Source organism: Pseudomonas sp. P4_C4, assembly GCF_056402055.1.
Window position 1 is genome coordinate 1 of the sequence record NZ_JBFUID010000028.1, and the last position, 57,671, is coordinate 57,671.

The window sequence follows — 57,671 nt, forward strand, 5'->3', positions numbered from 1 at the left end:
GCCAAAGCCAAAGCACCTGATCGGCGGGCAGGCGCCGTCGGCGAATGGTGGCCTGACTGGATAGATCCAGCGCAGACGCTACCCACTCAATCGGGATGTTTTGGGTGAAGGTGCTCAGGTCGCAAAAGTTGAAAAGGTCGCCGAGGTCGAGCAGGTCCTGTTGAACAGACATAAAAAATCCGATGCCAGAGGTCTGGCATCGGATTTTCGGGGAAGCCCGGCTGGGACTCAAATACTTAAGTGAACAGCATTACGCTGAAACAGCGGGGCTTTTTTATCCCTTTTTTCGGTGCAGGTCTGGATAAATCTCGCCAAGGTCGCTATCGGGACAATGCCCGTGGTGGAAACGGGCAAGATGGACTCGACCCGTTTTCTGCCGTGCGGCAAAAAACGGTCATATTTTTGTCATGACAGTTGCGCAAGCTCGGCTCTGTCCGTCGATAACAGGTTGATAACAACAAGGACGACCACATGCCAACGCAAAACCCGCACCGCATCGTCGGTCTGTGCACCTCCAGCAAGGTCTACAACGCACTGACCGAACTCAAGCACCTTGAAGGCCATCGCAGCGCCAAGTTTCTCTCGCTGCTGACGCAAAGCCTGGTGCGCAAGGGCCTGCTCAACGAGCAGGAAGTGGTTCATATGCTCGATCAGGTGGTCAGCTGACCGACCAACGGTCGTTTGCCCCCGCTGGCATCAATGACCACTATCGAAAGCGTTGATTACCCCTCATGGCACACGGACCTTAAAGTAGCTCCACAGATTGATGGAGGTACTTGTCATGTCCAAGGTTCAGATCATGTCCGTTATCGGCAGCGCGGTTCCCCCACAGCTCAGGGAGCTGGGCATGCTCGCCTGCTGGTACCTCGTGCAGGACGGCGTGCCAATCAGCGGCCCGCTCACTTCGCTGCCCGCCGCCCAGGCATTGTCGCAACGCATCGGCACCGGCCAGTCCGGCAGGCTCAGCGCCTAAGGCAGCTGCACCCGAGGTTTGGTTTCAATGAAAATGGCCCAGCTCGACATGAACAGGGCCGTGATCAACGGGCCGATGACAAAGCCGTTCAGGCCGAAAATCGCCAGGCCGCCGAGGGTCGAAATCAGGATCATGTAGTCCGGCATCCTGGTGTCCTTGCCCACCAGAATCGGTCGAAGCACGTTATCCACCAGGCCGATCACGAAGACCCCGAACAATCCCAGCACCACGCCCTGCCAGATCGCCCCGGTGAGCAGGAAAAACACCGCCACTGGCGCCCAGACTATTCCCGCCCCCACCGCCGGCAGCAGGGACAGAAACGCCATCAACACCGCCCAGAGCAATACGCTGGGGATGTCCAGAAACCAGAAAATCAGACCGCCCAGTGCGCCTTGCGTGATAGCCACCAGCAGGTTGCCCTTCACCGTGGCCCGCACCACACGATTGAACTTGAGCTGCAAACGACGTTTCTGCTGTTCCTGCAACGGCACCGCCAGACGCACCTTGCGTGCCAGTTCTGCACCGTCGCGCAGGAAGAAAAACAGCAGGTACAGCATGATGAAAAAACTGACGACGAACTCGAAGGTACCCTGGCCAAAAATGAAGGCCTGCGCCGCCAGCTCCTGACCGCCGGTCATCGCGCTTTTGACGATTTTCTCTCGCAGCCCGTTCAACTCGCCCATGCCGAAGCGATCCAGCAGATGCTGGAAATACGGCGGCAGGCTGTGCTTGAACTGCGACACGTACCCGGCAATATCGAGTTCGCCGCTCTCGACGCTTTTGTAGAGTGCCGCGCCCTCCTGAACCAGCAAGGCGCTGATGATGATCACCGGCAGAATCGCAATCACCAGGCAAATGCTCAATGTGCACAGCGACGTGAGGTTGCGTTGCCAGCCGAACTTCTCTTGCAGCCGGCGCTGCAGTGGCGCAAAGACGATGCCGAGGATCACCGCCCAGAACACCGCGCCGTAAAACGGCAGCAAGATCCAGATGAACGCAGCGCTCACCAGCACCAGCAAAACCGTCAGTGATTTGTCTTGTAGGGGCGTTTCGTTCATGTCCGATCCGTGCCAGAGAGGACGAAAAACTTCCGCCCTGATATTTAGTCCACTACGGCTCGCGCGAGTGCCATCGGTTTGTTGAACAAGCATAGATCCAGGTCAATAAACCCTCGCCACCGAACGTTTACCCTGCGCGGCTTTTGCGACCGACTCCGCCATGAACCTCTCCGCGCCAGAACTGCTCGCCCCCGCCGGCACCCTGAAAAACATGCGTTACGCCTTCGCCTACGGCGCCGATGCCGTGTACGCCGGTCAGCCGCGCTACAGCCTGCGGGTGCGCAACAACGAATTCGATCACGCCAACCTGGCTCTGGGCATTCGTGAGGCACAGGCTCAAGGCAAGCGCTTTTACGTGGTGGTGAATATCGCGCCGCACAACGCCAAGCTCAAGACCTTCCTCAAGGACCTTGAACCGGTGATCGCCATGGCCCCGGATGCGCTGATCATGTCCGACCCTGGCCTGATCATGCTGGTGCGTCGGCACTACCCGCAGATGCCGGTCCACCTTTCGGTGCAGGCCAATACGGTGAACTGGGCGAGCGTCGAGTTCTGGCAACAGCAAGGCCTGAGCCGGATAATCCTGTCGCGGGAGCTGTCGCTGGAAGAAATCGCCGAGATCCGCGAACAGGTGCCGGCCATGGAGCTAGAGGTGTTCGTGCACGGCGCGTTGTGCATGGCCTATTCCGGGCGCTGCCTGCTGTCGGGCTACATGAACAGGCGCGATGCCAATCAGGGCAGTTGCACCAATGCCTGTCGCTGGAAATATTCAGCGCAACCGGCCACCGAAAATCAGCTCGGCGAGATCGTCCAGACATTCGATCCCGAACCGACCCTGGGCATCGGCGCGCCTACCGACCAGGTGTTCCTGTTGCAGGAAGCCGATCGTCCCGGCGAACAGATGCCCGCCTTCGAAGACGAGCATGGCACTTACATCATGAACGCCAAGGACCTGCGCGCCGTGCAGCACGTCGAACGCCTGACGCACATGGGCGTGCACTCCCTGAAAATCGAAGGCCGGACCAAATCGCACTTTTATTGTGCGCGCACCACCCAGGTCTATCGCCGCGCCATCGACGACGCCGTGGCGGGCCGGACCTTCGACCGCGGCCTGATGACCGACCTGGAATCCCTCGCCCAGCGCGGTTACACCGAAGGTTTTCTGCGCCGGCATGTGCATGACGAGTACCAGAACTACCAGAACGGCAGCTCGGTGTCGGAGCGCCAGCGGTTTGTCGGTGAACTGACGGGCCAGCGCCGGGATCGACTGGCCGAGGTCAAGGTGAAGAACCGCTTCGGCCTGGGCGACCACATGGAACTGATGACGCCCAAGGGCAACTTCCACTTCGATCTGCATCAGTTGCAAAACGCCAAGGGAGAAGCGATCGAGGTTGCACCGGGCGATGGGCATACGGTGTATTTGCCGATACCGGATGCGGTGGATCTGGAGTTTGGGCTGTTGATGCGGGATGTGGGTGTGAACTGATCTTCAAATACACACATAACCCTGTGGGAGCGAGCTTGCTCCGGGCGGCGTTCCGACGATTGCGGTCTGCCAGTTAACATTGCTGTGACTGATCGATCGCTATCGCGAACAAGCTCGCTCCCACAAGGGACCGAGTCACCTTGCAGAATTTCATGCACAAGGACTCAACATGCTTGCCCTGCCATGGATCGACCTGGCCCTCCTCTCCCTCGGCTACGGGCTCGCTTTAATCTACGGCCAACTCGGCTGGCTGGCCGCGATCTCCGTAGTGTTGTTGCTGTTCGCCGGTTTCGCAGTCCGCCAGCAAAAACTCCCCATCGCTCGCTACCTCGGCCACGGCTTGTTCATCTTCATGGCCCTGGCGCTGGCAATGCATTGGCTCCCCGGTTTCTACAATGGTCGCGGCATCGATCCTCAGCGACTCACCGACGATGGCGTGCCATTTTCCATGTACCTGAATCAGGACAAACCCCTGATTGGCTTCTGGCTATTACTGGTCTGCCCGTGGATTGTCGGCCGGCGTTCGTTGCGCCTTTCCATCTATGCCACCGCTATCGCGCTGCCCCTGAGCGCCGTGCTGGCCCTGGGTGGCGCGCTCTTGCTGGGTGTCATCAGTTGGGCACCGAAATGGCCGGACCACGCATGGCTGTGGGTGCTTAATAATCTGCTGCTGGTGACGCTGGTGGAGGAAGCGCTGTTTCGCGGCTACATCCAGGGCAGTCTGAGCCGGTGCTTCAAAGACCTGCCCTACGGCGAAAACCTGGCCCTTCTACTGGCATCGCTATTGTTCGGCCTGGCGCATGTGGGCGCAGGCTGGCAGTGGGTGTTGCTGGCGAGCCTGGCGGGGATCGGTTATGGCTTGGCCTACCGTTTCGGCGGGTTGGGTGCAGCCATTGCCACCCACTTCGGTTTGAATCTGCTGCACTTCGGATTGTTCACTTATCCAATGTTGGCCGGGTAGCGACCCATCGACTAAAAACACTAACCGGACCAGGTGCCATCAACTGCTTCGGGCGCTGATTTTCGCATCTGCAATCGCCCTCCCGATAACTGCGCATCGATGTTATAAATCATTCAAATGCCGACGAGATTTTGGCACCACCATTGACAACACCCAATAAACACTGAACGAAACCGTTTTTTTTACGCTTGACCAGTCCGTTTTTACAGTTATATTTCGTCAGGCACTGCTCGGGAACCAATCGCCTTGACTACTGTCTTGCGCTGCGTTTAACCTCCCGCCCCACGAATGGAAGCGAACCGTTCTACACGACGGCGTCCTCTGAAAATGAATTCTGGCAACGCGTTTATCGCGCCGTTGTACTGTGCGGTAAATCATGCTGAAGCCTCGCTCTTCCCTCCAAATCAAAAAATCCGTCATTTTTGCCCTGGTGCTGCGTGAAGCGCGTTCGCGTTTTGGCGACCGGCGCATGGGCGCGAGCTGGACACTGATTGAACCGATTGCCCACCTGTTGATTCTGAGCGTAGCGTTCACCCTGATTCGCGGCAGCACCGTCGCCGGCATCGATTTCCCGGTGTTCGTCCTGGTCGGACTTGCACCATTCCTGCTGTTTCGCAACACCGCTTTGCGCTTGATGAACAGCCCCAAGGAAAACCGCTCACTGTTTGCCTACAAACAGATCAAGCCGCTGGACACCTACATCGCCCGGGTTCTGGTGGAGTTCAGCATTTCCGCGAGCGCATACGCCATCCTGGTCTTCGGTTTTGCATGGTACGGCTTCGACATGTCCATCAAATCCCCCATCGAGTGGATGCTGACCATCCTTCTGGGCGTCCTGTTCTCCTTTGGCCTGGGCATGTTGCTGTCACTGATTGCCCACGCCATGCCCAGCAGCACCCTCTTTCTGCGGATGATGTTCTTCCCGCTGTACTTCCTCTCGGGCGTACTGATTCCCGCCGCCTACCTGCCTCACGCCATGCTGCCACTGCTGCTGCTCAATCCATTCCTGCACCTGCTGGAACTGATCCGTGCCGAAATCTTCCCGCACTACGTTCCGGTCGATGGTGTGTCGGCGCACTACGTCATCGCGTTCACCCTGGTCTTGCTGTTCGTCTCCCTTGGTACTTACCGGGTTCGTCGACTGCATTTGATCTCTACCAAGAACGGCTAACCGCAGGCTTCCCGTGTTCGAGCTCAGAAATATCACCAAGTCTTACCTGACCCCCAAAGGTCGCCGGCACGTTTTCCGCGACCTGTCACTGCAGATTCCGCCAGGCAAAAACATCGGCCTGATCGGTCGTAACGGCTCGGGCAAATCGACCCTGATGCGCCTGTTGGGCGGTGCCGACGTACCGGACTCCGGCACGGTGGTCACCAACAAGAGCATTTCCTGGCCAGTGGGTTTGTCCGGAGGTCTGCACGGCACCATGACCGGGCGCGAAAACATCAAGTTCGTCAGCCGGGTATACGGCGCGGAAGGCGACGCCATGCGCCAGAAAGTCCGCTACGTCGAAGACTTCGCGGAAATCGGCAGCTGGATCGACGAGCCCGTCAAAACCTACTCCTCCGGCATGCGCTCGCGCCTGGCCTTCGGCCTGAGCATGGCCTTCGACTTCGACTACTACCTGATCGACGAAGTGATGTCGGTAGGTGACGCGCACTTCAAGCGCAAGTGCGCGGACGTGTTCGAAACTCGCCTGCAGAAATCCAAGGTGGTGCTGGTATCCCACAGCATGCCCGAAATCAAAAAGCTCTGTGACGTCGTGCTGCTGGTGCGCGATGGCGGGGTGCAGATCTATGACGATGTCGATGAAGGCATCAAGGCCTACAACACCTGATCGCCTGACCGTGGCGTGACAGTTTCATTTCAAGGATGCGTGAGCATATGAGCAGTACGGGTAAATTCAAGGGCTGGCGCCTGACTCTGGGGCTGATCGTGCTGCCAATGGTACTGGCCGCCGTTTACTACAGCTTTTTCGCCGTGGATCGCTATGTCAGCTCCGCGCAAGTGGTTGTACGCCAGGACGGCAACAACCCGGCGGCGCAAATGCCTGGCCTGAGCATGCTGCTCAGCGGTGCCAACCCGGCTTCCCGCGAAGAAACCCTTTACCTGCGCGAATACATTGTGTCGATGGACATGATGCAACTGCTGGAAGATCGCCTGCACTGGGTCGAGCAATACAGCAAGCAACGCAGCGACCCGTTCTTCTGGCTGGCCAGCGACACCGAACGCGAAGACCTGCTCGAGTACTACCAGCGCATGGTCTCGGCCCATTACGACGAAACCACCGGCCTGCTGAAAGTTGAAGTGCAAGCCTTCAGCCCGGAACTGGCCGAACAAATGGTCAAGACCATTCTGGAAGCCAGCGAACACTTCGTGAACGAAGTCTCCCACAGCATCGCCCGCGAGCAGATGCGCTTCGCCCAGGGCGAGCTGGAAGGCGCGAAAAAGAACTACACCAAACGCAAGGAAGAGCTGCTGAGCTTCCAGAACCGCAACAAGGTACTGGACGGTAAAAGCTCGGCTCAAGGCCGCGCAAGCATCATCGACACCCTCGAAGGCGAGCACTCCAAAGAGCGCGCCGTACTCACGCAAATGAGCTACAAGCTTCGCCCGGACTCACCTCAGGTCAAGCAACAGCAGCAACGCGTCAGTGCCATTCGTGAACAGTTGAGTGCCGAAAAACGCCTGCTGGTGTCCGCCCCCGATGGCGACCAGCTCAACGTCGTCGCCTCGCGCTTCCAGCAACTTACCCTGGACGCCGGCATCGCCGAAGAAACCTACAAGACCGCCGTTGCCGCACTGGACAACGCCCGTATCGAAGCCAGTAAGAAGATTCGCACCCTGGTCACTGTGGTCAGCCCGAACACCCCGCAAATGGCCCTGTATCCGGAGCGCTGGTACAACCTGGCAACCATCTTCCTGGCCCTGCTTCTGCTCTACGGCATTACCCGCTTCCTAATTGCATCGATCGAGGATCATCGTGATTAAATCCATTTCCGGCCTGCCCCTTCGCCCCCTGAACTTGAACATGCGAAACAGCGCTGTTGCGGGTTTGATGCTGGTGAGCCTCACTTTGTCTGGTTGCAGCGGCGTCATGTCCGGTGCCGGCCCTTACAAAGGCGATATCGAAAGCAAAAACCAAAATACTGCGTATGACCTGGTGGACATCAACGCCAACACCATCGCACCGTTTATGCGTCCAGCCGCCAAACCGGCCAAAGCCACAATCACCACTCCCCTGGCGCAAAGCGTGCGCCTGATGAGCGGTGACGTGATCAACGTGCTGATCACCGACAACGCTCCAGAAGGCAGTGGCCTGTTCGCCCCGCTTTCTACGGGCGGTACCCAACTCAAAGTGCGCATCGACGACAAGGGAATGATCTCCCTGCCGTACGTTGGTCATCAGTTCGTTGCCGGCATGACCCTGATCCAGGTCGAAGACATGATTCGCCAGAAGCTCAAAGGCGTGACCACTGACGTTCAGGCACACGTTGATCTGGTTGGTGATCTGTCTGGCTCGGTGCTGGTGGCGGGTGCGGTAAAAGCGCCTGGACGTTTCTCTACCCTGCAAGGCCCTTTGACCTTGCTGGATGCCGTCAACCAGGCTGGCGGCCCCGTGATGGAACCGCATCTGGTCAATGTCACCGTGCGTAACGGCAATCAGGTCCGTAGCCTCAACTATGAAGAAATTTTGGCTGGGGACAATTTTGTTCTGAAGCCCAATTCAGAAGTGATTCTGGAACGTGCCCGCAAACGCTTTGTCGCTATGGGTGCAGTGGGTGATCCAGGCTTGCATGATCTACCCGCTCAAAATACCAGCCTCCTTGATGCACTAGGTTCTGTAGGAGGCCTGAAGGAAGCCAACGCTAATCCAAGCGGTGTTTTCGTATTCCGTATCAACGAAACAACCGCCGCCGCAAAGCCCGTCGTCATGCGCATAGATATGCGAGACCCAGCAGCAATTTTTTATGCTCGCCAAGTCATGCTACAACCTGATGACGCTATCTATGTGACCAACGCTGCTGTTCATGAATGGCAAAAAATCATTGCACCTATCGTACAAACATTAGTTCTGGGAAGAACTATCGATAGCCTTCAAAACTAGCCACCGGATATGGGCAAAGCGATGACCATCATAGTTAACCACGTATTGTCAAATAACGTTCATAGCGGGATTTTCGAAGATATCTTCGCTTATTTCTCTCACTATACCGAGCAATACGCAACTCATATACCGAGCGAGAAACCGATCATCGGGGCTCATGTGCGTCACTATCATAGACCGCACCTCGAAGAGCGATTGATCAAGCCATGCGTAGTAACAGTCCACCATGACTTAAACGACCCAGATGGCTGGCTATCCTTACAGGCTTTTATTGATCGCTACAAAGAGGCAGACGTCGTTATTTGCCTGAACACTTTTCAGCAAAAAAAACTTGCGGAATGTGGCATCTTCAATACCGTTGTAGTTCCGCATGGCTATAACCATCACTTGATCGATCATGCACGGCAGCTAGGTCGACAGGAGCAAAAAAAATTCAAGATCGCTATTGTATCGAAGCGTTATGCCCGAAAAGTAAAAGGCGAAGCCTATTTATTTGAACTGGCCAAACGACTCGATGCGGACAATATCGAGTTTTTATTGGTCGGTGATGGAAGATCTGAAGAAGGCAGAATTCTTCGAGCACTTGGCTTTGATGTTGAAGTGTTTGAACGTCTTCCTTACCCGGCCCTGATTGACGCATACAGAGGCGTCAATGCACTACTTATGACCAGCTATTTTGAAGGTGGACCTGCAAATATTCCGGAAGCTGCCGCCATGGGCGTGCCGATTTTGGCGAACGCAATCGGAATGGTACCAGACCTGATTAAGCACGATGTACACGGGGTCTACCTAGAAATGGAACCCGAGACCGATGCAATAATGTTGAATGAACTCGCCGAGCCAGAGAGCCCGCGATACAAGAAATTATTTGCATCTAGCCAGCAACCAAGCGAAAACCTGATTACTTGGCACGACTCGATTAATTTCAACATGAAAGAGTATCTTGATCTAATCAAGGGAAGCCAAGCCTCAATCAATAAAGTACTCGAGCTATTCGCATGAGCAAATTTTTTATTGCTGACCCGCTACATATCAACAAAAGAAATTTTGGAAGCCTCTACGAATACCTCGAAGAGTCAAAAGCCAACGCCATTTTTAACGAAGAACGACAGGACTGGTTGAGTTTATTCGGCGATTACTCCTCGCACGAACAACTTCTTATTGAAGAATACAGCCATTTGCGCTCGCTCAGTCAGGACGAACTTTTTGAGCTATCCGTACTCGAAGTAAATATTTTCAAGGTAGCCAGAGCAGAAATACTGTCCCTATTGATCACAAGGGAAAACTTCAATAGCGCCCCTCTTCCCGCCTCGCGCAGGGAGCTATTTGATTTCATCTTCGAAAATGCGCCAAATATATTGCTCTGGAACATGGCAGCAGCCATTCAATGGATAAACCATTGGTCTCCAGTTATAAAACAGCATAACCCTAAATTTGTCTTGGTCTTTTCGGGAAGCCTGATATACGCACGAACACTGCTTGAATTACTGAAAAACAGAGCACCACGCGCTTTTGTACTAGAGAGCTTTTTCACCGGCAGTGATAACTATATAGAAGAAAAATACGAACCGATTGCCAACAACTCAAACCTCAAATTCAAAGCCTACTACCGTTCGCTAGGCGCGAATGAGACGCCTTTTGAGCGGGATCGCAGTAGAAACAAGGCAATCAACAAAATTTTGAGTGGCATTAATAAAAATGTCACTCAACCACCCGAAGACGCAAAAAAGCTTTTCAATAACAGCAAAAAAACCCTGCTTATCACAGGGCAAGTACTAAACGACTTCTCTCTGCTGGAATATAAAGACCACGGCCTAAACTCGCTAAAATTCTACAAAGAACTGATCCAGAAAATCCTGGACCAAACTGAGTTCAATATTATTTTCAAAGCCCATCCGTGGGAGAGAAAAAAGAAAAACATTACAACCTCCTTGACCCTTGACGCACTTGCGTCCTACTTTATGGTCAATGATAAGTACTACGATAGTAGTGAGCGCCTACTACTCCTGGAAGACTACAACATCAAATCCATATTCAAACAAACAGAATATGTATTAGGCCTAAACTCCCAAGCACTGCTGGAGGCGGCATTCGAAGGCTTCCAGCCTATCCAATTTGCAAATGCATTTTACGGAAATCGGGGTTTCACGTCTGACTATCGCCCCGAAAATCTGGAGCAGTTTGTCACAGACATAAAAACTGGAAAAATCCCCAGCAGACTTGGCCTTGTACAATACAGGGCCTATGAGGAGTTCATTACCAAGGCTCTTCAATTCTCACTGGTCTCCGCATTCCCGTCTGGGAAGGCTATGCTGCGAACGATATTCCATATCACCCCGCCTATCTCCTTGGTAAATAAGAGTGCAGCAAACCAACCCGCTACGCAAAAAGATGAAAAACCCGCTGCCTCGATAAAAGCACAGGTACAAACTACCACTACTTCTACCTCAGCGGTGGAAACGCCATCGTCCTTGCCACCAACTAAAAAAGTGGATCAGCGCAAGCGCGGAAAAAAAATGGAAAAATTTCTTAAAACGCCAAAAAAATTCTTCCTGGACTCAAAAAACCCAAGAGTTAGATGGCTTCATATTTTCTTTCCAAAAAACACTGCACAGTAGGCTCAGACTAATTCAGCCAAGTACTTCTCCAGCGTCAGAATCGGGTCAGATTGTTGCACCAACGACGACCTCTTTCTGACACTGGCAACCAACAAGAAATAGAGCAAAAGTTTATGGATCAAGCCATTGACATAACAAGCATTGTCGAGAAAAACGAAAAGACCATCTTTGAAAAAAAAGTTCTCTTCGTGCCACTCGCAAGCGAGTCATACTCTGAAAAGCTATTGATAGTGATGAGCACCCACAACCAGGGCAACAAATACATGGCCCTGCGCTCTTTCCTTGAAAATCAAGCATGTGACCTTTTGTTTATTTCCGACCCAAAGAACTCTTGGTATCTTGATACCGACAATGGAGAAACCTTTCTAAATACCTTTCAGACTTTTACAAAGCACTACGCACCACAGTCAACATTTCTATTCGGTTCGTCCATGTCCGGGTATGGTGCAATACTCCACGCCTTTAAATTAAATGCCAACGCCATCGCTTCAAACCCACAAGTAAACCTCGATATCACTAAGGATTACGCATGGCCTGAACTGATTGGGCACATCAACGAGATTGGCGGAGAGCACACCAACCTTGACGAAATTGCAAGCTCCGAATGGAACGACTCAGCGATTTATATCATTCATGGCCATGATGAAATCGACACAATCAACGTCGAACTTTTGACAAAGGCAACACCACCAAATAAAAAGCTGATAATCCAAACACTAGATACAGACTCACACGCCATGTTCTTTGGAAAAGAAGTCAGCTATATCTATACAGTTATGGATTTATTGTCCAAGTTCCGAACAGAACTTGATCTTAAGAAAATACTTTCCCAACTCATTTCGGAAGACAAAACAAACAAACGCCAACTCCGAGCAGAAAGAAAGCTGGTAAAAATCCAAGATCCGTTTCGCGCTATTGATCACTCAGGCAATAGCATCTCATGGCAGTACCGCTATTTGTACCAAAAGGTCGGCAAGGAAGTTTTTTTCTCAAACATTGGATTTTATTCTAACGGCCAACTTACTGGCGGAACCTGCTATTTTGATGGCGAGCGCTGGAGACTTTGCACCCCACAACCGTCCATCAACGACAACCTGATTTCCGGAAACCACCTAAAAACACCGAAAACCATTAGCACACCTCAAAACAATCAATACATCAATGAGCATTGGTGGATTCGAAATGAGGGAGAGTCCGAAGTCATCATCAATAGCGACTTCAACTGCATGGAAATCAACCTGAAGCCAGTAAACACAAAAAATATCTATTTGAGCTCAACCGTGCAAGCCGATGCAAAACAGCATCATGCCATGCTAGGAAAATACATAACATTTTCCGCTGACGTATTTACTAGTGATGGCGATATCTACTTAACACTGGGTGGCGTTGGCGACTCTGGATATCACCACAAAAACTCTTTAAAAAACACACCTGGAACCTGGAAAAACATCAGTATTACGGAACAGTTCCTATCCATAAACTCGACCCACAAAGATTCTATTTTTGTGAGAATCAATCTGGCCGCGGATGGAAAGGCAAAAACCATACTGGTAAAAAACTTGAGCTTGCAAATTGGATATTTCCCAATGGGAATTGCTTAGTACCTTCGATGCATTAAGATGCACTGAAATCAGCTGCCCCTTTAGAGTACTGGACAAAGGACTGTCCCCTCCCAAACGTGCCGCTTGCCTTTCCTGGCAACTAAAAAACCCAATCAAATCAGAAACTATTACCTTCCGACTAAATTGGGCTGTTTTTAGATCAATCGACTATCCAACAAACGAAAGTCCAACTCGATCAATCAAAAATCTCCACAACCCCCACCACCTCATCACTCCCCTCTGCCGTCACCGGCAACGCCCGAATCTTGTGATCCTGCATATAGGCTTCTGCCTCACACAACTGCGCCGTGGCTTTCACGGTATGCGGTTTGGCGGTCATGAAGCTGGCGACGCTTTCGTTGATCACGCCCGGGTTATTCAGCAGCGCCCGGCGCAGGTCGCCGTCGGTAACGATGCCGACCAGTTTGTCGTTGTCCATAACCAGGGCGAGGCCCAGGCGGCTGGAGGTCATGACCAGCAGGCAGTCGTGGAACGAAGTGTCGCGACTGACTTTGGGGATGTTGGTGTGCATCACGTCACTGACGCGGGTGAGCAGTTTGCGGCCGAGGCTGCCGCCGGGATGGTAGCGGGCGAAGTCCATTGGCTTGAAGTCGAGTGCGGCAATCAGGGCCACCGCGAGGGCATCGCCCATTGCCATGGTGGCCAGGGTGGAGGTGGTTGGCGCCAGGTTGTTCGGGCACACCTCGCGCTCGACCGAGATGTCGAGCCAGATATCGGCGTGCTTGGCCAGCGTGGATTGACCATTGCCGGTCATGGCGATGATCTTGTTGCCGAAGGACTTCAGGCTCGGAATCAGCTTGATGACTTCTTCGGTTTCGCCGCTGTAGGAAATCAGGATCAACACGTCGATTGGCTTGAGCATGCCCAGGTCGCCGTGGAAGGCTTCAGCCGGGTGCAGGAACAGGCTCGGGGTGCCGGTGGAGGCGAAGGTAGCGACCATTTTCTGACCGATCAAGCCCGATTTCCCCATACCGCAGACCGCTGCGCGGCCTTTGCAACCGAGAATCAGTTCAACGGCACGCTGGAATTCGCCGTCCAGGCGTTCTGCCAGTTGGCTGATGGCTTGCGCCTGGGCGCTGAGCGCTTCTTTGGCAATTGGAAGGTGATTCATGGGAAATCGATCGTTCCTTGATTTAAGTGGCGCGTATGTTAACGACTCAATAGCCTAACGGAAACTAACGTTCTATCAACCCAGGAAAAATAGTCACTTTTCTGTGTCACCGAGACCTCGAACATGGCAGTTGCCGGTTGGAAATTTTTAATGTCGCCCCCTTTTGATCGACTGTCACAGAGGATACGCAAGGACTCCTCGCCTTTCAGGTGCCAATAGTCATACCGCACTACTCAGCGCCGGCAGTGCCCCCTCCCCTGAGCAACACCCAATGTTTGTAGGCAATCTCCCACTTTTATCGTTATAAATTGTCGGCTTTGTATTATCATCCGCGCCCACTTATCGAAGAGCGTTGCCTGAGACGCTTTGGATTTTTTGCGCGTCTCGCAAGCGAGTGCGTCACCTACGGACATCTGCTGTTTTTCATGGACAAAAACCTCCTGAATCGACCGTGCTTGCTGGTGCTGTCTAAAGGCGCCCAGCAAGTTGCCACGCTTGCCGCCCTGTTGCCCGACTATCGATTACTGCCTGGTTCGACTCGTGACGTCACTCAGGCCGATGTGTTGCTGGCGTGGGGTCGCAAGCCAAGCGCCCTGTTTGCCCAACGGGAAGCACAAAAAGCCGGTCTGCCTGTGCTGTCGGTAGAGGATGGTTTTTTGCGTTCGGTGGGCCTTGGCGCGGATGAGCCGCCGCTGTCGCTGATCGTCGATGACCTGGGCATTTATTACGATGCCGATAATCCGTCGCGCCTGGAAGTATTGATCCCGACATCCTTGAGTGAATCTCAGACTCTCCGCGCCCGGGCTTTGCAGGCGAGTTGGCGGGAAGAGCGCGTTTCCAAGTACAACAGCGCCCGCATCGAACAATGCCATTTACCGCAACCTTGCGTTTTGGTCGCTGACCAGACCAAGGGCGATGCCTCACTTCAGGGCGCCGGCGAGGCTGATTTTGAGCGCATGCTCCAGGCTGCACTCGATGAGCATCCTCAGAGCATTGTCGTGGTGAAGGTCCACCCGGATGTCGCGGCAGGCCGCAAGCAAGGCCACTTTGATCTTGAAGCGCTGAGCAAACGGCCGCGCGTCCATGTGATCAGCCGTAATGTTCATCCTGCCGAGTTACTGAGCGAAGTTCAGGCCGTGTATGTGATGACCTCGCAACTGGGCTTCGATGCACTGTTGTGGGACGTGCCGGTGCGCACCTTTGGCAAGCCGTTCTATGCCGGCTGGGGTTTGACCGTGGATGCCCTGCCCGCCCCCGAGCGGCGCCAGCCGGTCAGTCTTGAGCAATTGGTGCATGCGGCGCTGGTGGAGTACCCGCGTTATGTCGACCCGGAGACGGGCGCGCCGTGCCAACCCGAGACCGTGCTGGCGTGGCTGGGGTTGCAGCGACGGATGCGCAGTCGCTTGCCGCAGGACTTGCAGATGGTTGGTTTCAGCAAGTGGAAACGGCCGTTGGTGCTGGACTTTTTCAATGGTTCATCCACCCGATTTGCCGCACCTTCCAGACGTTCGAAGCCCCCTGCAATGGTGGTGAGTTGGGGTTGCCAGCACGACTCGGCGTTGGCGCAACAGAACACTGCCAACCACCTGGGCCGCGTCGAAGATGGCTTCCTCCGTTCTGTCGGCCTGGGCGCGAAGAAAACCCGGCCGCTGTCCTGGGTGTTCGACGACCTGGGCATCTACTACGACGCCACGCGTCCTTCGCGTCTGGAACAGCTCTTGCAGAACCAGTCGTGCCCGCCTGAGTTGTTGCGGCGGGCCGCGGCGCTGCGCGAAGCGATCTGCGCCGCCGGAGTGACCAAATACAACTTGCCCGGTGCCACGTGGAAACGTCCGCCGGGTGTCGAGCAAGTGATTCTGGTGCCGGGGCAAGTGGAGTCCGACGCCTCGATCCGTTACGGCGCGCACCGCATCCGGCGCAATCTTGATTTGCTCAAGGCAGTGCGCGCCCGCCACCCGATGGCATGGCTGTTGTACAAACCGCACCCTGAAGTGCTGGCCGGCACACGCGAGGCTGGCGAGGACGAAGAACACACCCGTCAATGGTGCAACCAGGTGGTGGGCGATGTGCCCTTCCACGAGCTGTTGTCCGAGGTCGATGAGGTGCATGTGCTGACCTCGCAATCGGGCTTCGAAGCCTTGTTGCGCGGCGTGCCGGTGACCACTTACGGCCAGCCGTTTTATGCCGGCTGGGGCTTGACCCACGATCAGGACCTCAGCCCGCAGGTCCAGGCGCGTCGCACCCGGCGCCTGAGCCTGGACGAACTGGTGGCCGCGACCCTGATTCGCTACCCGACTTATGTCAGCCGCATTACCCGAAGATTCACCACCCCCGAACGTACGTTAATCGAGATTCAGAACTGGGATGAAGTACCTGCGCAAGGAAGAACTCCAACATGGCGAGAGATGATTCAGCGTTTGCTCCTTACCGTCTTGAGACCGTCGCCAAGGAAATTTTAGTTCCCATGCAGCGCTCCAGACGCCTGGTATCGGTGAAACCACGCAACTCGTTCCTGTTTTTGCAGGGCGTCAGTTCGCCGTTTTTCGCGCGTCTGGTGCAAGCGCTGCGGGCCGAGGGACAACGGGTCAAGTCCATCAGCTTCAATATGGGCGACACCCTGTACGGCAGCGGCGCGCGCGTATTTTGTTCGGCGCGCCCCGAGCAGTTGAAGGACTTCTACAGCCAGTGTTTCAGTGCCGACCAGATTACCGATGTGGTGCTCTTCGGTGACTGCCGCCCCGTGCATCAACCGGCGGTGGAACTGGCCAAGGCTCTGGGGATTCGTGTACACGTGTTCGAAGAGGGTTACTTCCGCCCGTACTGGATCACCCTTGAGCGCAATGGCGTGAACAATCACTCGCTACTGCCCCGCGATCCGCAGTGGTATCGGGAAGTGGGCAAGTACATCCCGCGCTATCACAACGGCAATTCATTCCGCCTGTCCTTTGCCTCCAGGGCCTTCCATGATGTGATGTATCACGTCGGCGGCGCACTGAACAAAGTGGTGTTCCCCCACTATAAAACCCACGCCCCGTTCAACGCGGCCGTGGAGTATGCCGGCTACATTCGCCAGGGCCTGCGCCTGGTCAGCGCCAGGGGCCGTGACTCCGAAGTCATCAGTGAAGTGGCGCGCAGCCGTCACCGAACCTTCCTGTTGCCGCTGCAACTCGACAGTGATGCGCAGATCCGCGACCACTCGCCCTTCAAGCATATGAAAGACGTGTTGAAACACGTATTGGGCTCGTTTGCCCGCCATGCCGGCAGCGATGCGCGGCTGGTGGTCAAGAACCACCCGCTGACGCCGGGCATCGTCAACTACCACCGCATCACCCGGCGGATTGCCGACAAATTCGGCATTGCCGATCGCGTGGATTTCCTCGAAAGCGGCCACATGCCGACACTGCTGTCGCATGTCGCTGGCGTAGTCACGGTCAATAGCACCGTGGGTGGTTCGTCACTGATGCACAGCGTGCCGACCATTGCCCTCAGCGACCCGATCTACAACCTCAAGGGCCTGACCCACCAGGGCGGTCTCGATGAGTTCTGGGACAACCCGGAGCCTCCCGACTCCACCCTGTTTCAACGCTTTCGCAGCACGGTCATTCACACCACGCAAGTCAACGGCGGCTTTTACACCCGCTGCGGCATCGACATGGCGGTGAACAATTCCCTGGAAGTGCTGATGGCCAAAACCTCGAAAATCGAACAGTACCTATGACGTCACAACAGTCTCCACGCTGCATTCTCATCACCGGCGCCACAGGCGGCATCGGTGGCGCGCTGGCACCCGCCTACGCGAAACCGGGGGTTACGCTGATCCTGCAGGGCCGACGCCTGGACCGCCTGGAAGAAATGGCCGCCCAGTGCCGCGCCGCCGGCGCTCGCGTACTGCTGCAACCGCTGGATGTTCAGGATCTCGACGCCTTGCGCAGCTGGATCGGCGAGATCAGTGTCACCGAGCAACCGGACTTGATCATCGTCGGTGCCGGGGTCAATACGTCCACCGGCGACAACGGCGAAGGCGAAGTCTGGGAGCTGTCCCAGGCGCTGATCGAAATCAACGTGCTGGCAGCCCTTGCCACGGTGCAGGCCGCATTGCCGGCCATGCGTGCCCGCAAGTCCGGGCAGATCGCCCTGTTCAGCTCGCTGGCCGGTTGGCGGGGGCTGCCGGCCACGCCGAGCTATAGCGCCAGCAAGGCAGCGATCAAGGCTTATGGCGAAGCCATGCGCGACCTGGTGGCAACCGATGGTGTGAAGATCAACGTGATCATGCCGGGCTACGTCGAATCGAAAATGTGCTTTGAAATGCCCGGACCAAAACCGCTGCTCTGGACCCCGGACAAGGCTGCGCGACGGATTCAGCGCGGGCTGGCCGCGAACCAGGCGCGCATCAGCTTTCCGTTCCCGCTGAACCTTGGGTGCTGGGCTTTGGGGGTCATCCCGCCACGACTGTCGTCGATCATTTTGCGGTGGCTGGATTACGGTGCCTGATTTTTTGAATAACGTTTTTTGCTCGGTTGTAGTGCCTGGTTTTCTCCTGTCTTGCGCAATCGAAATACTCCTGGTGCCGCGTACCGCCTGGTCCCGTCCGCTTCGCAGCTGGCTGTTGCATGGCGGTGCCTGGGCATTCGCCGTTGGCTTGCTGTACCTGATCAGCGGTCGCGCGTATTTCAGTGCGGTCAACGTGCTGGCGCTGTGGCTGCTGATCGTGCTGGTGAGCAACGCCAAATACCATTCGCTGCGCGAGCCATTCGTCTGCGCCGATTTCGAATACTTCAGCGACGCCGTACGCTTTCCACGCCTGTACTTGCCGTTCTTCGGCATTGGCAAAGCCATCGGCCTGGCCCTTCTGTTTATCGCCTACCTGGCGTGCGGGTTGTATTTCGAACCGGTGGGCAGCAATGCTCGCGTCGTGGCGACGAGCACGCTGCTGGGCGGTTTGGTACTGCTGATGCTCGGCAGCTTGAAGCCACTGCGCCCGACGTTCGACGCCAGCCTCGACCTCGGTCGCTGGGGATTGGCGGCCAGTTTGTGGACGTACTTTATCGCGGCCCGGCACCCGGTGGACCTCAATCGACTGAACTCGGCGTTTGCCGATGAGCTGCCACGCCCGGCGTCCGACACCGTGCTGCCGGACCTGGTATCGGTACAAAGCGAATCGTTCTTCGATGCGCGCAGGCTGTGGCCCGGCATCCGTCCACAGGTGCTCAGCCACTTCGACACCTTGCGGGCCGAGGCGCTGGCCCAGGGTCGTCTGCAAGTCGCCGCGTGGGGCGCCAACACGGTCCGTAGCGAGTTTGCCTTCCTCACCGGGATCAAGGTCGACCAACTGGGCGTCCATCGATTCAACCCTTATCGCCACCTGGCGCGACAGGGCGTTGCGAGCATCGCCAAGGCGCTCAAACGCCAGGGTTATCGTACGGTCTGCGTGCATCCTTATGTCGGCAGTTTTTATGGTCGGGACAAGGTGTTGCCTGCACTGGGCTTCGACGAATTCATCGACGTTCGCAGTTTCACCGAACAGCAAAAGGCCGGCCCGTTCATCGGTGACTGCGCGGTAGCCGACAAGATCAGCGCGCTGCTTGATGATCCGTCCCGTACCCAGCCGTTGTTTATTCATGCCATCACCATGGAAAACCACGGCCCGCTGCACCTGGAAAATGTCGAAGCCGGCGACCTGCCGCAGTGGTTCGACCGGCCGCTACCAGAAAGCCTGCGTGATCTGGCCCCGTACGTGCGCCACTTGAGCAATGCCGACCGCATGCTCGGTCAGCTGCGTGAACATTTTCTGACCCGCAGCACACCAACCGGGCTGTGCTTTTTCGGTGACCATGTGCCGATCCTGCCTGACGTCTATGGCGCCCTGGAGGCACCGAATGGCGATACCGAGTACTTCATCTGGTCCAATACTTCGCCAAGTGCCAATGCCTGCACAGACCTCGGAGTCGAGCATCTGGCCAAGGCCTTTATCGACCATCTGGCCCCTACTGCCGATGACTGAAACCCGGGGTGAGCCGGTGCAGGTGGTTCTCGCGTCCAGCCTTGCGCAGCGCGACCCTGCGGTTGCGCGCTGGATCACCGCGGGGCGCGGCTCGTTGGCGTTCATCCTCGGCGATGAAGACTGCCGCCATCGCCTGCTCGCGCAGTCGATCAACTGGGACCGCGTCCTGCTGGCCTATCACGACAGCGCACCGGTGGGCTACGCCTCGTTCAAACACCAACGCCGCGGACCATTTTCACCGGGCATCCGGCCATTCGTTCGCGAGTTCGGGCGACTGGGCGGCTCGCTGCGTTATGGCCTGTTCGTGATCAGCGAGTGTCGCGAGTGGTACTACGGTTTTTATCTGTACGGCTTGCATGTGCGCAAAGCCGCACGGCGCCAGGGGGTGGCCAGTGCCTTGCTGCAGGCCGCCTTTGATCAGGCACTCAGCCTTGGCCATACCAAAATCGAGCTGGAAGTGCAGGTGAAGAACCTTGCGGCCAGGGCGTTCTATGCCCGCCACGCCTTCATGCCGATACACACCTTTCCAACGAACTGGCTGAGCCGCGTGATGCCCTTCCCGACGGTCATCAACCTGCGCTGCAGACTATCGCCCCATCCATGAGCAGCCCGCAAATGAATCGATCCGTACCCCTTGAATCGCTGGTGGATGGTCCCGGCCGGGTGGGCATCATGTCGCAGTGGGTGATGTGGAAAGTCCATCATCTGGAGGAGTTTCTCGACCCCGAAGGCCAGCCTCATTGGCTGTGGCGACGCAGCCGGCAGCGCCCCGCAGGCTTGAAGGCGATTGCCGGAATTGGCTACAAAAGTTCCTCTGACCATGCCCGGGTCTTGTGCAAGCGCTGGGGCATTCCCTACGTCGCACTGGAGGATGGCTTCCTGCGTTCATCTTCGCTGGGCGTCGAAGGCGATACGCCGATGTCGATGGTGGTCGACCCCATTGGCATTCACTACCTGGCCGATCGCCCGTCACGGCTGGAGAACATCCTGCAAACCCCGCAGACCCTGAGCTCTTCGGAGCAGGCGACCGCACGGGAGCTGATTGCCCTGATGCGCAGCAGTGGCATCGGCAAATACAACAACGCACCGGACCTGAGCGACGACGACCCGCTGGGCCGTGACAAGCCGCTGATTCTGGTGGTCGACCAGACTTATGGCGACTTCTCCATCCCCGGCGGCGGGCTGTGCGAAGCCGACTTTATCCGCATGCTCGACGAAGCCCTGGCGCAACACCCCGAGGCGGACGTGCGGGTGCGGATTCACCCGGACTGCATCAACGGCCACAAAAAAAGTTGCCTGCTTGACGCCGCTCTTGCCCGCGGCGTGACGCTGGAAAGTCGCCATGTGTCCTGGGCCTCGCTGGCGCGCCGGGCGCAGCGGGTCTATGTAGGTACCAGTCAGGCCGGGCTCGAGGCCATGATTCAAGGCATCCCGGTCACCTGCTTCGGCTTGCCGTTCTACGCCGGCTGGGGCCTGACCGATGATCGCCAGGCAATCCCCCGTCGCCAGGCCCGACCGAACCTTGAGCAGTTGGTGGCGGCGGCGTACATCCGCTATTGCCGCTACGTCGACCCGCTGACCGATCAGCGTTGCGATGTCATGACTGTGGCCCGTCAACTGGCCCGGCAAAAACACCAAGACAGCCAGTTCGCGGGGACATTGACCTTGCTGGGTGTGCCACACCGACAGCGGCCGGCGATCCGCACCCTGCTCAAAAGCCGATGGGGCCGGTTGACGTTCGTCAGCGATAGTGCCGAGCTGATGCAATCCGTAGTCGGCGAAACCGGCAAGCTGTTGGTGTGGCGAGCCAGCGAACCCGGCGATCTGCAATCCCGTGCCGAGGCCCACAGCGTGCCGCTATGGCGCATCAGCCCGGGCATGCTGCAATCACCGGGTGGCGATGAGCAACCACTGGTTCAGATTCGCGGCCTGCCGTGCAGCCCCCATCAAGCCCGGGAGTACAACTCCCATCCTGAAGCCGGCCTGTTCGACAGCTGCGCACGTTATCGACAAATTCACCGCTACCTCAGACGCATGTTCTGATCCCTTGCCGGCGAAGGCGTTTTTGAAACTTGCGTTGCGCTTTCGGCCGCCTTCGCTGGCAAGCCAGCGCCTGCAAAAACGCGTACACACCGTCATTTTGTGGACTTGCTGGCTCAGTTGCTTTCCGCCGTTGCATCGATCTTTCGGCTGCTCGGCTTATAGTTTTTGAAGTTCCTGCGCAACAATGGCAACGGTTTCGGCGATTTGCTCCCGGGTGTGCAGGCACGACACGAAAAAGCGTACACGAGCCGATTTTTCGGGCACCGCCGGATGAAGAATGGGTTGGGCGTTGATACCTCGACGGGACAGCGCGCTGGACAACTGGGTAGCCTTGAGCGAACTGCCGGTGATGATCGGCACCACTGCCAGACCGGTGCTTGTGCCGGTATCCAGGCCGGCGTCCCTGGCCAACTCGAGGAATTGCCTGCCGCGCGCCTGCAAGGTTGTGACGCGCTCGCCATCCTCAGGTAGACAACGCAATGCCGCCAACGCTGCCGCAGCTACCGGTGCCGGCATGCCGACGCTGTAGAGAAAACCCGGCGCCAGGAACTTGAGATGCTCTACCAGCGCTGACTCACCGGCGATATAGCCACCACAACTGGCCAGGCTTTTGCTCAAGGTGCCCATCCAGATATCCACGTCACTGCCGGCCAGACCGAAATGTTCACGGATGCCCTTGCCGGTCTGTCCCATTACGCCCAGTGAATGCGCTTCATCGACCATCAGCAACACTTGGTGTTTCTTCCTGAGTTCGACGAAGCGTGGCAAATCCGGGAAGTCGCCATCCATACTGTAGATGCCTTCGAGTACCACCAACACGCGCTCGAAATGCTGACGCTGATCGCTCAACACCCGGTCAACCGCTTCCCAGTCGTTGTGGGCAAAGACGAGACGCCGGGCGCCGGACAATTGAATCCCCTGGAGAACGCTGTTATGGATCAGTTCGTCATGCAGGATCAAATCCCGCGGACCGAATAGATAACCAATGGTGGTCACGTTCGTCGCATGGCCGCTGACGAAAGTAATAGCGTCGTCCACCTCATAGAGCCGGGCCAGTTCCTGCTCCAGCTCGCGATGGATCGGACGATCGCCCGACACCGGACGGCTGGCGGAAACTGACGTTCCATAGCGATCAATGGCCGCTTTGGCGGCTTCAGCGACCACTGGATGCCCCGAGTAGCCCAGGTAGTTGTAGCTGGCGAAGTTCACGTAGCGGCTACCGCCCATGACAGTTTCCGCACCCGCCAAACCTTCGTGCAACTTGAAAAACGGATTGGCCAGGCCGAAGCGCGCAGCCCCGTCGAGCATGATGCGCAAATGCTGATAGCCAGGGTGCTGATCAAATCGGCAAAACTGCTCAAAGCCCTCGCGCGGGGCGCCTTTGACGCCCTCTAGTGAAGGGCTTGGAGCGCAATCGCCGATCTTGCGCAGTCGCCGTTCCAGGGCCTGTTGAATCAACTTGTCCTTCATCGAAGTGGCAAGCCCGGGCGTGGTTTTATTGGTCATGGTCCGGATCAATTAATCAAACGTGAAGGTTTCAAATCCTGGGTGCTCAACGGCGCAATGTCGTCGCGGGAAATGTCGACCCCGTGACGGGCGAGCGTATCGCTCGTCAGCGTCTGCCCGTTATGTTCGGTATCCGGTTGCACATCGCAATCCTGATTGCCTCGCAGGAGTTCAAGGATTCGAACAGTGATTTTGCCGATGCTTGACGCTTCGCTCAGCTCCATTACCGGCAGACGCACACCGAATCGCTCCTCGACTGCCACCACCAGTTCGACACTCATCAGCGAGTCCAGCCCCAACTCTTGAAGCGGTCGCGTGGCGTCCAGTTTGCTGGTTGGTAACCGCAGGATTTCGCTGATTTCCTGTTTAAGCATTTCACCGAACAGTTCGATCAGCTCGCAGTCGTCCATTTCGGTCAACAGCCGCTGGATATCGTCGACATCGCTTTCTTCGTCCTGCTCACCACCGTGCAATCTGGCCAGCTCATTGAATTTTGGCGAGCCGGCTGCCGGCAGGAATCGCGACAGTGCTTTCCAGTCCAGCTCAAGTACGCCCAGCCCCGAACGCCGCTGCAACAGCAACCGCTCCAGGGTTTCCAGTGCCGCTTGCGACTGCAGGGCAGCACCGCCCATGCGGCTTTGCAGGGCATCTTTGATGTCCTGGTTGCGCGCCAGGAAACCCGCATCATCGATGGCTCCCCAGAGTACGCTGGTTGCCGGCAGCCCCTGCGCCAGGCGATGACGCGCCAACGCTTCGAGCCAATGGTTGGCGGCGACGTAGTTGGCCTGCCCCGGGTTGCCGAACAAGGTCGTTGCCGAGGAAAACAGCACGAAGAAGTCCAACGGCAAATGGGCCGTCAATTCATGCAGGTATTGCGCGCCTTTGGCCTTGGGTTCAAGCACCCGTTGCAACTGCTCCTGGCTGAGGTTGCGGATCAGCCCATCATCAAACACGGTGGCCGCATGCACGATGCCCCGCAACGGTGCCTTGGAGGCTTCGATGCTCGCCAGCACGCTGCGCAATTGAGCGCTATCGGTGATATCGCAAGCCAGCGCCTGCACCTCGATACCTTGCTCGCGCCACGCCGCCAGCGCCGGCTGCGCTTCTTCGGTAGCAGCACCGCGACGACCGAGCAGCACCAGGTGACGCGCGCCCTTCTCCACCAGCCATTGCGCAGTACGCAGACCGAAACCGCTGAGCCCGCCCGTCACCAGGTAGGTGCCGTCGGCGGCCAGTTGCAAGGCCTGAGCCTGCGCCACCGGCGCGTGGAAAACCTGCTGGATCGGTGTGCGGTAGGTGACGACGATCTTGCCGATCTGCCTGGCCTGCTGCATGTAGCGGAATGCTTCGACGACTTCATTGGCATCGAAGGCGCGATAAGGCAGCGGACTCAAAATGCCGTCGCGGAACAATGCCATCATTTCGCCAAACAGCCGACGGGTCAGCTGCGGACGTTCGCTCATGAGCTGGTCGGCATCGATGCCAAAGTAGCTGATGTTGTTGCGGAACGGCCGCAGGCCGATCTTGGTGTTCTGGTAAAAGTCGCGCTTGCCCAGTTCGAGGAAGCGACCAAACGGCTTGAGTACTCGCAGGTTGCGATTGATGGCCTCACCCGCCAGGGAGTTGAGTACTACGTCCACGCCGCGGCCATCGGTAATGGCCAGGATGTCATCGGCAAACGCCAGCGAACGCGAGTCGAAGATATGCTCGACGCCCAACAGGCGCAGGAAATCGCGCTTCTCGTCGCTACCCGCCGTGGCGTAGATTTCGGCGCCGCACCATTTTGCAATCTGGATCGCGGCAATGCCGACGCCGCCCGCTGCACCGTGAATCAGGATTTTCTCTCCCGGTTCAAGCCGCGCCAGGTGATGCACGGCGTAATACACGGTGAAGAAAGTACTCGGAATGGTCGCCGCCGCTTCAAACGACATGCCTTCAGGAATGCGCGCCACAGCATTGGCATTGGTGATCAGGCGATTGGCGAAGCTCGACGGACCAAAACCGACGACACGGTCGCCCGGCTGGAAATCACCCTCGACCATCGCCCCTTTACCGCGCACCACACCGGCAAACTCGAAGCCCAGCGTCGGGCCCGAGAAGCCATTTTCGATCGCTTCATCAGACAGCAGACCCAACGCGAACATAACATCGCGGAAGTTCAAACCCGTGGCCTGAACCTCGATATCCAGTTCATCGTCTGCCGGCACCAGCGGCGCTCGTGCTTCCCAGCGCAAATTGCGCAGCTGCCCCGGCAAATCGAAGCCGAGCCTGATCTGCGTCGGCGCATCCAGCAGCGCACTGCCTGGCAACTCATCGGGCTGGATTCGCAGCCGTGCGACATACCGATCGCCCGCCGCGCTGATCGCCAGTTCGGTTTCTTCATCCGCATTGAGCAGTGCCGGCACCAGGGCCTCGACGCCAGCGCCAATCGCCAGATCGAGCAGACGAACTCGACAACCGACCGCTTCGTTCGTCAACGTCCGACCGAAGCCCCACAAGGCAGCATCGGCAATGCCTTGCACAGTCGTATCCAGGCGGCTGCCTTGCGGTAACAAATGGATGGCGGCGCCGGAGGTCAGCAACCAGCAATCCGCAGCGACGCCGGCCGATTCACAGGCTTGCGTGATGGCTGCGGCGTGCATGCAGCGGTCAGCCTGGGCATCAAGCCCTTGGGGTGCGAACAGGCCGGCCAGCATTACCACGTGTTGAGGCACCGCTGGACGTTCACGTAACTGTTGCGCCAGATCCGATGCCGAGCCAGGCGCGAGCAGCGCGGCCTCTTGACCTTGCTCGCGCAACATCGAGGCGAGTGCCCGGGCAAACGGTGCTTCAGGACCTTGCCCATCGGCTACCAGCAACCAGCTCTGGCGCGGATACTCACGTGCAACCGCGAGGGTCTTCGCACAATTTTCGGCGGCTACCAACAGATAGCAGCCAGACGCCGAGTACGGAATGAACTCCAGCGGCTCGGACACCTTCAGGCCATGACGCCGCAATTCCTGTTGCCAGAATCCCGGGGGCTGTTGCACCGCTAACGCCTGTTGCCCCTGTCGGGCCAGCCACCAGGAAGGTTCGGCGCCAAATGTGAAGTCCGCCCAACGCGCAGGGTGTTGCGCCAACAGAAGCACTTCACCGTTGGCACACAGCCTTGCAGCGCCATGGTGCAAGCCTTGACTGACGGCTTCCAGCGGTGCCAGGTCGGTGGCGACAAGGACCAGATCGAAGTCGTTCGCCGGCACCCGGGCGATTTTTTCCGACGCCTCCAGACTCAGTATCTGAAGCTCCGGGAGCTCAGCCTGGAGCATCGACGCAATTTCAATGTTCTGCGCAGAGTACTGATAATCGACCCGGTCAAAATCCAGGCCGACACACAAGTCTGCCGCCAGTGGTACCCCCTCGAAACCGAGTTCGAGAATACGCAGGCGCTGCCCGTCAGGCAGAGCGCTCAACCGTTGGGTGATATGTTCTCGCAGACCGCCCAGCAACGCTTGGTGACCGGACGCGCCGAGCACCAGGCGGGTCAATGCGGCGGGCGTGGTTTCCCGTGGCAGCAGTTGCGCAATCTTCACCTGACCGCTGATCAGCTCCAGCAGATGCATGCCGATCCGGCCGACCGAATGAATGATCTGGAAGTGTTCGGGATAGCTGCTGAACAGTTCCTGCCAGATGTCTTGCGCACTCGCTCGCTCGCCTTGATCGGCAAGCTGCCAGCCGCCATCGCCTGTCGCAACCAGGCTGCCATCCTCCAGCGCTTGCTCAAGAAGATGCTCAAGATAACCTCCTGCTTCCCAGGTGGAGCGCTGTTGCAGCGTCAGCTCACCGCCCAGCTTCTCGATGGCTTCCAGCACGAAACTGCCACACAGACCCTCGAGCAAAGGGTCGATTTCATCGGCATAACGGAGCAATCCGGGATCATCCGCGATAGCGCAAAGGTGCTGCTGCAACTGCGCCTCCAACCGTGAGTCCGCCAATGGCAATGCGCGTTCATTCGCAGGATAGGGTTTGGCAACCCCGACAAAGTCCACCAGTTTGATGTCGCCACTGCGATCCTTGTGCAGCCGAACCCCACGAAAACGGGCGTCCTTGATGCAGATGACCGCGCGGCCATGGACGTCGTACAACGTGAAGTCCGCCAACAGGGAATGCGCTGAACGTCGTACCAGAGTGACCTGGGCCAGACAAGGCGGCAGGCTGCCAGCAGCGAAGGCGATACGCCCGAGTTTCACCGGGATAAAGGCCAGGTCTTTGCGGCTGTCGGCCTCCTGGTCCAACAGTTGGGTGATCAACTGGAAGGCACTGTCCAGCAGTGCCGGGTGCACATTCAACGTTGCGAGTTCATCCTCGATCGGGGCCGGGACCGTCAACCGCGCCAACACCTGGTTGCCGTCGATCCAGCCTGCCTCGACGGCTTGATAAGCCGGGCCATAATTGAGACCAACCGCACGGGTCAGCGCCAGGTGCCCGGACGAGGTGAAATCAGGAGCGCGCGCTGGAACGACTGGAGCGGTGCTGGCCAGCAACCCGCCGCGCGCTTCACCCACAAGCCTGGCAACCACATGCTGCACCCACGGCTCAGCCTGGGCAGTGCTGCGCGACACGATGGAAAGGGCACCGTCGGTAGTGTCGATCATCACACGGACCTTTTTGCTGAAATCCGAGTGAAGCAAGAGCGGGCTGTGAATTTCCAGCTCTTCGATTTCCACATACTCACCGGGTTGATACTGCAATGCAGCAGCGAGTGCGACTTCGGTGAAACCCGCGCCCGGGAACAACACCGAGTCGCCCACCATGTGGTCGCCCAGTGACGGGAACAGTTGCGTATCCAGGCGATTGTCCCAGGTGAATTCATGCTCCGGCAGCATATAACCCAACAGCGGATGGACGCGCTCTCGGCTCAGGTGGCCGGAAGACTCGGGCGTGTCTGCGTGCCAGTGACGTTCGCGCTGCCAGGCGTAATTGGGTAATTGCACGAAACGGCCGGAGTGAGGAAACAGGCATTGCAGATCGATGTCGACACCGGCAATCAGTACCTTCGCCAGCGTACGATCAATCATCTGCGGGTTTTCTTCACCACGCAGCACCGTCGGGATCACAACCCCTTCCAGCTCCTGGCTGGCCATCGCATCGGCCACATAGGCACGCAGGATCGGGTGCGGGCCGACCTCCACGAATACGTTGTAGCCCTGCTCGGCGAGCGCCTCACTGGCGGACTTGAACAGCACCGGATAACGAATGTTTTTCCACCAGTACCCGGCGTCCAGATGTTCACCAGCCAGCACGTCGCCGGTCACGGTCGAATACATTGGAATACTGGCGTGACCCGGGACGATGTCGCTCAACACGTCGATGACTTGATCGGCGATCACATCCATGGCCGGCGAGTGGAACGCATAATCGAGACCCAGTCGGCGAACGAATACCTGACGCTCGGTCAGCGCGTGTTCCAGGGTTTCTAGCGCAGCCACCTGGCCGGCGACGGTCGCCCCCTTGAAACTGTTCTCGCCGGCGACGACCAACTCGCTGTCCAGGTCGAGCGTCTTCAACAGGCTCGCAGTGTCCGCCCCCGACAACCCTACCGCCGACATGTTGCCGCAGCCCTTGGTCAAGCCTTGCAGGCGACTGCGATGGTAGATCACACGGGTGGCGTCGTTCAGCGTCAGTGCTCCGCATGCCCAGGCGGCAGCGACTTCACCCACGCTGTGGCCGATGACGGCCACCGGTACTACGCCTTTTTCGGCCAGCATGCGGGTGACACCCACTTGCAATGCAAACAACGCCGGTTGCGCAAATTCAGTCAACTGATAGCGGTCATCACCCAGCTCGACCGCCAGTTCGGCGATCAACGAATAGCCGGATAGCGCATGGAAAACCGCGTCCACCTCGGCAACCGCCTGATGGAAAACCGGATCGGCCAGCAACGACTTGCCCATGCCCTGCCACTGCGATCCATTACCGGAGAAGACGAACACGGGCCCTTTTGCCTGATCCAGGACACGGCCACTTTCCAGTACCGCCGACAACGCCGGAACGCCCGGTTCCGTGACGAAATCCAATAGCGTCTGAGCGCTGCGTTGAGCATCCGCACCGAACACCACCACCCGTTGCGGGAGCAACTCGCGGCGAAACATCGACTGGTAGGCCACGTCGTAAAGATTTGCCGCGTCCGGCCCGGACAAAAATTGCGCCAGCTGTTCGGACTGGGCCGCCAAGGCTGCGTTGTCCTTGGCAGAAACAATCAACGGCACTGACTGCCCCATCTGGCGCGGGGCCTGCGGCGCCTGTGGCGGACTTTCCAGGATGACGTGGGCGTTGGCCCCGCCGAAACCGAAAGAGTTGACACCGACCACCAGTTTTCCGCTGGGTTTGAGCGCTTGGGTTTCAGTGACCACACTCAGGTTGAGGTCAGCGAAAGGAATGTTCGGATTGAGCTTCTTGATGCCGATGGTGGCGGGCACCTTGCGTTCGATCACGCAGTACAGCGCCTTCATCAAACCGGCGACACCCGAGGCTGCCTCAAGGTGCCCGATATTGCTTTTGATCGAACCGATCAGCAGTGGCTGATCCGCCGGGCGCTGCTGCCCCAGCGCCTCACCGATAGCCCGGCTCTCGATAGGATCGCCGACTGGCGTGCCCGTACCGTGAGCTTCCAGGTAGTCAATGTCTGTCGCACTGATGCCAGCACTGTCGTAGGCCTGCTTCATCAGGGCTATCTGCGCATCCGCGCTCGGGACGGTCAAACTCGACTTTCGCCCATCGGTATTAGCCGCACTGCCGGCAACGACCGCGAGGATCTGGTTTGCGTCCTCGATCGCCTTGTCGTAATCCTTCAGATAGAAAAGCCCCGCGCCTTCAGAACGGACATAGCCATCTGCAGACTCATCGAACACATGACATTGCCCCGTGCGCGACAACATTGAAGCCTTGGAAAAGATCAAGAAGCCAAAAGGGTGAAGATGCAGGCTGACACCACCGGTAATCGCCTGTTCGATATCGCCGTTCTGAATGGCCTGGCAAGCCTGGTGAAAGGCCATCAGGGAAGAAGAGCACGCCGTGTCGATGGCCATGCTCGGGCCTTGAAGGTCATAAAAAAAAGATAGCCGGTTGGCCGCGATACTGAAGGTATTACCGGTGGCGGTTGCCGCATCAATCGTCGACATGTCATGCGTCAGACGATAGCCGTAGTCGACACTGGCGATCCCCAGGTAAACACCGCAATCGCTGCCACGCAGGCTCGACGGTTTGACACCGGCGTTCTCGAACACTTCCCAGCCAAGCTCCAGCAATAAACGCTGCTGAGGGTCCATGACCGCCGCTTCACGAGGAGAAATATTGAAGAATCCAGCATCGAAAGTAGAAATATCGCCCAGGGAACCGGAAGCAAACGTGTACGACGTTGCTGGGTTTGCCTTGTCCGGGTGCAGGAACTCGTCCTTGGACCAGCGAGAAAAGTCCGCTTGGGTAATAAAGCTCTGCCGGTCCAGTAGGTGCGGCCAAAAAGTTGCAGAAGTAGAGCCTGGAAAACGGAACGACGTCCCTATGATTGCAACTTTCTTACGCATTGCTACTTGCCCTATTCATCCCCATCCCTTTTCCAAAAGCTGAACAACAATCAAATTCCATTAATGTAAATGCAGGAAACCCGGCGACACCCTGGATGTTATGTACTGCTTGCTACCTGACCAAAAATAACGTCACGCGCAAAATAGCCGCGAATCATACGCGCCGGGTCCATTAAGGGAAACCTGAAAAGTTCAACCGCTGGGCAGGTCAATCCTTTCAACGCAGGGCGAATTTGAGACACACGTCAGGTTATTAAAAAAACATTCAATAAACCCGCGACGCAGCCGACAACTCTTGAAAGCCTTGCGGATTGAAAAAGCCATGCGTAACAACCAACCCACTACACAACGCGAACGGACCTTTCCGGCTCAGCAACGGTTGATTTCCACCACCGATGCCAAGGGCATGATCACCTACTGTAACGAGGCTTTCGTCGAAATCAGCGGGTTTTCCCGAGAGGAGCTGATCCGTGCACCGCACAACCTGGTCCGTCACCCCGACGTCCCGGCCGCGGTGTTCGCGCACATGTGGGGCACATTGAAACAAGGCTTGCCATGGATGGGCATTGTCAAGAATCGCTGCAAGAGCGGTGATCATTACTGGGTGAACGCCTATGTGACACCGATCTTCGAAGGCAATCAGGTGATCGGTTACGAGTCGGTGCGGGTCAAGCCCACTGCCGAACAGATCCGCCGCGCCGAAGCGCTCTACCAACGCATCAACCAGGGCAAGCCGGCCGTTCCCTCCTCGGATAAATGGTTGCCGATCCTGCAGGACTGGCTGCCGTTCATTCTGGTCAGCCAATTGAGCTTCATGATCGGTGCATCGCTGAACTCCCATTGGGGGTTTGCCCTGGCAGCAGGACTCTCGGTACCACTGGGCCTGATGGGCCTTCAGTGGCAGCAGCGTGGCCTCAAGCGCTTGCTGCGCCTGGCCGAGCAGACCACCTCCGATCCGTTGATCGCACAGATGTACACCGACAGTCGCGGCGCCCAGGCGCGTCTGGAAATGTCCATACTCAGTCAGGAAGCACGCCTGAAAACCTGCCTGACGCGTTTGCAGGACACGGCCGAACACCTGACCGATCAGGCCAGGCAATCCGATGCCCTGGCGCACAACAGCTCCAGCGGCCTGGAACGTCAACGGGTCGAGACCGAACAGGTGGCCACCGCGGTCAACCAGATGGCCGCTACCACCCAGGAAGTCGCCAGCCACGTACAACGCACCGCCGATGCCACCCAGGAAGCCAATCGCCTGACCGGTCGTGGTCGTGACATCGCCGGGGAGACCCGCGAAGCCATCCAGCGCCTGTCGGTGGTGGTCGGTGAAACCGGCGTGACCGTGACCCAACTGGCCAAGGACAGCAACGAAATCGGAGGTGTGGTCGACGTGATCAAAGGCATCGCCGACCAGACCAACCTGCTGGCCCTGAACGCTGCCATCGAAGCGGCCCGTGCCGGCGAGATGGGTCGCGGTTTTGCGGTGGTGGCCGACGAAGTCCGTCAACTGGCGCAACGCACCAGCGAATCCACCGGGCAGATTCATGCGCTGATCGCCAAGCTCCAGCAAACCGCCAGTACTGCCGTGCAGACCATGGAAGCCGGGCATCGTCAGGCGGAAGAAGGCGTGGCGCGGGTACTGGAAGCGGACCAGGCACTGGTGGGGATCAGCGAAGCGGTGGCCAACATCACCGACATGACCACCCAGATCGCTGCCGCGACCGAAGAGCAAAGTGCCGTGGCCGAAGAAATCAGCCGCAACATCAGCAACATTTCGGACCTGGCGGACCAGACTTCGGAACAGGCGCAGAACTCGGCGTTGCTGAGTGAAGAGCTGACCAAGACTGCCAATACGCAATATTCGTTGGTGGAGCGGTTTAACCGCTGATAGAGGCTGGAGTGACAAAAAACCCGGACAGTGAACACTTCCGGGTTTTTTATTGAGCCTGTGAAAGTGATGTTGCCTGGTAGTCCCTCATCGCGAGCAAGCTCGCTCCCACAGGGTTTCGCGTTGTTCACGAAATCAAGCCACACCACACATCACTGTGGGAGCGAGCTTGCTCGCGATGGGGCCATCACAGCCTGCACAAAACCTCATCGAAGAAATGCGGCCACCTTCTGCGCCGCAGCCGCCAAATGCTGCTCATGGCTAAACCCGGAAGCCTTCAACGGCTTCAGATCATGATCCCCTGCCACCAGCCAGAACACCTCGATACCCGGCGATAGCGCATACCCCTCGACCGCCTCACGATTGCCCAGCGCATCGCGCTCGCCCTGCACGATCAAGGTTCGAGTCTTCAACCCCGCCAGATGCTCAACCCGCGGCTTCTCCGGTTTACCCACCGCATAGAACGGATACCCCAGGCACACCAGCCCATCCGCGCCCAATTCATCCACGAGCAAACTGGCCATCCGCCCGCCCATGGACTTGCCGCCGATGGCCAGCGGCCCAGTGACATGGCGTCGCACCTGGGCATACACCTCGCGCCAGCATTCCAGCAGTTTCGGCGCCGGGTTCGGCGGGCGTTTACCGCCGTCGATGCGCCGCTGCGCCATGTACGGAAACTCGAAGCGCAACACGTTGACGCCTTGAGCGGCGAGGCGTGCAGCCATGTCGCTCATCCAGTCGCTGTCCATCGGTGCGCCGGCGCCATGGGCGAGGATCAGCGTCGCCGCAGCCTTGCCAGCGGCGGCATTCCACAACCATCCATGATCCCGCACGCACTGCGCCCATTGATCCCCGTCAATACCGGCCTTGTGCCCTTTGTCCATGCTTGCCTCGCTTTTAGTCTGCCTATAACTCCGGCCGAAGGGTGCGCTGCCTTGCGCGAGTGCGCTCACTTCGGCTGAACCGTGGATGGGGAACCATGAACACTTCTATCAGTACCGCCTACAACTACAAGGTGGTCCGCCAATTCGCCATTATGACGGTGGTGTGGGGCATCGTCGGCATGGGGCTCGGGGTTTTTCTCGCTGCCCAGTTGGTCTGGCCCGAACTCAACTTCAATCTGCCGTGGACCAGCTTCGGCCGCTTGCGCCCCCTGCACACCAACGCGGTGATCTTCGCCTTTGGCGGCTGCGCCTTGTTCGCCAGTTCGTTGTACTCCGTACAACGGACGTGCCAAACACGCTTATTTGCTCCCGCAGTTGCCGCATTCTGTTTCTGGGGCTGGCAGCTTGTGATCCTGCTGGCGGCCATCAGCCTGCCGCTGGGCTACACCAGCTCCAAGGAATACGCCGAGCTGGAATGGCCGATCGACATCCTGATCACCATCGTCTGGGTCGCCTACGCCATCGTGTTCTTCGGCACGATCATGCAGCGCAAGACCAAACACATTTATGTCGGTAACTGGTTCTTCGGTGCGTTCATCATCACCGTGGCGATTCTGCACATCGTCAACAACATGGAATTGCCGGTCAGCTTCACCAAGTCCTACTCGCTGTACTCCGGCGCTACCGATGCGATGGTGCAATGGTGGTATGGACACAACGCCGTAGGCTTTTTCCTCACCGCCGGTTTCCTCGGGATGATGTACTACTTTGTGCCGAAACAGGCCGAGCGTCCGGTGTATTCCTATCGCTTGTCGATCGTGCACTTCTGGGCGCTGATCACCTTGTACATCTGGGCGGGCCCACACCACCTGCACTACACCGCGCTGCCAGACTGGGCGCAGTCGCTGGGCATGGTGATGTCGCTGATCCTGCTGGCGCCGAGCTGGGGCGGGATGATCAACGGCATGATGACCCTGTCGGGCGCTTGGCATAAGTTGCGCAGCGACCCGGTCCTGCGCTTCCTTGTGGTGTCGCTGGCGTTCTACGGTATGTCGACCTTCGAAGGGCCGATGATGGCGATCAAGACGGTCAACGCCCTCTCCCACTACACCGACTGGACCATCGGCCACGTACACGCAGGCGCCTTGGGCTGGGTGGCGATGATCTCCATCGGCGCGCTGTACCACATGATCCCGAAAGTCTTCGGCCGCGAGCAGATGCACAGCATCGGCCTGATCAACGCGCACTTCTGGCTCGCCACCATCGGCACCGTTCTGTACATCGCCTCGATGTGGGTCAACGGCATCGCCCAGGGCCTGATGTGGCGTGCGGTGAACGAGGATGGCACGCTGACTTACTCCTTCGTCGAAACCCTGGTGGCCAGCCACCCTGGCTTCGTCGTGCGGCTGGTGGGTGGCGCGATCTTCCTCAGCGGCATGTTCCTGATGGCCTACAACACCTGGCGCACCGTGCGGGCCTCGCAGCCTGCCGCCGTCGCCGCTGCCGCGCAGATGGCCTGAGGAGTCCGCCATGAAACACGAAACTATCGAGAAAAACGTCGGCCTGTTGCTGCTGCTGATGATCCTGGCCGTGAGCATTGGCGGCCTGACCCAGATCGTCCCGCTGTTCTTCCAGGACGTGACCAACAAACCGGTGGAAGGCATGAAGCCCTACACCGCGCTGCAACTGGAAGGTCGCGACATCTATATCCGCGAAGGCTGCGTCGGCTGTCACTCGCAGATGATCCGGCCGTTCCGCGCCGAGACCGAACGCTACGGGCACTACTCGGTGGCCGGCGAAAGCGTCTGGGACCACCCGTTCCTGTGGGGCTCGAAACGCACCGGGCCGGACCTGGCGCGGGTCGGCGCGCGTTATTCGGATGACTGGCACCGCGCGCACTTGTACAACCCTCGCAACGTCGTGCCGGAGTCGAAGATGCCGGCCTACCCGTGGCTGGTGGCCAATCAGCTCGACAGCAGCCACACCGAAACCAAGATCAAGGCCATGCGCACCCTGGGCGTGCCGTACACCGACGAAGACATTACCGGCGCCGTCGCTTCGCTCAAGGGCAAGAGCGAAATGGATGCGCTGGTCGCCTACCTGCAAGTGCTCGGCACTGCGATCAAGAGCAAGAGGTGAGCCATGCCCATGTCTTTTATAGAGATCGAATTGAGCACTGGAATGATCCGCGGCCTTGGCACCGTCGTGGTGTTCGTGGCCTTTGTCGGCCTGACGCTGTGGGTATTCAACGGCAAGCGCGGCCCGGAATTCGCCGAAGCGCGCCTGCTGCCGTTCGCCGACGAACCACAACCCGACATCACTGAAGAACCTGTCACAAGGAGTACCCGGCCATGACCACCTTCTGGAGTACGTGGATCTGCGTACTGACCATCGGCAGCCTGATCGGCCTGACCTGGCTGTTGATCGGCACCCGCAAGGGTGAAACCAAGGGCAGTGTCGACCAGACCATGGGCCACAGCTTCGACGGCATCGAGGAGTACGACAACCCGTTGCCGCAATGGTGGTTCATGCTGTTCGCCGGCACCTTGGCATTCGCCGTCGGCTACCTGATCCTCTATCCGGGCCTGGGCAACTGGAAAGGCGTCCTCCCCGGCTACGAAAACGGCTGGACCGGGGTGCACGAATGGGAAAAGGAGATGGCCAAGGCTGACGGGAAGTTCGGGCCGATCTTCGCGAAGTTTGCGGCAATGCCCGTGGAAGAAGTGGCCAAGGACCCACAGGCATTGAAAATGGGCGGCCGCCTGTTTGCCTCCAACTGCTCGGTGTGCCACGGCTCGGATGCCAAGGGTGCGTTCGGCTTCCCCAACCTGACCGACAGCGACTGGCGCTGGGGCGGCAATGCAGAAACCATCAAGACCACCATCATGGGTGGCCGGATGGCGATGATGCCGGCCTGGGGTGAAGTCCTGGGTGAGGAAGGTGTGAAAAACGTCGCCGCGTATGTGCGCCATGGCCTGGCCAAGCTGCCATTGCCTGCCGACAGCAAAGCCGACCTGCAGGCCGGACAGCAAGCGTTCAGCACCACCTGCGTGGCTTGCCATGGGGCAAACGGCCAGGGCACTGAAGCCATGGGCGCGCCGAACCTGACGCACCCGGCCGGCTTCATTTACGGGACGAGCCTGACACAACTTGAGCAGACGATTCGGCATGGCCGCCAGGGCCATATGCCGGCGCAGAACGAACTGCTGGGCAGCGATAAGGTGCAATTGCTGGCCGCGTATGTGTACAGCCTGTCCCACAGTTTGAATACCGAGCGCCTGCAGGCTGAAGACAACCGCGAATAAATCCCGACCGCTCTGCTGCCGCATTCTCGCGGATGCGGCAGTTCCCTGCCCCTTTGCGACGCATTGTCGCACCCTCTGTGACTCTTTCTTTCGGATCCCAGGATTCGGGTCTAAGCTTCCCCCGATGCGGACTGGCCGGTGCCGGTTCCAGGTCGACCCTGAACGATGTGTTCGACGAATCTGCCCGATGACAGGCCGCAAAGGCTGGTAGATACCGGCTGTCGCACCAATTGCCTTCGGTCAGCCAAACGTTGCGTTTGAACACACCCCGTTACATCCGACCTGACCCCCTCGCCTGATCAGTCCGCCGGGATGTTTTGCCCGCGGGCAATTTTGTCCTTACGCGGCGCATGGAAAGGCCGCAGAATCAGCTTTTGAAAGCATTGACCCAGGTCATGGCGCGTTGCAATGACCCCTTGCTTTCTCCATACTTGCGGCCGATTTTTAATCCTAATAAAACACCCAAACCGTGGAACCTTAGAATGAGCACAGCAATCAGTCCGACTGCTTATAACTATAAGGTAGTCCGCCAGTTCGCCATCATGACGGTGGTCTGGGGGATCCTTGGCATGGGGCTCGGTGTCTTCATTGCCTCGCAACTGGTCTGGCCGGAGTTGAACTTCGGTCTGCCATGGACGAGCTTTGGACGCCTGCGCCCATTGCACACCAACCTGGTGATTTTCGCCTTCGGTGGATGTGCACTGTTTGCCACTTCTTATTACGTCGTGCAGCGAACCTGCCAAACGCGACTGATTTCCGACAGCCTCGCCGCCTTCACCTTCTGGGGATGGCAAGCGGTGATCGTCGGCGCGATCATTACCTTGCCGATGGGTTTCACCACCACCAAGGAATACGCGGAGCTGGAATGGCCCCTGGCTATTCTGCTGGCCATTGTCTGGGTCACCTACGGTCTGGTGTTCTTCGGCACCATCGTCAAGCGCAAGACCAAGCACATCTATGTGGGTAACTGGTTCTACGGCGCGTTCATCGTCGTGACAGCGATGCTGCATATCGTCAACCACATGTCGCTGCCGGTCAGCCTGTTCAAGTCCTACTCGGCCTACTCGGGCGCGACGGACGCGATGATCCAGTGGTGGTACGGCCACAACGCCGTGGGCTTCTTCCTGACCACCGGCTTCCTGGGCATGATGTACTACTTCGTGCCGAAACAGGCCGAGCGTCCGATCTACTCCTATCGTTTGTCGATCGTGCACTTCTGGGCACTGATCACCCTGTACATCTGGGCCGGTCCCCACCACCTGCACTACACCGCGCTGCCGGACTGGGCTCAGTCCCTGGGCATGGCGATGTCGATCATCCTGCTCGCGCCGAGCTGGGGCGGCATGATCAACGGCATGATGACCCTGTCGGGCGCCTGGCATAAGCTGCGCACCGACCCGATCCTGCGCTTCCTGGTCGTCTCCCTGGCGTTCTACGGCATGTCGACCTTCGAAGGCCCGATGATGGCCATCAAGACCGTCAACTCGCTGTCGCACTACACCGACTGGACCATCGGCCACGTACACGCAGGCGCCTTGGGCTGGGTTGCGATGATCTCGATCGGCGCCATCTACCACATGATCCCGAAACTGTTCGGTCGTGCGCAGATGCACAGCACCGGCCTGATCAACACCCACTTCTGGCTCGCGACCATCGGTACCGTGCTCTACATCGCCTCGATGTGGGTCAACGGCATCACCCAGGGCCTGATGTGGCGTGCAATCAACGACGACGGCACCCTTACCTACTCGTTCGTCGAAGCGCTGCAAGCCAGCCACCCGGGCTTCATCGTCCGTGCCCTGGGCGGTGCGTTCTTCGCCACCGGCATGTTGTTCATGGCCTACAACGTATTCCGTACCGTACGCGCCTCGAACCCGGCTGAAGCCAAAGCCGCCGAACAGATTGCCGTAGTTGGAGCTCACTGATGAAGCATGAAGCAGTCGAGAAGAATATTGGCCTGCTGGCCTTCTTCATGGTCATCGCCGTCAGCATCGGCGGCCTGACCCAGATCGTTCCGCTGTTTTTCCAGGATGTCACCAACAAGCCGGTCGAGGGCATGAAGCCCCGCACCGCCCTGGAACTGGAAGGCCGGGACGTTTATATCGCCAACGGTTGTGTCGGCTGCCACTCGCAGATGATCCGTCCGTTCCGTGCCGAAACCGAACGCTACGGCCACTACTCGGTCGCCGGTGAAAGCGTCTGGGACCACCCGTTCCTGTGGGGTTCCAAGCGTACCGGTCCGGACCTGGCCCGTGTCGGCGGCCGTTACTCCGATGACTGGCAGCGTGCGCACTTGTACAACCCGCGCAACGTAGTGCCCGAGTCGAAAATGCCGGCCTACCCGTTCCTCGTGGAAAACAAGCTCGACGGCAAAGATACCGCAAAAAAAATGGAAGTCTTGCGCACGCTCGGCGTCCCTTACACCGACGAAGACATCGCCGGCGCCAAGGATGCTGTGAAGGGCAAAACCGAAATGGACGCGCTGGTGGCCTATCTGCAAGGCCTGGGCACCATCATCAAAAGCAAACGGTGAATTGGATGGATATCGGGATGATTCGTGGCCTAGGCACCGTTGTCGTGATGGTGGCCTTCATCGGACTGGCACTGTGGGTGTTCAGTCCCAAGCGCAAGTCGGAGTTTGAAGACGCGACCTTGCTGCCTTTCGCGGATGATCCCGAAGCCATCAAGCACGTCGAGCAAGCTTCTAGGAGTAACAAAGAATGACTACATTCTGGAGTCTGTACGTCACAGTCCTCAGTCTCGGTACGATCTTTTCCCTGACCTGGCTGCTGCTGTCGACCCGCAAGGGCCAGCGCGCAGAGCAGACGGACGAGACAGTCGGGCACTCCTTCGACGGGATCGAGGAGTACGACAACCCGCTGCCGAAATGGTGGTTCATGCTGTTCGTGGGCACCATCATCTTCGCACTGGGCTACCTGGCGCTGTATCCGGGCCTGGGTAACTGGAAAGGCCTGCTGCCGGGTTACGGCTACCTCGACAACGAGAAGCAGACCCCGTTCGCCAACGGCCAGACCGGCTGGACCGGCGTTCACGAGTGGGAAAAGGAAATGGCCAAGTCGGACGCCAGGTTCGGTCCGATCTTCGCCAAGTTCGCTGCCATGCCAATCGAAGAAGTGGCCAAGGACCCGCAAGCCCTGAAGATGGGTGGCCGCCTGTTCGCCTCCAACTGCTCGGTTTGCCACGGTTCCGACGCCAAGGGCGCCTATGGTTTCCCGAACCTGACCGACGCCGACTGGCGCTGGGGCGGCGAGCCGCAAACCATCAAGACCACCATCATGGGCGGTCGTCACGCCGTGATGCCTGCATGGGCTGAAGTGATCGGCGAGCAAGGCGTGGCCGACGTGGCCGCGTTTGTCCTGACCAACCTCGATGGCCGCAAGCTGCCGGAAGGCACCAAGGCCGACCCGGTTGCCGGGCAGAAACTGTTCGCCACCAACTGCGTGGCGTGCCACGGTCCGGAAGGCAAAGGCACGCCAGCGATGGGCGCACCCAACCTGACTCACCCGGCAGCGTTCATCTACGGTTCGAGCTTCGCTCAACTGCAACAGACCATCCGTTACGGCCGTCAGGGCCAGATGCCTGCGCAAGAACAGCTGCAAGGCAACGACAAGGTTCACCTGCTGGCCGCTTACGTCTACAGCCTGTCTCACGGTGAGAAGGCAGCGGACGCCGAGTAAGGCAAACGCTTGAAGCAACAAAAAAAACGGCCCCGCCAATGTGAATTGGCGGGGCCGTTTTGTTTTTTCAGCGCTGATCTCTAGCGTACGGCGACCAATGGTAATGCCCTATGCCCTCTCTGAGGTTGTGGGGCGACACGCATAGTAGTAACGTTTCTACAAAGCAGCTTCAGGAGGGCCAACCATGATGGCCATCACCACAATTTCCAGCCGCGAATTCAACCAGGACACAAGTGGTGCCAAAAAAGCCACTCGCCAGGGGCCTGTTTTCATCACCGACCGAGGCAAACCGGCCCATGTACTGCTAAGCATTGAGGACTACCAAAAACTGACCGGCACCCACGCCGACATCGCCGAACTGCTGGTCATGCCAGAAGCAGTCGATATCGAATTCGAAACCGAGCGTGCCGTGATCAAACATCGCCCTGTGGATCTGTCCTGATGTTTCTACTCGACACCAACGTAATTTCCGAACTACGCAAACCCCAGGCTGATGCGAACGTCGTTGCGTGGGCCAAAAGTGTCATCGCTCCACGCATGTTCATTTCGGCTATTACCTTGAAGGAGCTGGAAACAGGCGTTCTACGAATGGAGCGTCGGGATCCCGCCCAAGGGAAAGTCTTGCGCACTTGGTTGAAGCATCACGTTATGCCAGCCTTCGACGCCCGAATCCTTCCGGTCGATGCCGCCGTAGCGATTCGCTGCGCCAGTCTGCATATCCCCGACAGAGCCAATGAAAGCGATGCCTTGATTGCTGCCACGGCGCTGGTTCATGGTTTGACGGTGGTCACACGCAATGTCGCAGACTTTCAGTCCAGCGGTGTACAACTGATCAACCCATGGGTCGAATGACCGGCGACATGCGTAAAACCGCCCATAATTCCCAAGTCAATTGATTCAAGTCATTACACCATCAAATGAATTTGCCAAACGTGACCAAAGGTCGCACCCGCAGGCTAGAGCGACAGGCGTATCATTGAGCCACTGCAACACCCCTTTTTGACCGCGGTCGGCACGTACTGACCGAGGCACTCTTCCACTGCCGTGGGATGCGATGATGAGCAACCAGATACCGGTACACGACGTCACTCCACCTGCCAAGAACGCGAACAACAGCGTCGACCTCTACGCCTCCAGAGAAAAAATCTACACCCGCGCCTTCACCGGCTTGTTCCGCAATCTGCGGATGACCGGCGGTGCCATGTTGTTTTTGCTGTATTTCGGCACGGTGTGGCTGAACTGGGGCGGTCATCAGGCCGTCTGGTGGAACCTGCCGGAGCGCAAGTTCTTCATTTTCGGCGCCACCTTCTGGCCCCAGGACTTCATTCTGCTGTCCGGCATGTTGATCATCGCCGCGTTCGGCCTGTTTTTCATCACCGTGTACGCCGGCCGGGTCTGGTGCGGCTATACCTGCCCGCAAAGCGTCTGGACCTGGATTTTCATGTGGTGCGAAAAAGTCACCGAAGGTGACCGCAACCAACGCATCAAGCTCGACAAGGCGCCGATGAGCGCCAACAAGTTCTTGCGCAAACTCAGCAAGCACACCCTGTGGCTGCTGATCGGCTTCGTCACCGGCATGACCTTCGTCGGCTACTTCTCGCCGATCCGCGAACTGGTGTTCGACTTCTTCACCGGCCAGGCGGATGGCTGGTCGTACTTCTGGGTCGGCTTCTTCACCCTCGCCACTTACGGCAACGCTGGCTGGCTGCGTGAACAGGTGTGCATCTACATGTGCCCGTACGCGCGCTTCCAGAGCGTGATGTTCGACAAGGACACCCTGATCGTTTCCTACGATCCGCGCCGTGGCGAAAGCCGTGGCCCGCGTAAAAAAGGCATCGACTACAAGGCTCAGGGCCTGGGTGACTGCATCGACTGCACCATGTGCGTCCAGGTCTGTCCGACCGGTATCGACATCCGTGACGGCCTGCAAATCGAATGCATCGGTTGCGCCGCCTGCATCGATGCCTGCGACGCCATCATGGACAAGATGGAATACCCGCGCGGGCTGATCAGCTACACCACCGAGCACAACCTGTCCGGGCAGAAAACCCATAAACTGCGCCCGCGCCTGATCGGCTATGCCGTGGTGCTGCTGGCGATGATCAGCTTGCTGGCGACGGCATTCTTCATGCGTGCGCTGGTGGGTTTCGATGTCAGCAAGGACCGCGTGCTGTACCGCGAGAACGCCGAAGGCCGGATCGAAAACGTCTACAGCCTGAAAATCATGAACAAGGACCAGCGCGACCATATCTACGTGCTCGAAGCCTCTGGCCTGCCGGATCTCAAATTGCAGGGCCGGCGCGAGATCAAGGTCGCGGCCGGCGAGATCGTCAGCCAGCCTGCCGAGCTGTCCGTCGCGCCGGAAAAACTGCCGTCGAGCACCAACGAGGTGAAATTCATCCTCAAGGATGCCGATGACGACAGCGTCCACATCGAAGCCAAGAGCCGGTTCATCGGCCCACAAAATCGTTGAGAGAACTGAACATGCCCGCAGCAACTGCCGCAAGCCCCTGGTACAAGCACCTCTGGCCGTGGATCATCATCGGGATCCTGGCCTGCTCGGTGGCCCTGACCTTGTCCATGGTGACCATCGCGGTGAACAACCCGGACAACCTGGTCAACGACAACTACTACGAGGCTGGCAAAGGCATCAACCGCTCCCTCGACCGTGAGCTGCTGGCCCAGACCCTGAAAATGCGCGCCAGCGTTCATCTCGATGGCGTGACCGGCGAGGTTGACCTGCGCCTGAGCGGCGAGAGCCAGCCCAAGACCCTGGAGCTGAACCTGATCTCGCCGACCCAGCCGGAAAAGGATCGCAAGATCATCCTGGCCCGCAGCGAAACCGAACAGGGCCGCTACATCGGCCAGTTGAGCGACAAGATCGAAGGCCGGCGCTTTATCGAGTTGCTCGGCACCCAGGACGAGCACATCTGGCGCATGTTCGAAGAAGAAATGGTCAGCCATGACAAGGACCTGCTGCTGGGTGACGAACCGCTGCAAGGTGCCGAAGACCTGAAGAAATAAAGCCGCGCTTCGCGCATCGCGAGCAAGCTCGCTCCCACAGTTGATCAGCGCCATGCTCAGATCCTGAGTACACCAACGATCCCTGTGGGAGCGAGCTTGCTCGCGATGAGGCCCTATCCGACGATAGAGATTCAGCAGTACCAGTGAATACTCCATGACCACCACCCCACTCCCCTGCTACCACTGCGCCCTGCCCGTCCCGGCCGGCAGCCGCTTCATCGCCGTCGTGCTCGGGGAGTCCCGCGAATTCTGCTGCCCGGGTTGCCTGGCCGTGGCCGAAGCCATCGTCGCCGGCGGTCTGGAAAGCTATTACCAACACCGCAGCGAAGCCTCGGCCAACCCCGAAGCCCTGCCGGTGCAACTGGTGGATGAACTGGCGCTGTACGACCGCGCCGATGTGCAGCAGTCCTTCGTTCGCCACGACGGCGACCTCGCCGAAACCACACTATTGATGGAAGGCATCAGTTGCGCCGCCTGCGGCTGGCTGATCGAAAAACACCTGCGCACTTTGCCTGCCGTAGCCGAGGCGCGCCTGAACCTGTCCAACCATCGCCTGCACGTACGCTGGGCCGATGGGCAATTACCCCTGAGCCAGGTCCTCGGTGAACTGCGCCAGATCGGTTACGCCGCACACCCGTATCAGGCCGACCGCGCCAGCGAACAACTGGCCAGCGAAAACCGCCTGGCCCTGCGCCAGCTCGGGGTGGCCGGGCTGCTGTGGTTCCAGGCGATGATGGCAACCATGGCCACCTGGCCTGAATTCAACATCGATCTCAGCCCCGAACTGCACACCATCCTGCGCTGGGTCGCACTGTTCCTTACCACCCCGATCGTGTTCTACAGCTGCGCGCCGTTCTTCAAAGGCGCCATGCGCGATCTGCGTACCCGCCACCTGACCATGGACGTTTCGGTGTCGCTGGCCATCGGCAGCGCCTACATTGCCGGGATCTGGACGTCGATCACCGGGGTCGGCGAACTGTATTTCGATGCCGTCGGCATGTTTGCCCTGTTCCTGCTGGCCGGGCGTTATCTGGAACGACGCGCCCGCGAACGCACCGCCGCCGCCACCGCGCAGCTGGTGAATCTATTGCCCGCCTCGTGCCTGCGATTGACACCTGACGGCCAGAGCGAACGCATTCTGCTCAGTGAACTGCGTATTGGCGATCAGGTGCTGGTTCATCCGGGCGCCATTCTTCCGGCTGACGGCAAGATCCTCGACGGCCAGTCGAGTGTCGACGAGTCGTTGCTGACCGGCGAGTACCTGCCGCAACCCCGCACCCTCGGCGACGCGGTCACCGCCGGCACAATGAACGTCGAAGGCGCACTGACCGTCGAGGTCCAGGCCCTGGGCCAGGACACTCGCCTCTCAGCCATCGTTCGCCTGCTCGATCGTGCCCAGGCCGAAAAACCGCGCCTGGCGGAAATCGCCGACCGCGCCGCGCAATGGTTCCTGCTGTTGTCGCTGATCGCCTCCGCCGCGATTGGCCTGCTGTGGTGGGAGCTGGACTCATCGCGGGCCTTCTGGATCGTGCTGGCGATGCTCGTGGCGACCTGCCCGTGCGCCTTGTCACTGGCGACGCCCACCGCTCTCACCGCCGCCACCGGCACCTTGCACAAACTTGGCCTGCTGTTGACGCGTGGCCATGTGCTCGAAGGCCTGAACCAGATCGACACGGTGATTTTCGACAAGACCGGCACCCTCACCGAAGGGCGCCTGGCGCTGCGCTCAATCCGCCCTCTCGGCACGCTCGACAGCGATCGATGCCTGAGCCTCGCCGCCGCCCTGGAAAATCGCTCCGAACACCCGATCGCCCGTGCTTTCGGACGCGCGCCGATGGCTGCCGAAGAAGTCCACAGCACACCGGGCCTCGGCCTGGAGGGGCTGGTTGAAGAGCGACGCCTGCGCATCGGCCAACCTCGCTTCGTCTGCGAACTCAGCGGCGCCGTGGTGCCGTCGATGCCCGAAGAGGCTGGCCAATGGCTGCTACTCGGCGACAGCCAGGGGCCGCTGGCCTGGCTCGTCCTCGATGATCGCTTGCGTGCCGATGCGCCCGCGCTGTTGGCCGCGTGCAAGGCGCGTGGCTGGCGCACGCTGTTGTTGTCCGGCGATAGCTCACCGATGGTCGCCAGCGTGGCGGCGGAACTGGGTATCGACGAAGCCCGTGGCGGCTTGCGTCCGGACGATAAACTGCAAGTCCTGCAACAACTGCACAAAGAAGGACGCAAGGTGTTGATGCTGGGTGACGGGGTCAATGACGTGCCGGTGCTGGCGGCTGCGGATATCAGCGTCGCCATGGGCTCGGCCACCGATCTGGCAAAAACCAGTGCCGATGCCGTGCTGCTGTCCAACCGCCTCGACGCGCTGGTGCAAGCCTTCAGCCTGGCGCGGCGCACCCGTCGGGTCATTATCGAGAACCTGTTGTGGGCCGGGCTGTACAATGGCCTCATGTTGCCCTTCGCCGCCCTCGGCTGGATCACTCCGGTCTGGGCGGCGGTGGGCATGTCGATCAGTTCGTTGACCGTGGTGTTGAACGCGCTGCGCCTGACTCGCATGCCGAGCGCGCCCGCCCACTGCGTCACGTCAGAAACCCGCCCGCTGCCGGCCTGAGCCGTGTGGGCATGGAGTCCAGATGCCAGCTCTTTACGTGATGATTCCCGCTGCGCTGCTGATCGTGGCCATCGCCGTCTATATCTTCTTCTGGGCAGTGGACAGCGGTCAGTACGACGACCTCGACAGCCCGGCCCACAGCATCCTGTTCGACGACCAGGACCCGAACCACACTGCTGCCGTGGATGAGGCCAGCGGCCAACCGGCCAAGCCGCAAGACAAGGCCCCGCCCCATGCTTGAATTGGCGCCACTGCTGGTGTCTGCGGTGATCCTCGGTTTGCTCGGCGGCGGCCATTGCCTGGGCATGTGCGGCGGCTTGATGGGCGCGCTGACCCTGGCAATTCCCAAGGAACAACGCAGCCACCGCTTTCGCCTGCTGCTGGCCTACAACCTGGGACGGATTCTGAGCTATGCCTGCGCCGGACTGCTGATCGGCCTGGCCGGATGGGCCGTGGCCAGCAGCCCGGCTGCGATGTTCCTGCGTATCCTCGCCGGCTTGCTGCTGATTGCCATGGGCCTGTACCTGGCCGGCTGGTGGAGCGGCCTGACCCGTATCGAAAGCCTCGGTCGCGGCTTGTGGCGGCATATCCAGCCAGTCGCCAACCGGTTGCTGCCTGTGTCGAGCGTTCCGCGTGCGCTGCTGTTGGGCGCGCTCTGGGGCTGGCTGCCGTGCGGCCTGGTCTACAGCACCTTGCTATGGTCGGCCAGCCAGGGCAACGCGCTGGACAGCGCATTGTTGATGCTCGCGTTCGGGCTCGGCACCTGGCCGGTGCTGCTGGCGACAGGCCTCGCCGCCGAGCGCGTCACCGCACTGTTGCGCAAGCGCAGTGTGCGGATGGCGGGCGGATTGCTGGTGATGCTGTTCGGCCTCTGGACCTTGCCGGGGCCGCATCAGCATTGGATCATGGGGCATTAAACCGGCGGCGCGCCCATCGCGAGCAAGCTCGCTCCCACAGGTTTTGTGTACACAGCGACTCCCCCTGTGGGAGCGAGCTTGCTCCGGGCGGCGATCCGACGATGAGGCCCTCACAAACGACAAAGATTCTGACCTTGATGCAAATCAAGATGCCCCACCCCGCCCTCGCATAAAGTGGCTGACACTGCCAGCCTATCCGGGGGAATGCCCGCATGATGCTCGACGCCATTCGTTGGGACACCGATCTGATCCGCCGTTATGACCTGGCGGGACCACGCTATACCTCGTACCCGACCGCCGTGCAATTCAACAGCCAGGTCGGCACCTTTGACCTGCTTCATGCTCTGCGCGACAGCCGCAAGGCTCAACGCCCCTTGTCGCTGTACGTGCACGTGCCGTTCTGCGCGAACATTTGCTATTACTGCGCCTGCAACAAGGTCATCACCAAGGATCGCGGCCGGGCGCAGCCGTATTTGCAGCGCCTGGAACAGGAAATCCAGTTGATCGCCTGCCACCTCGACCCCACGCAGAAAGTCGAGCAACTGCACTTCGGCGGCGGCACGCCCACCTTTCTCAGCCACGACGAACTGCGCCAGTTGATGGCGCATTTGCGCAAACACTTCCATTTGCTGGACGACGACTCCGGCGACTACGGCATCGAGATCGACCCCCGTGAAGCCGACTGGTCGACCATGGGCCTGCTGCGCGAACTGGGTTTCAATCGGGTCAGCATCGGCCTGCAAGACCTTGACCCGGCGGTTCAGCGAGCCGTCAATCGCCTGCAAAGCCTGGAAGAAACCCGCGCGGTGATCGATGCGGCCCGCACCTTGCAGTTTCGTTCGATCAATATCGACCTGATCTACGGCCTGCCGAGACAGACGCCGGAGAATTTCGCCCGCACCGTCGAAGAGGTCATCCACCTGCAACCGGACCGGTTATCGGTGTTCAACTACGCCCACCTGCCGGAACGCTTCATGCCGCAGCGGCGCATCAACAGCAATGAGCTGCCGACACCCGCGCAGAAACTGGAAATGCTGCAGCGCACCATCGAGCAACTGATCACGGCCGGCTACCGCTACATCGGCATGGACCACTTCGCCCTGCCCGACGATGAGCTGGCGATTGCCCAGGAAGAATCGACCCTGCAACGCAATTTCCAGGGCTACACCACCCACGGTCATTGTGACTTGATCGGCCTCGGCGTGTCGGCAATCAGCCAGATCGGCGACCTGTACTGCCAGAACAGCAGCGACCTGACCGAGTATCAGAACGTTCTTGCCACATCGCAACTGGCCACCAGCCGCGGCCTGCTGTGCAATGCCGATGACCGGCTGCGGCGCGCGGTGATTCAGCAATTGATCTGCAATTTCAGTCTCGAATTCACTGACATCGAACAGGCCTTCAACATCGACTTTCAAGGCTATTTCGGCGATCTCTGGCCCCAGTTGCAAGACATGGCCAAAGACGGGTTGATCGAACTCGATCGCGACAGGATCACCATCCTGCCCGCCGGGCGACTGTTGGTGCGCTCGGTGTGCATGGTCTTTGACGCATACCTGGAACAACACAGCCGGCAACGGTTCTCACGGGTGATCTAGAGCGCTGCGACAAAAGTGCCACAGGCTGGCCCCAATGTCCTCGGGTGAGTTACCCTTACGTCTTATGTGTGAATTCCCACAAGGATTGAAGAAATGTCCGAGCCAGTAAAACTGCGCGCTCATAATCAAGCCCATTGCAAGGATTGCAGCCTGGCCCCTCTTTGCCTGCCACTTTCGCTGAATCTGGAAGACATGGATGCGCTGGACGAAATCGTCAAACGTGGCCGGCCGCTGAAAAAAGGCGAATTTCTGTTCCGTCAGGGCGATACCTTCGATTCTGTCTACGCAGTCCGTTCCGGCGCCCTCAAGACCTTTAGCCTGAGTGACACCGGTGAAGAACAGCTCACCGGTTTCCACCTGCCCAGCGAACTGGTCGGTTTGTCGGGCATGGACACCGAAAAGCACCCGGTGTCGGCACAAGCCCTGGAAACCACCTCGGTGTGTGAAATTCCTTTCGAACGCCTCGACGAACTGGCCCTGCAATTGCCGCAGTTGCGCCGTCAGTTGATGCGGGTGATGAGTCGCGAAATCCGTGACGACCAGCAGATGATGCTGCTGTTGTCGAAAAAGACCGCCGACGAACGCATCGCCACCTTCCTGGTCAACCTCTCGGCACGTTTCCGCGCCCGGGGTTTTTCCGCCAATCAATTCCGCCTGAGCATGTCGCGCAACGAGATCGGCAACTACCTGGGCCTGGCGGTGGAAACCGTGTCCCGGGTCTTTACCCGCTTCCAGCAAAACGAACTGATTGCGGCAGAAGGCAAGGAAATCCGGATTATCGACCCGATCCAGCTTTGCGCCCTGGCCGGTGGCTCGCTGGACGGCTGAAACAAAACGTTGCGGCTGCGCGAAACGGTTCAGCCGCCGTTATACTGCGTCGTTTGCAGCCCTGCCAGGATTCTTCGACTATGGCCTTCGACTCCTTCGACATCAAATCCCTCATCCGCCCTGTCATCGATTTCCCGAAACCGGGTGTGATCTTTCGCGACATCACCCCGCTGTTCCAGTCGCCCACGGCCCTGCGCCTGGTGATGGACAGCTTCGCCCACCGTTACGTCGAGGCTGACTTCACCCACGTCGGCGCAATGGACGCCCGTGGCTTCCTGATCGGTTCGGTACTGGCCTATCAGTTGAACAAGCCGCTGGTGCTGTTCCGCAAGCAAGGCAAACTGCCGGCCGATGTGCTGGCCGAGGGCTATGCGACCGAATACGGCGAAGCCTTCCTGGAAGTGCACGCCGACAGCCTGTGCGAGGGGGATTCGGTGGTGATGTTCGATGACCTGATCGCGACCGGCGGCACCCTGATTGCCGCCGCCAACCTGATCCGCCGCATGGGCGCGCGGGTGCATGAGGCGGCGGCGATTATCGATCTGCCGGAACTGGGTGGCTCGCAGCGTCTGGAGGACATGGGTATTCCTACCTTCTGCCTGACGCAGTTTGCGTTGACTGATAAGTAACAAAGGTCAAAAGATCGCAGCCTTCGGCAGCTCCTACATTGGGATGGCTTTGATCCTGTAGGAGCTGCCGAAGGCTGCGATCTTTTGCATTACAGCCCCATCTGCTTGCTGATGATCTCGTTCATCACTTCCCGCGTCCCGCCGCCAATCGACAGAATCCGGTTGTCGCGATACAGCCGCTCCACCAGACTCTCACGCATATAACCCAGCCCACCGAGTATCTGCACCGCATCGGAGACGATCCGGTCTGCCGTATCCGTCGCAAAGTTCTTGGCCATGGAAACTTCCTTGATCACGCTCTGCCCTGCCGCCATTTTCGCGGCTTGGCGATAAGTGAACTCACGGGACACCTCCAGCGCGGTCGCCATCTCGGCGAGGCGATGCTTGATCACCTGAAACTTGCCGATCGGTTTGCCAAAGGCTTCGCGCTGGCGCGCCCATTTCAGGCTCTCCTCCAGCGCCAGTTGTGCGGTCATGTTGGCCATCAATGCCAGGGCCAGACGCTCGCTCTGGAAATTGCCCATGATGCAGGCAAAGCCCATGTTCTGGGTGCCGATCAGATTTCCTGCGGGCACCTGGCAATCATCGAAGAACAGTTCGGCCGTGTCTGACGCCCACCAGCCCATTTTCTTCAGCTGCCGCCCTACGGTGAAACCGGGCGTGCCCTTCTCGATCAGTAACAGGCTGATGCCGGCGAAACCTGGCTCGCCCGTTCGCACCGCGACGGTATAGAAGTCCGCGCGCACACCGCTGGTGATAAAGGTCTTGCTGCCACTGACCCGGTAGAAATCGCCGTCGCGCACGGCACGGGTTTGCAGGTTGGCGACGTCGGAGCCGCCGCCGGGCTCGGTAATGGCCAGGGCGCTGATCTTCTCTCCCGACAGCACCTGCGGCAGCACACGATCACGCACTTCGGGCCGGGCCCACTTGAGAATGGGCGGCAAGCCGATATCCAGCGAACCCAGGCCGGCAACCAGCCCGCCTGAGCCGCAGCGCATCAACTCTTCGCTGGCGGCCACCTTGGCGAACAGATCCCCTTCGTGGCTGCCTCCGTAAGCTTCGGGGTAACCGATGCCGAGAATCCCCGCTGCGCCGGCCTTGAGGTAGAGCTCACGAGGAAAGCTTTCGGCTTCTTCCCACTGCTCGATATCGGGAAGAATCTCGCGCTCGACGAAACGTCTGACGCTGTCACGGACCAATTGGTGGCTGGGGTCGAAGTATTCCTGAAAGGCAGACATCGGCGAGCTCCACTGAAGGGGTCAGTGAAGTTAACCGAGCGCTTGCTTGGTTTACAAGAGACAGATAGAAGATCAAAAGATCGCAGCCTGCGGCAGCTCCTACAGGGGATCGGTGTCTTTCTGTAGGAGCTGCCGCAGGCTGCGATCTTTTCGGCTTGATGCGATTACAACGAAATCGGCTTACGCCCCGCAAACGAATGCGCCAGCGTGCCACCATCCACCAGCTCCAGCTCGCCACCCAGCGGCACGCCATGGGCGATGCGCGAGGCGATCAGGCCTTTGTTGCTGAGCAATTGGGCGATGTAGTGCGCGGTGGCTTCACCTTCCACGGTCGGGTTGGTGGCCAGGATGACTTCGGTGAACGTGCCGGCCTCTTCGATCCGCGCCATCAATTGCGGAATGCCGATGGCTTCCGGCCCCAGACCGTCGAGCGGCGACAGATGCCCCTTGAGCACGAAATAGCGCCCGCGGAAACCGGTCTGCTCCACGGCATAGACGTCCATCGGGCCTTCCACCACGCAGAGCAAGGTGTCGTCGCGACGGGTATCGGCGCATTGCGGGCAGAGATCATCTTCGGTCAGCGTACGGCACAAGCGGCAGTGACCGACCCCTTCCATGGCCTGGCTCAGGGCCAGCGCCAGTCGTGAGCCGCCGCTGCGGTCACGCTCGAGCAACTGCAATGCCATGCGCTGGGCGGTTTTCTGACCCACGCCAGGCAAAATTCGCAGGGCGTCGATCAGTTGGCGAATCAAAGGGCTGAAGCTCATGGTGGAAAAGTCCGACAAAACAACGAGACGCGGTTTATACCCGCGCCTCGGTTGAGCGTCAAATTGCAGCGTCAATTACTCAGTCACGGGCAACCCGAACCACCAACTTGCCGAAGTTGCGCCCTTCCAGCATGCCGATGAACGCGTCGGGAGCCTGCTCCAGGCCATCGACCACGTCTTCGCGGAACTTCACCTTGCCATCGCGTACCCACGGCGCCATGGCACTGAGGAATTCCGGCTGGCGATCACCATAGTCATCGAACACGATGAAGCCCTGGATACGCACCCGCTTGGTCAACAGGGTGCGTTGCAACAGTGGCAGGCGATCCGGCCCGCTCGGCGCTTCATAGGCGTTATAGGAGGCAATCAGGCCGCAGAGTGGAATCCGCGCCTTGGGATTGAGCAATGGCACCACGGCGTCGAATACCTTGCCGCCGACGTTTTCATAATAAATGTCGATGCCCTTGGGACAGGCCTGAGCCAGCTCGTCAGCAAAATCCTGACTCCTGTGGTCGATGCAGGCATCGAAGCCCAACTCGTCGACCACATAACGGCACTTGTCCGCGCCACCCGCCACGCCGACCACGCGCAAGCCCTTGATCTTCGCCACCTGGCCGACCACCGAACCCACTGCCCCGGATGCCGCTGCAACCACCAGGGTKTCGCCGGCCTTGGGCTGGCCGATRTCCATCAGCCCCATATACGCAGTCATGCCCGGCATCCCCAGCACCCCGAGGGCCATCGAAGGACTGGGCAGGCCGTTGGGCACCGGGATGATGCTGCGCCCGTCATTGATGCTGTGGCTTTGCCAACCGGTGGCACCGACCACCAGATCACCCTCCTGAAACTTCGGATTGAGCGAGCGCTCGACCCGGCTGACAGCGCCGCCGGTCATGACTTCGCCAATTTCCACCGGTGCGGCGTAGGAAGGTGCGTCACTCATGCGTCCGCGCATGTAGGGATCGAGCGACAGGAAAACGGTCTTGAGCAGCACCTGGCCGTCGGCCAGGTCCGGCAGCGCCACCCGCTCCATGCGGAAGTTTTCCGGCGTTGGCGCGCCTATCGGGCGTGAAGCCAGGACAATGCGCTGATTGAGGGTCATGGGGTCGGACATGGCAGCGTCTCCTGTGATCGATGGGGTTCAGTGATATAGGGAGCAGACCTTTGTGGCGGTATGGCGTTCGATGTTTATTCAGTTGCACCGAGGCGACTTCTTGGCGGGCAAGTCGGATCGCGATGGCGGCATGCCTGTCACCACAGACCCAATGGCCAGAAACAAAAATGCCAGGCGCGATGCCTGGCATTTTTGTAACTCATCTGTCGCCTGAAGGCGAATCAGAATGGCAGTTTCATGCCCGGTGGCAGTTGCATGCCGGCAGTCATGCTGCCCATTTTGTCCTGGCTGTTGGCTTCGATCTTGCGCACGGCATCGTTGACCGCGGATGCGATGACCGCTTCCAGCATTTCCTTGTCGTCTTCGCTCATGCCTTCAACCAGGCTTGGATCGATGGTCACGCTCTTGACGTCATGACGACCGGTCATCACCACGGTGACCATATCGCCACCGGCCTTACCGGTGACTTCGGCGTTGGCCAGTTCTTCCTGCATCTTGGCCATTTTTTCCTGCATCTGCTGCGCCTGCTTCATCAGGCCGGCCATGCCACCTTTCATCATGGTAATCACCTCAAAAGTACTTGGATTAAAACAGCGCCCGGCCCATGCGGCCGGGCGCCTTCAGTTATTAGCCCTGAGTGACCAAGGCGTCGACAGGTTCAATAGTATCGTTACGGACGACCGCACCGAACTGCTGCATCATTTGCTGGATGAACGGATCACCGTGGATCGATTCCTCTGCCTCGCGCTGACGGTTGGCGCGGCGGCGCGAAGCCGCTTGTGCCGGGGTTTCCTGCTCGGGCTTGATCAGCTCGATGCTCAGGGTCAGCGTGCGCTGGTGATACTGGTTAAGCGCATCGTTCAAGCGCCGCTGCTGAGTGGCGTTGAACAAGGCACTGTGGGCCGGGTCCAGGTGCATCAGCCAATTGTCGCCATCCACCGCGATCAGCGTGCAGTTGGCGGCGATGCTGCCGGTCATGCCGGAGATCGGCAATTTCGGAAACAGCTGCAGCCATTGCAGGGCCAGACCGGTGGCCGGCATTGCCGCGGGCTCAGGCTCGGGCTCCGGAGCCGGGTCGGCGGCATGCTCGCTGGCCAGCTCGTCGAGGTAACTGTAGGCCGAATCCATGTCCGGCTCGATGTAATCCTCGTCCAGCGGCGGCTCGTCATCCAGGTCCATGCCTGGCGTCGCGGCATCGACGTCGGCCACCGAAGGTTCCGGGATCGGCGCGGCGGCCCACTCCGGGGCGTCCGGCACCACGCTGTCCGGCGCCGGCAACGGCATCGGCGGTAATTCGGGTTGTTCGCTGGCGGTTTCCAGCACCGGCTCCACCGCCGGCTGCTGAACGGGCACGGGCTCGACCGGGTCGTTCCACGGCAGGTCGACAACTTCTTCGACCACGACCGCTTCAACCATAGGCACAGGCGCAGGTTCTGGCACAACGACCGGCGCTACCGGTTCCGGTGCAGGCGCTGGAGCCGCCACTGACGCAGCCGCTATCGGTGCAACGGCCGCAGCAACTACCGGCGCAACTACCGGCGCGGCAGCCACTGAGTTTGCGGAATCAACTGTGGCCTGGCTGATCCCCACTGGCTTTAGCGGTTGCCTCGGGGCATCCGCGGTGTCTGCGGGCCGGAACGCCAGCATCCGCAGCAGCACCATTTCAAAACCGCCCCGGGGATCCGGCGCCAGCGGCAGGTCGCGGCGGCCGATCAGGCCCATCTGGTAGTAGAACTGCACGTCTTCAGCCGGCAACGCCTGGGCCAGCGCCAGCACGCGATCACGGTCGCCGTGACCGTTATCGACGCCTTCCGGCAAGGCCTGGGCGATGGCAACGCGGTGCAGCACATTGAGAATTTCCGAAAGCACGCCGTTCCAGTCCGGGCCTTGCTCGGCCAGGTGGCGGACAGCTTCGAGCAACGCCTTGGCATCACCTTCGATCAGCGCATGCAGGACGTCGTAGACCTGCCCGTGATCGAGGGTCCCGAGCATCGCCCGCACGTCGGCGGCCATGACCTTGCCCTCTCCGAAGGCAATCGCCTGGTCGGTCAGGCTCATGGCATCACGCATCGACCCATCGGCGGCGCGGCCCAGCAGCCACAGCGCATCGTCTTCGAACGGCACGTTCTCGACACCCAGCACGTGGGTCAAGTGCTCGACCACGCGTTCCGGCGTCATGTTCTTCAGGGAGAACTGCAGGCACCGCGACAGAATCGTTGCAGGAAGTTTCTGCGGGTCGGTGGTGGCCAGGATGAACTTGACGTAGGGTGGTGGCTCCTCGAGGGTTTTGAGCAGCGCGTTAAAGGAATGACTGGAGAGCATGTGCACTTCGTCGATCAGGTAGACCTTGAAGCGCCCACGGCTCGGGGCGTACTGCACGTTGTCGAGCAACTCGCGGGTGTCTTCGACCTTGGTACGGCTCGCGGCGTCGATCTCGATCAGGTCGACAAAGCGGCCTTCGTCGATCTCGCGGCACACCGAGCATTCGCCACAGGGGGTCGAAGTGATACCTGTTTCGCAGTTAAGGCATTTGGCAATGATCCGCGCGATGGTGGTCTTGCCGACCCCCCGGGTACCGGTAAACAGGTACGCGTGGTGCAGGCGCTGGCTGTCCAAGGCATTGATCAGAGCCTTGAGCACATGGGTCTGGCCGACCATTTCGCGGAACGAGCGCGGACGCCATTTACGTGCAAGAACCTGATAACTCATCGAAAACCGTCGCAGCGAAGGAAGCAGAAGCGGCTAATGCTAGCGGAGCAAGGCACAAATTGCATCCGGTGCGCTCGTGTATTATGGCCAAGCTGCACATCGGGGACATTTAACGGAGTGTTTATGCGGCTGGCCTTGGGGGCATTGCTGTTGATCAGCCTGGACGGCATGGCCGCGCAAACGCCGCTACGCTTCGTGATACCCGACAGCTGGACCATGCCCATGGTGCAACTTGAACAGGACAAACCGACCCAGGGCATCCTGTATGACATGATGCTCAGCCTCGCGACCCAGGTCGGCGTACCGGCCGAATTCCATGTATTGCCCCGCGGGCGGGTGCAAAACGCCATGGAGCAAGGCGAGATCGATGTCCGCTGTTATGCCGCGCAATCATGGCTGCCTCATCAGTCCGGCGACTACCTCTGGAGCATCCCGCTCTTTACCCAGCCCGACCTGTTGATCACACAGAATGCGCGCCCCACCGCTGTGAACCCGGCGGATTTACCAGATCAGTCCATCGGCACCGTGCTGGCCTACAGCTACCCGACCCTGCAACCGCTGTTCGACACCGATCAGCTGCATCGCGACGACGCACGCAATCAGGAACTGGTGCTGGAAAAACTCCTCGCCGGCCGCAACCGCTATGCCGTCAGCAATCAATGGAGCCTTGACTGGTTCAATCAGCGCCTGCTGCCGGACCAACAACTGCACAGCGTGGCAGTACTGCAGGAGCAGAATCTCGGCTGCTACGTGCGCAACGACCCGCAAGTGCCGGTGCAGCGCATTTTACGCACCCTGGTGCGGATGAAGATGTCCGGGGAGATCGATGCGATAGTTCGGCTGTATATCGGTGGCGAGCCTGCAGCTGTCGATAAATCGGAAACGACAAAAAACCGCCCCGGACAAGATCCTGGCAGCTAGCAAAAGTCTGTTTTCAGATAAATAACGCGAGAGAACACTCGCGTGGCGTTAAGGTGGTAACCCTACCAGCCACACCCCGGCACACAATGTCACCGCTGCGGCTGCTCCCTTCCAGGCCTGACCGGGTTCACGGCTGATCGTTGCGGGGGGACCGATAGGGTCACCATAACGACGCTCACCTGTCGGCGAGCCGCGCCATTGTACCTATCTGAGACGAAGTTACAACCGTTCGGGGATATTAAAAAACATGAGCTGCTTCAAGGACATGCGCTGGCCTTAAAAGATCGCAGCCTGCGGCAGCTCCTACATGGATCGGCGTACACCTGTAGGAGCTGCCGCAGGCTGCGATCTTTTGATCCTATTGCGCCAACACCTCATCCGCCCGGCCGCCCTCCTGCTGAATCACCAGATGAATAAAGTGCAGCTTGGCAATGACGGCGGGCGGCAGGACAAACGGGTAGAAATCCGGCTGCCCCATGCTGCGCGATAGCTCGTT

At 59.0% G+C, this 57,671-nt stretch carries 49 protein-coding genes and 1 other RNA gene (1 of these 50 running past the window's edge); 37 read left to right on the forward strand and 13 right to left on the reverse strand.

Annotated features, from left to right (window positions below; genetic code table 11):
• On the reverse strand, positions 1-172 hold a 172-nt coding region (locus tag AC1DXW_RS15905), incomplete at its 3' end, for a transposase domain-containing protein (protein ID WP_477760197.1).
• Between the two features lie 299 nt (positions 173-471).
• On the opposite strand from AC1DXW_RS15905, the gene AC1DXW_RS15910 reads away from it, so the two are divergent.
• Together AC1DXW_RS15910 and AC1DXW_RS15915 are read left to right on the forward strand one after the other, a co-directional pair.
• Complete coding sequence (locus tag AC1DXW_RS15910) at positions 472-666, forward strand: hypothetical protein (RefSeq protein ID WP_008052996.1); 195 nt, start codon at positions 472-474, stop codon at positions 664-666.
• A 115-nt stretch (positions 667-781) separates the two neighbouring features.
• Complete coding sequence (locus AC1DXW_RS15915; RefSeq protein WP_477756105.1) at positions 782-973, forward strand: hypothetical protein; 192 nt, start codon at positions 782-784, stop codon at positions 971-973.
• Here AC1DXW_RS15915 and AC1DXW_RS15920 read toward each other — a convergent pair.
• Positions 970-2,031, reverse strand: coding sequence for an AI-2E family transporter (locus AC1DXW_RS15920; RefSeq protein WP_477756104.1), 1,062 nt, complete (start codon positions 2,029-2,031; stop codon positions 970-972). The genes AC1DXW_RS15915 and AC1DXW_RS15920 overlap by 4 nt on opposite strands.
• Before the next feature lie 160 nt (positions 2,032-2,191).
• Here AC1DXW_RS15920 and trhP point away from each other — a divergent pair, with 160 nt between their 5' ends.
• The 9 genes from trhP (at position 2,192) to AC1DXW_RS15965 (ending at position 12,806) form a co-directional block, all read left to right on the forward strand.
• Positions 2,192-3,517 carry a prephenate-dependent tRNA uridine(34) hydroxylase TrhP gene (gene trhP, locus AC1DXW_RS15925; protein ID WP_477756103.1) on the forward strand — a complete coding sequence of 442 codons (1,326 nt, stop codon included), beginning with the start codon at positions 2,192-2,194 and terminating at the stop codon, positions 3,515-3,517.
• 169 nt (positions 3,518-3,686) lie between these two features.
• Positions 3,687-4,478: a CPBP family glutamic-type intramembrane protease gene (locus AC1DXW_RS15930; RefSeq protein ID WP_477756102.1), complete on the forward strand. Its 792-nt coding sequence runs from the start codon at positions 3,687-3,689 to the stop codon at positions 4,476-4,478.
• 376 nt (positions 4,479-4,854) lie between these two features.
• Positions 4,855-5,649, forward strand: coding sequence for an ABC transporter permease (locus AC1DXW_RS15935; protein ID WP_477756101.1), 795 nt, complete (start codon positions 4,855-4,857; stop codon positions 5,647-5,649).
• A 13-nt stretch (positions 5,650-5,662) separates the two neighbouring features.
• Positions 5,663-6,316, forward strand: coding sequence for an ABC transporter ATP-binding protein (locus AC1DXW_RS15940; RefSeq protein WP_115948400.1), 654 nt, complete (start codon positions 5,663-5,665; stop codon positions 6,314-6,316).
• Between the two features lie 47 nt (positions 6,317-6,363).
• Positions 6,364-7,470 carry a KpsE/RkpR family capsule polysaccharide export protein gene (locus AC1DXW_RS15945; RefSeq protein ID WP_477755960.1) on the forward strand — a complete coding sequence of 369 codons (1,107 nt, stop codon included), beginning with the start codon at positions 6,364-6,366 and terminating at the stop codon, positions 7,468-7,470.
• Between the two features lie 40 nt (positions 7,471-7,510).
• Positions 7,511-8,587 carry a polysaccharide biosynthesis/export family protein gene (locus AC1DXW_RS15950; RefSeq protein WP_477760198.1) on the forward strand — a complete coding sequence of 359 codons (1,077 nt, stop codon included), beginning with the start codon at positions 7,511-7,513 and terminating at the stop codon, positions 8,585-8,587.
• Between the two features lie 21 nt (positions 8,588-8,608).
• Complete coding sequence (locus AC1DXW_RS15955; RefSeq protein ID WP_477760182.1) at positions 8,609-9,589, forward strand: glycosyltransferase; 981 nt, start codon at positions 8,609-8,611, stop codon at positions 9,587-9,589.
• Positions 9,586-11,205, forward strand: coding sequence for a capsular polysaccharide export protein, LipB/KpsS family (locus AC1DXW_RS15960; protein ID WP_477760183.1), 1,620 nt, complete (start codon positions 9,586-9,588; stop codon positions 11,203-11,205). The genes AC1DXW_RS15955 and AC1DXW_RS15960 overlap by 4 nt, the downstream gene beginning before the upstream one ends.
• Positions 11,206-11,318: 113 nt before the next feature.
• Positions 11,319-12,806, forward strand: coding sequence for a hypothetical protein (locus AC1DXW_RS15965; protein WP_477760184.1), 1,488 nt, complete (start codon positions 11,319-11,321; stop codon positions 12,804-12,806).
• A 196-nt stretch (positions 12,807-13,002) separates the two neighbouring features.
• Here the strand turns inward: AC1DXW_RS15965 and AC1DXW_RS15970 are convergent, their stop codons facing one another.
• Positions 13,003-13,938, reverse strand: a complete 936-nt coding sequence (locus AC1DXW_RS15970) for a KpsF/GutQ family sugar-phosphate isomerase (RefSeq protein ID WP_477756929.1) — start codon at positions 13,936-13,938, stop codon at positions 13,003-13,005.
• 425 nt (positions 13,939-14,363) lie between these two features.
• Here AC1DXW_RS15970 and AC1DXW_RS15975 point away from each other — a divergent pair, with 425 nt between their 5' ends.
• The 6 genes from AC1DXW_RS15975 to AC1DXW_RS16000 all read left to right on the forward strand — a co-directional run bounded on the left by AC1DXW_RS15975 (position 14,364) and on the right by AC1DXW_RS16000 (position 21,982).
• Positions 14,364-16,397, forward strand: a complete 2,034-nt coding sequence (locus tag AC1DXW_RS15975) for a capsular polysaccharide biosynthesis protein (RefSeq protein WP_477760185.1) — start codon at positions 14,364-14,366, stop codon at positions 16,395-16,397.
• 5 nt (positions 16,398-16,402) lie between these two features.
• The gene (locus AC1DXW_RS15980; protein ID WP_477760186.1) at positions 16,403-17,656 is read left to right on the forward strand and encodes a capsule biosynthesis protein; all 1,254 of its coding nucleotides are present in this window, start codon (positions 16,403-16,405) and stop codon (positions 17,654-17,656) included.
• On the forward strand, positions 17,653-18,429 hold the full coding sequence (locus AC1DXW_RS15985; RefSeq protein ID WP_477756434.1) for an SDR family NAD(P)-dependent oxidoreductase: 777 nt from the start codon (positions 17,653-17,655) through the stop codon (positions 18,427-18,429). The genes AC1DXW_RS15980 and AC1DXW_RS15985 overlap by 4 nt, the downstream gene beginning before the upstream one ends.
• Before the next feature lie 73 nt (positions 18,430-18,502).
• On the forward strand, positions 18,503-19,939 hold the full coding sequence (locus tag AC1DXW_RS15990; RefSeq protein ID WP_477760187.1) for an LTA synthase family protein: 1,437 nt from the start codon (positions 18,503-18,505) through the stop codon (positions 19,937-19,939).
• Positions 19,932-20,543 (forward strand): GNAT family N-acetyltransferase, encoded by a 612-nt coding sequence (locus AC1DXW_RS15995; protein WP_477756432.1) that lies wholly within the window; start codon positions 19,932-19,934, stop codon positions 20,541-20,543. Before AC1DXW_RS15990 ends, AC1DXW_RS15995 begins: the two co-directional genes overlap by 8 nt.
• Positions 20,544-20,554: 11 nt before the next feature.
• A complete protein-coding gene (locus AC1DXW_RS16000; protein WP_477760188.1) occupies positions 20,555-21,982 on the forward strand; it encodes a capsular polysaccharide export protein, LipB/KpsS family in 1,428 nt (475 codons plus the stop codon).
• Positions 21,983-22,138: 156 nt separating this feature from the next.
• Here the strand turns inward: AC1DXW_RS16000 and AC1DXW_RS16005 are convergent, their stop codons facing one another.
• A complete protein-coding gene (locus AC1DXW_RS16005; protein ID WP_477760189.1) occupies positions 22,139-23,488 on the reverse strand; it encodes an aminotransferase class I/II-fold pyridoxal phosphate-dependent enzyme in 1,350 nt (449 codons plus the stop codon).
• An 8-nt stretch (positions 23,489-23,496) separates the two neighbouring features.
• Positions 23,497-31,047, reverse strand: a complete 7,551-nt coding sequence (locus AC1DXW_RS16010; protein ID WP_477760190.1) for an SDR family NAD(P)-dependent oxidoreductase — start codon at positions 31,045-31,047, stop codon at positions 23,497-23,499.
• Positions 31,048-31,369: 322 nt separating this feature from the next.
• On the opposite strand from AC1DXW_RS16010, the gene AC1DXW_RS16015 reads away from it, so the two are divergent.
• Positions 31,370-32,935: a methyl-accepting chemotaxis protein gene (locus AC1DXW_RS16015; RefSeq protein ID WP_477760191.1), complete on the forward strand. Its 1,566-nt coding sequence runs from the start codon at positions 31,370-31,372 to the stop codon at positions 32,933-32,935.
• Between the two features lie 206 nt (positions 32,936-33,141).
• Here AC1DXW_RS16015 and AC1DXW_RS16020 read toward each other — a convergent pair whose 3' ends face one another.
• Positions 33,142-33,819, reverse strand: a complete 678-nt coding sequence (locus AC1DXW_RS16020; protein WP_477760192.1) for an alpha/beta family hydrolase — start codon at positions 33,817-33,819, stop codon at positions 33,142-33,144.
• 95 nt (positions 33,820-33,914) lie between these two features.
• On the opposite strand from AC1DXW_RS16020, the gene ccoN (AC1DXW_RS16025) reads away from it, so the two are divergent.
• The 18 genes from ccoN (AC1DXW_RS16025) (at position 33,915) to AC1DXW_RS16110 (ending at position 50,426) form a co-directional block, all read left to right on the forward strand.
• Positions 33,915-35,339, forward strand: a complete 1,425-nt coding sequence (gene ccoN / locus AC1DXW_RS16025) for a cytochrome-c oxidase, cbb3-type subunit I (protein WP_477753673.1) — start codon at positions 33,915-33,917, stop codon at positions 35,337-35,339.
• Positions 35,340-35,349: 10 nt separating this feature from the next.
• A complete protein-coding gene (gene ccoO / locus AC1DXW_RS16030; protein WP_008020035.1) occupies positions 35,350-35,958 on the forward strand; it encodes a cytochrome-c oxidase, cbb3-type subunit II in 609 nt (202 codons plus the stop codon).
• A 3-nt stretch (positions 35,959-35,961) separates the two neighbouring features.
• On the forward strand, positions 35,962-36,174 hold the full coding sequence (locus AC1DXW_RS16035) for a cbb3-type cytochrome oxidase subunit 3 (RefSeq protein WP_477753674.1): 213 nt from the start codon (positions 35,962-35,964) through the stop codon (positions 36,172-36,174).
• Positions 36,171-37,124: a cytochrome-c oxidase, cbb3-type subunit III gene (gene ccoP / locus AC1DXW_RS16040; protein WP_477753675.1), complete on the forward strand. Its 954-nt coding sequence runs from the start codon at positions 36,171-36,173 to the stop codon at positions 37,122-37,124. The genes AC1DXW_RS16035 and ccoP (AC1DXW_RS16040) overlap by 4 nt, the downstream gene beginning before the upstream one ends.
• Positions 37,125-37,606: 482 nt before the next feature.
• Positions 37,607-39,049 carry a cytochrome-c oxidase, cbb3-type subunit I gene (gene ccoN / locus AC1DXW_RS16045; protein WP_046041350.1) on the forward strand — a complete coding sequence of 481 codons (1,443 nt, stop codon included), beginning with the start codon at positions 37,607-37,609 and terminating at the stop codon, positions 39,047-39,049.
• A complete protein-coding gene (gene ccoO, locus AC1DXW_RS16050; protein ID WP_009042961.1) occupies positions 39,049-39,657 on the forward strand; it encodes a cytochrome-c oxidase, cbb3-type subunit II in 609 nt (202 codons plus the stop codon). Before ccoN (AC1DXW_RS16045) ends, ccoO (AC1DXW_RS16050) begins: the two co-directional genes overlap by 1 nt.
• 5 nt (positions 39,658-39,662) lie before the next feature.
• Positions 39,663-39,848 (forward strand): CcoQ/FixQ family Cbb3-type cytochrome c oxidase assembly chaperone, encoded by a 186-nt coding sequence (locus tag AC1DXW_RS16055; RefSeq protein ID WP_003175465.1) that lies wholly within the window; start codon positions 39,663-39,665, stop codon positions 39,846-39,848.
• Positions 39,845-40,822 carry a cytochrome-c oxidase, cbb3-type subunit III gene (ccoP, locus tag AC1DXW_RS16060; RefSeq protein WP_477753676.1) on the forward strand — a complete coding sequence of 326 codons (978 nt, stop codon included), beginning with the start codon at positions 39,845-39,847 and terminating at the stop codon, positions 40,820-40,822. Before AC1DXW_RS16055 ends, ccoP (AC1DXW_RS16060) begins: the two co-directional genes overlap by 4 nt.
• 187 nt (positions 40,823-41,009) lie before the next feature.
• Positions 41,010-41,264, forward strand: a complete 255-nt coding sequence (locus tag AC1DXW_RS16065) for a type II toxin-antitoxin system Phd/YefM family antitoxin (RefSeq protein WP_477753692.1) — start codon at positions 41,010-41,012, stop codon at positions 41,262-41,264.
• A complete protein-coding gene (locus tag AC1DXW_RS16070; RefSeq protein ID WP_477753677.1) occupies positions 41,264-41,674 on the forward strand; it encodes a PIN domain-containing protein in 411 nt (136 codons plus the stop codon). The genes AC1DXW_RS16065 and AC1DXW_RS16070 overlap by 1 nt, the downstream gene beginning before the upstream one ends.
• A 205-nt stretch (positions 41,675-41,879) precedes the next feature.
• Complete coding sequence (ccoG, locus tag AC1DXW_RS16075; RefSeq protein WP_477753678.1) at positions 41,880-43,295, forward strand: cytochrome c oxidase accessory protein CcoG; 1,416 nt, start codon at positions 41,880-41,882, stop codon at positions 43,293-43,295.
• Positions 43,296-43,306: 11 nt separating this feature from the next.
• Positions 43,307-43,846: a FixH family protein gene (locus AC1DXW_RS16080; protein ID WP_477753679.1), complete on the forward strand. Its 540-nt coding sequence runs from the start codon at positions 43,307-43,309 to the stop codon at positions 43,844-43,846.
• Positions 43,847-44,000: 154 nt separating this feature from the next.
• The gene (locus AC1DXW_RS16085) at positions 44,001-46,454 is read left to right on the forward strand and encodes a heavy metal translocating P-type ATPase (protein WP_477753680.1); all 2,454 of its coding nucleotides are present in this window, start codon (positions 44,001-44,003) and stop codon (positions 46,452-46,454) included.
• A 22-nt stretch (positions 46,455-46,476) separates the two neighbouring features.
• Positions 46,477-46,695, forward strand: coding sequence for a cbb3-type cytochrome oxidase assembly protein CcoS (ccoS, locus tag AC1DXW_RS16090; RefSeq protein WP_477753681.1), 219 nt, complete (start codon positions 46,477-46,479; stop codon positions 46,693-46,695).
• The gene (locus AC1DXW_RS16095) at positions 46,688-47,371 is read left to right on the forward strand and encodes a sulfite exporter TauE/SafE family protein (protein WP_477753682.1); all 684 of its coding nucleotides are present in this window, start codon (positions 46,688-46,690) and stop codon (positions 47,369-47,371) included. The genes ccoS and AC1DXW_RS16095 overlap by 8 nt, the downstream gene beginning before the upstream one ends.
• 215 nt (positions 47,372-47,586) lie before the next feature.
• Positions 47,587-48,969, forward strand: coding sequence for an oxygen-independent coproporphyrinogen III oxidase (hemN, locus tag AC1DXW_RS16100; protein WP_477760199.1), 1,383 nt, complete (start codon positions 47,587-47,589; stop codon positions 48,967-48,969).
• Between the two features lie 93 nt (positions 48,970-49,062).
• The gene (gene fnr, locus AC1DXW_RS16105) at positions 49,063-49,797 is read left to right on the forward strand and encodes a fumarate/nitrate reduction transcriptional regulator Fnr (protein WP_477753683.1); all 735 of its coding nucleotides are present in this window, start codon (positions 49,063-49,065) and stop codon (positions 49,795-49,797) included.
• A gap of 80 nt (positions 49,798-49,877) precedes the next feature.
• A complete protein-coding gene (locus AC1DXW_RS16110) occupies positions 49,878-50,426 on the forward strand; it encodes an adenine phosphoribosyltransferase (RefSeq protein ID WP_477753684.1) in 549 nt (182 codons plus the stop codon).
• A gap of 89 nt (positions 50,427-50,515) precedes the next feature.
• Here AC1DXW_RS16110 and AC1DXW_RS16115 read toward each other — a convergent pair whose 3' ends face one another.
• The 5 genes from AC1DXW_RS16115 to dnaX form a co-directional block, all read right to left on the reverse strand.
• Positions 50,516-51,664 (reverse strand): acyl-CoA dehydrogenase family protein, encoded by a 1,149-nt coding sequence (locus tag AC1DXW_RS16115; RefSeq protein WP_477753685.1) that lies wholly within the window; start codon positions 51,662-51,664, stop codon positions 50,516-50,518.
• A gap of 164 nt (positions 51,665-51,828) precedes the next feature.
• Positions 51,829-52,431, reverse strand: coding sequence for a recombination mediator RecR (gene recR, locus AC1DXW_RS16120; RefSeq protein ID WP_007995809.1), 603 nt, complete (start codon positions 52,429-52,431; stop codon positions 51,829-51,831).
• 79 nt (positions 52,432-52,510) lie between these two features.
• Positions 52,511-53,545 (reverse strand): NADP-dependent oxidoreductase, encoded by a 1,035-nt coding sequence (locus AC1DXW_RS16125; protein ID WP_477760193.1) that lies wholly within the window; start codon positions 53,543-53,545, stop codon positions 52,511-52,513.
• A gap of 221 nt (positions 53,546-53,766) precedes the next feature.
• Positions 53,767-54,105, reverse strand: coding sequence for a YbaB/EbfC family nucleoid-associated protein (locus AC1DXW_RS16130; RefSeq protein WP_007971455.1), 339 nt, complete (start codon positions 54,103-54,105; stop codon positions 53,767-53,769).
• Positions 54,106-54,172: 67 nt separating this feature from the next.
• Entirely contained in the window at positions 54,173-56,254 is a 2,082-nt protein-coding gene (gene dnaX, locus AC1DXW_RS16135) for a DNA polymerase III subunit gamma/tau (protein WP_477753687.1), read from the reverse strand.
• Positions 56,255-56,377: 123 nt separating this feature from the next.
• On the opposite strand from dnaX, the gene AC1DXW_RS16140 reads away from it, so the two are divergent.
• Complete coding sequence (locus tag AC1DXW_RS16140; RefSeq protein ID WP_477753688.1) at positions 56,378-57,175, forward strand: substrate-binding periplasmic protein; 798 nt, start codon at positions 56,378-56,380, stop codon at positions 57,173-57,175.
• 60 nt (positions 57,176-57,235) lie between these two features.
• Here AC1DXW_RS16140 and ffs read toward each other — a convergent pair.
• An RNA gene (ffs, locus tag AC1DXW_RS16145) (signal recognition particle sRNA small type) lies at positions 57,236-57,332 on the reverse strand.
• A 201-nt stretch (positions 57,333-57,533) separates the two neighbouring features.
• Positions 57,534-57,671, reverse strand: the final stretch of a protein-coding gene (locus tag AC1DXW_RS16150) for a zinc-binding metallopeptidase family protein (RefSeq protein ID WP_477753689.1). It continues 1,026 nt past the right edge of the window; the window shows 138 of its 1,164 coding nt (coding positions 1,027-1,164); its start codon lies off the right edge, out of view; it ends in the stop codon at positions 57,534-57,536.

What these genes read in the sequence shown, in the direction of transcription:
- AC1DXW_RS15910 (WP_008052996.1), top strand. Translation starts at nt 472, where the DNA reads ATGCCAACGCAAAACCCGCACCGCATCGTCGGTCTGTGCACCTCCAGC.
- AC1DXW_RS15915 (WP_477756105.1), top strand. Translation starts at nt 782, where the DNA reads ATGTCCAAGGTTCAGATCATGTCCGTTATCGGCAGCGCGGTTCCCCCA.
- AC1DXW_RS15920 (WP_477756104.1), bottom strand. Translation starts at nt 2,031, where the DNA reads ATGAACGAAACGCCCCTACAAGACAAATCACTGACGGTTTTGCTGGTG.
- trhP (WP_477756103.1), top strand. Translation starts at nt 2,192, where the DNA reads ATGAACCTCTCCGCGCCAGAACTGCTCGCCCCCGCCGGCACCCTGAAA.
- AC1DXW_RS15930 (WP_477756102.1), top strand. Translation starts at nt 3,687, where the DNA reads ATGCTTGCCCTGCCATGGATCGACCTGGCCCTCCTCTCCCTCGGCTAC.
- AC1DXW_RS15935 (WP_477756101.1), top strand. Translation starts at nt 4,855, where the DNA reads ATGCTGAAGCCTCGCTCTTCCCTCCAAATCAAAAAATCCGTCATTTTT.
- AC1DXW_RS15945 (WP_477755960.1), top strand. Translation starts at nt 6,364, where the DNA reads ATGAGCAGTACGGGTAAATTCAAGGGCTGGCGCCTGACTCTGGGGCTG.
- AC1DXW_RS15950 (WP_477760198.1), top strand. Translation starts at nt 7,511, where the DNA reads ATGCGAAACAGCGCTGTTGCGGGTTTGATGCTGGTGAGCCTCACTTTG.
- AC1DXW_RS15955 (WP_477760182.1), top strand. Translation starts at nt 8,609, where the DNA reads ATGACCATCATAGTTAACCACGTATTGTCAAATAACGTTCATAGCGGG.
- AC1DXW_RS15960 (WP_477760183.1), top strand. Translation starts at nt 9,586, where the DNA reads ATGAGCAAATTTTTTATTGCTGACCCGCTACATATCAACAAAAGAAAT.
- AC1DXW_RS15965 (WP_477760184.1), top strand. Translation starts at nt 11,319, where the DNA reads ATGGATCAAGCCATTGACATAACAAGCATTGTCGAGAAAAACGAAAAG.
- AC1DXW_RS15970 (WP_477756929.1), bottom strand. Translation starts at nt 13,938, where the DNA reads ATGAATCACCTTCCAATTGCCAAAGAAGCGCTCAGCGCCCAGGCGCAA.
- AC1DXW_RS15975 (WP_477760185.1), top strand. Translation starts at nt 14,364, where the DNA reads ATGGACAAAAACCTCCTGAATCGACCGTGCTTGCTGGTGCTGTCTAAA.
- AC1DXW_RS15980 (WP_477760186.1), top strand. Translation starts at nt 16,403, where the DNA reads ATGCAGCGCTCCAGACGCCTGGTATCGGTGAAACCACGCAACTCGTTC.
- AC1DXW_RS15985 (WP_477756434.1), top strand. Translation starts at nt 17,653, where the DNA reads ATGACGTCACAACAGTCTCCACGCTGCATTCTCATCACCGGCGCCACA.
- AC1DXW_RS15995 (WP_477756432.1), top strand. Translation starts at nt 19,932, where the DNA reads ATGACTGAAACCCGGGGTGAGCCGGTGCAGGTGGTTCTCGCGTCCAGC.
- AC1DXW_RS16000 (WP_477760188.1), top strand. Translation starts at nt 20,555, where the DNA reads ATGAATCGATCCGTACCCCTTGAATCGCTGGTGGATGGTCCCGGCCGG.
- AC1DXW_RS16005 (WP_477760189.1), bottom strand. Translation starts at nt 23,488, where the DNA reads ATGACCAATAAAACCACGCCCGGGCTTGCCACTTCGATGAAGGACAAG.
- AC1DXW_RS16010 (WP_477760190.1), bottom strand. Translation starts at nt 31,047, where the DNA reads ATGCGTAAGAAAGTTGCAATCATAGGGACGTCGTTCCGTTTTCCAGGC.
- AC1DXW_RS16015 (WP_477760191.1), top strand. Translation starts at nt 31,370, where the DNA reads ATGCGTAACAACCAACCCACTACACAACGCGAACGGACCTTTCCGGCT.
- AC1DXW_RS16020 (WP_477760192.1), bottom strand. Translation starts at nt 33,819, where the DNA reads ATGGACAAAGGGCACAAGGCCGGTATTGACGGGGATCAATGGGCGCAG.
- ccoN (WP_477753673.1), top strand. Translation starts at nt 33,915, where the DNA reads ATGAACACTTCTATCAGTACCGCCTACAACTACAAGGTGGTCCGCCAA.
- ccoO (WP_008020035.1), top strand. Translation starts at nt 35,350, where the DNA reads ATGAAACACGAAACTATCGAGAAAAACGTCGGCCTGTTGCTGCTGCTG.
- AC1DXW_RS16035 (WP_477753674.1), top strand. Translation starts at nt 35,962, where the DNA reads ATGCCCATGTCTTTTATAGAGATCGAATTGAGCACTGGAATGATCCGC.
- ccoP (WP_477753675.1), top strand. Translation starts at nt 36,171, where the DNA reads ATGACCACCTTCTGGAGTACGTGGATCTGCGTACTGACCATCGGCAGC.
- ccoN (WP_046041350.1), top strand. Translation starts at nt 37,607, where the DNA reads ATGAGCACAGCAATCAGTCCGACTGCTTATAACTATAAGGTAGTCCGC.
- ccoO (WP_009042961.1), top strand. Translation starts at nt 39,049, where the DNA reads ATGAAGCATGAAGCAGTCGAGAAGAATATTGGCCTGCTGGCCTTCTTC.
- AC1DXW_RS16055 (WP_003175465.1), top strand. Translation starts at nt 39,663, where the DNA reads ATGGATATCGGGATGATTCGTGGCCTAGGCACCGTTGTCGTGATGGTG.
- ccoP (WP_477753676.1), top strand. Translation starts at nt 39,845, where the DNA reads ATGACTACATTCTGGAGTCTGTACGTCACAGTCCTCAGTCTCGGTACG.
- AC1DXW_RS16065 (WP_477753692.1), top strand. Translation starts at nt 41,010, where the DNA reads ATGGCCATCACCACAATTTCCAGCCGCGAATTCAACCAGGACACAAGT.
- AC1DXW_RS16070 (WP_477753677.1), top strand. Translation starts at nt 41,264, where the DNA reads ATGTTTCTACTCGACACCAACGTAATTTCCGAACTACGCAAACCCCAG.
- ccoG (WP_477753678.1), top strand. Translation starts at nt 41,880, where the DNA reads ATGAGCAACCAGATACCGGTACACGACGTCACTCCACCTGCCAAGAAC.
- AC1DXW_RS16080 (WP_477753679.1), top strand. Translation starts at nt 43,307, where the DNA reads ATGCCCGCAGCAACTGCCGCAAGCCCCTGGTACAAGCACCTCTGGCCG.
- AC1DXW_RS16085 (WP_477753680.1), top strand. Translation starts at nt 44,001, where the DNA reads ATGACCACCACCCCACTCCCCTGCTACCACTGCGCCCTGCCCGTCCCG.
- ccoS (WP_477753681.1), top strand. Translation starts at nt 46,477, where the DNA reads ATGCCAGCTCTTTACGTGATGATTCCCGCTGCGCTGCTGATCGTGGCC.
- AC1DXW_RS16095 (WP_477753682.1), top strand. Translation starts at nt 46,688, where the DNA reads ATGCTTGAATTGGCGCCACTGCTGGTGTCTGCGGTGATCCTCGGTTTG.
- hemN (WP_477760199.1), top strand. Translation starts at nt 47,587, where the DNA reads ATGCTCGACGCCATTCGTTGGGACACCGATCTGATCCGCCGTTATGAC.
- fnr (WP_477753683.1), top strand. Translation starts at nt 49,063, where the DNA reads ATGTCCGAGCCAGTAAAACTGCGCGCTCATAATCAAGCCCATTGCAAG.
- AC1DXW_RS16110 (WP_477753684.1), top strand. Translation starts at nt 49,878, where the DNA reads ATGGCCTTCGACTCCTTCGACATCAAATCCCTCATCCGCCCTGTCATC.
- AC1DXW_RS16115 (WP_477753685.1), bottom strand. Translation starts at nt 51,664, where the DNA reads ATGTCTGCCTTTCAGGAATACTTCGACCCCAGCCACCAATTGGTCCGT.
- recR (WP_007995809.1), bottom strand. Translation starts at nt 52,431, where the DNA reads ATGAGCTTCAGCCCTTTGATTCGCCAACTGATCGACGCCCTGCGAATT.
- AC1DXW_RS16130 (WP_007971455.1), bottom strand. Translation starts at nt 54,105, where the DNA reads ATGATGAAAGGTGGCATGGCCGGCCTGATGAAGCAGGCGCAGCAGATG.
- dnaX (WP_477753687.1), bottom strand. Translation starts at nt 56,254, where the DNA reads ATGAGTTATCAGGTTCTTGCACGTAAATGGCGTCCGCGCTCGTTCCGC.
- AC1DXW_RS16140 (WP_477753688.1), top strand. Translation starts at nt 56,378, where the DNA reads ATGCGGCTGGCCTTGGGGGCATTGCTGTTGATCAGCCTGGACGGCATG.